Below are 57,671 nucleotides of genomic sequence, written 5' to 3'. Positions count from 1 at the left end.
ATGCTACTAATTTAACTGATGGTATTGATGGGTTAGCTGGGGGAACGGTGGCGATCGCCATTTTTGCTTTAGGCGCTTTGATTTCACCCACTTCGCCTGATTTGATGATATTCTGTGCGGCTATGAGTGGTAGTTGTGTAGGCTTTTTAGCCCATAACCGCAACCCAGCCCGTGTTTTTATGGGTGATACTGGTTCTCTGGCTTTGGGTGGTGCGTTGGCTGCTGTAGCACTGCTTACTAATAGTTTAGTAGCCTTGTTCATTCTCAGCGGTATTTTCTTTGTGGAAACTCTGTCTGTAATGGCACAAGTCAGTTATTACAAAGCTACCAAAGGACCAGATGGGAAAGGTAAACGGTTATTTAAAATGGCCCCTTTACACCACCATTTAGAATTATCTGGTTGGACAGAATTACAAGTAGTTGGTGCGTTTTATATCATTGCTGCGATTTTGGCTACTTTCTGCTTAACAAGCATGAAATTTTGAGATTTTTAACAAATTATCAATAACACAGCCTAGATCCCCGATTTTTTGATCCGTCGGGGATCTTGTTTTTTATTGGTTGTTTATTCAGTTTGCATTTGTTTGACCAGATGCACGATTTCTGGTAGTATCAGCTTTTCAATTCCCAAACGGACAGCGTTACTAGAACCAGGTAGGGAAAAAATAAGTTTATTTCTATAAATACCAGCTACAGCGCGAGAAGCGATCGCTCTAGAACCGATTTCTTGATAACTGAGAAAACGGAATATTTCGCCAAATCCTGGTAATGTCTTTTCTAGTAAGTTGGCGATCGCATCATAGGTAGTATCTCTGGGTGCTATTCCTGTACCACCATTAAAAATAATAACATCTACATTCTGATTTTTACTGATACTTTCTATATATGCTTGGATTTGGTTTGGTTCATCTTTGATTATTTGATAATCTGCAATTAAATGATGAGCAGATAATAATAAATCCTGTATTAATTTTCCACTTTTATCTGTTTCAGGGTTGCGGGTATCGCTGACGGTAACAACTGCACATTTTACTATGATATTTTCTGTATCTGGATGTGGATGTGATTTGATCATATATGGATATAGACAATGCAATTACTATTATTAATTTTGCTATAGTTTACTCCCTTCCTACCGGAATAATACCGATTTAATAAACCACGATTGAATAAACCACGAAGGCACGAAGCACACGAAGGAAGAGGAAAGGAAGAAGGAAGGAAGAAGAAAGGAAGAAGAAATGTTATATTTTTATAATCTATATATAGAAATAAATACTTAGGTCTTTTTTGAATTATTGGGTGAGTTTTGCTGCTGCTAATGCTAATGCTGAAGTTTTTATTTTTTATCCCTGTAAAACCTCACCCACAGTTAACTTAATATCAGCAAATAAAGGTGAAGAAATCACCATATCATCAGTAAAAATATGCTCATCATAAAAACCTTCTACCCACTCTAAAACTGTTACCTTTTTTTGCATGGAATCAACTATCCAATATTCAGCAATACCCCGCGCTGCATACTCTGAACGCTTGTAACGATAATCCCGATTTTCTTGGTTAGGACTGACTATTTCAACTACTAATAATGGGGGTGTCATGTCCATTAAAACTAGGGAACGTTTAGCTGCTTTCATTTCCTCTGCTAATTCTTCTGAAAATATCACTAAATCAGGAACTCGCACCCCTACCATCCGACTATTTACAGCTATTTCTGTTTTCATACTCAAGCGGTAATAGGGAATACCTAATTTGAGAAAATAAGCCAGTAAAAACATTGCTATTCGCCGATTTATCTCACTTTCATAAGGCATAACAATTAATTCCCCATTTTCCAATTCATAGAAATTATCTGTACCGCCATCAAATTCTAGAAACTCTTCAAAAGTCATTTTTTTAGCAGTTGCAACTGTCATTATTATTACTCCTATAAACTGCTGACTGCTTATATTTACTATTTTAACAATATAATTAAATCGGGTGATGGGTTGCAGGATGCGGAGTGCGAAGTGTGGAGTGTTGATAACCCAATCACTAATCACCAATTACCAATCACCAATCACCACTAAGTAATTTAAGATTTACTTAATCCTAAATCATTCTCTTCAGCGTACCGATTCATAAACCGCATAAAACGATCCCATTCTTCTACACTTTTCATCAGGTAAACAGCTTCTACTGCTTCTGGTCTACCATTAACAAATTTACCCTTGACTTCACGGGTGATAATTTCCCCCTCTTCGTCAATCATATACATCCCTGTAATTTCTTCTGTACTATTTTCACTGAAGGCTTGGGGATTTTCAAAAGTAAATGTTGCTGTTCCACTATCACCAGTACGTGATCTTGTTAACTTTACTTCTGGAACTACTGGTTCGTCAATGCCTCTAGAAAATTGGATTTTTGCCATGATGAATGTTTGTTTAATTTTTATGATCTTTAGGTCAATATTCTCTCATCATATAGCAGCGATTTGGCTATCTTGATTAAATCTGTTTTTCATTTTGGGTGGGTGTCGCTAAATAGCTTCTTTTTCCAAAATTAAAGTAACTGGTCCATCATTTTCAATTGCAACTTGCATCATCGCGCCAAATTTACCAGTTTCTACCCTTAAACCACTTTTCTGTAATTTTGATACAAAGAAATTATATAAATCTACTGCTAATGTAGGTGTAGCAGAACGATCAAAGGAAGGACGACGACCTTTACGACAATCTCCATAAAGGGTAAACTGACTAATTACTAATAATTCCCCATTTATTTCTTGTACAGATTTTTGCCATTTATCACTACCTTCATCATCGGGAAATAAACGTAATTCTAAACATTTACGCACCATCCAATCAATTTCCGCATCAGTATCAGTATGAGAAATACCCACAAGTAAATTTAAACCTCGACCAATTTTACCGATAATTTCCCCATTTACAGTGACTTGGGATGATTTAACTCTTTGAACAATAACGCGCATATTTCAGATTTTTGAATAATGATAAAGGTAGGGGTTTAGCAGTGCTAAACCCTTACAGAAGTCACGAAGTGGGGTGATGGGGGAATGGGGTAAAAATTCTTTAACTGTTATCTGTTTCCTGATTTCCCAATCACCAATTTTCTATTTCCCGAAACCTTTACCTTTACTAACAGAGGGAAGACAAAGACAATTTTCTAGTTGCTGAAGTAAAGTCTCTTGATCCAAATTTTGACCAATTAAAACCAGTTGATTTTTCTTTTTACCTTTCCACTGATCATCATCAATAGTGAAGCGTTTACCGCACAGGTGGAAAATATGACGTTGAGGACTTTCTTCAAACCACATAATACCCTTAGCGCGGAAGACATTTGTGGGTAGTTGGTTATCTAAGAAATATTGAAATTTTCTAATCGAGAAAGGTTTATCACTTTGAAAAGATATGGATGTAAAACCATCATTTTCTAAGTGATCAGAGTGGTGATGATCATGGTCGTGATGGTCATGTCCACAGGTAGAATGATCATGGTCGTGATGTTCATGTTCGCAGGTAGAATGATCATGATCGTGATGATGATAATCATGTTCATCGGTTTCTGAATCAAAATATTTATCAGATTCAAATAACCCAACACTGAGAATTAAAGGAAGTGGAACTTGAGAATTTTTAGTTCTGATAATTTTCGCACCTTCCTTAATATCATTAATCTTTTTTTCTAATGAATTTAAAGCAGCTTCATCCACTAAATCGGTTTTATTGAGCAGAATTACATCACCATAAGTAATTTGACTAAATGCAGCTTGAGAGTTGAATAAATCCAAGCTATAATTTGCTGCATCTACTACAGTGACAATTGAATCTAATCGGGTTAAATCTCGCAATTCAGATCCTAAAAATGTCATTGCTACAGGTAAAGGATCTGCTAAACCTGTGGTTTCAACTACTAGATAATCTAGCTTTTCTTCTCTTTCTAAAACTTGGTAAACAGCATCAACTAAGTCATTATTAATGGTGCAACAAATACAACCATTACTAAGTTCCACCATGTTATCTTCGGTGGAGACAACTAATTCATTATCAATACCTATTTCGCCAAATTCGTTAACTAAAACAGCAGTTTTTACACCTTGCTGATTAGTCAAAATATGATTGAGTAAAGTTGTTTTACCACTGCCAAGAAAACCAGTAATAATGGTAACAGGTAATCCTTGTTTGGTTGCTTCCATTGCGTGAGATTCTGAAGTAACTGCTGATGTCATATTTATGAAGTAGGGTTTTAGTCTATTTTGAATGTTAGCTTGATTTGTGCTAGTTGACATTACTGGTTGTATACCAGCTTGAAAAATGTCAGTGATTGTTAATTTTCACTTTGGAAGTGTTTGTGAGATCATTATTTTATCATTTCTCATTCATTTATAAATTGCTTAAATTGATATTTTACAGTAATGAAATTCTCAATAGAAATAATTGGTTTTTGAAGATTTGCAATATCGGAAGTTGGACATAGAGTTAAATCAGAAATGTTGAATCATTTTGATCTTGGGTTAAATTCCACCAACTCTGCAAAATTTACTTGTTTAGTTCTGGGTAAAGCTAGAATCATAAGTTACCTAACTCTGACAACTATATTACATGATATTACTGGAAATCAACTAGAGAACTATATTTAGATATCATAGATGATAAGAGCGATCGCTTTTTACTGTATCTGTAACTTAATCTGACTCACCTATCCGGTTACTCACCACTTACGCTATCATTGCTAATCGTTAGATTGCCTTATCCCTTATATTATGACCCTATCTATTTACAATACTCTCACCCGTCGTCAAGAAGAATTTAAAACCGTCGAACCTGGTAAGGTAAAAATGTATTATTGCGGTGTGACGGTTTATGATTATTGCCATTTGGGTCATGCTAGAGCTTGTATTGTCTGGGATGTAGTGCGTCGCTATTTACAATTTATTGGTTATGATGTGCGTTATATCCAAAATTTTACGGATATTGATGATAAAATTCTTAACCGTGCACGGGAAGAAAAATCCACAATGGAAGCGGTATCAGAACGCTATATCCAGGCATATTTTGAAGATATGGGACGTTTAGGGATAAAAGAAGCGGATGAATATCCCCGTGCTACGCATACCATGAATGGTATCCAAAGATTAATTCATGATTTAGAAACAAAAGGTTTTGCTTATCCTGCTGATGGTGACGTTTATTATGCGGTGCGAAAGTTTGATCAATACGGTAAACTTTCAGGACGGAAATTAGAAGATTTACAAGCAGGTGCAAGCGAAAGAGTCAACGTAGAAGATCCAGAATATCAGAAAAAGAAAGATCCCTTTGATTTTGCCTTGTGGAAAGCTGCAAAACCTAGCGAACCTGCATGGGAGTCACCTTGGGGAAAAGGCCGCCCTGGATGGCACATTGAATGTTCTGCAATGGTGCGCGATCGCCTGGGTGATACCATTGATATTCATGCTGGTGGTGCTGACTTAATTTTCCCACATCATGAAAACGAAATTGCCCAATCTGAAGCAGTCACCGGTAAACCTTTAGCTAACTATTGGTTACACAATGGCATGGTGAAAGTAGACGGTGAAAAAATGTCTAAATCATTAGGCAATTTTACCACAATCCGCGATTTATTAGATCGTGGAGTTGAACCGATGGCATTAAGATTATTTGTGTTAATGGCACAATATCGTAAACCCATTGATTTCACCGATGAAGCAATTTTAGCAGCAACAAACGGCTGGCATACTATTAAAGAAGGTTTACTTTTTGGTTATCAACATGGTAAACAACTAGGTTGGGAAAATCTGGAATTAAATAAAGCTAACATTGATAAATATGAAGTTGAGAAATTTACCAACGCAGTTGATGATGATTTTAACTTTCCTGGTGGGTTAGCGGTTATTTTTGAATTAGCTAAAGAACTCAGAAAAGAAGGAAATATCATTGTTCATCAAGGAAAAACCGCAACTCCCGCCAATGAATTATTAAAACAATGGCAAACCTTATTAACATTAGCAGAAGTTTTAGGTTTAACCGCCGAACCAGAAGCAGAAACAACAAAAAATGATGGTTTAAGTGATGCAGAAATTGAGGAATTAATTCAGAACAGACAAGAAGCGAGAAAAGCTAAAAACTTTGCTGAATCTGATAGAATTAGAGACGAACTCAAAGCCCAAGGTATTGAATTAATTGATAGCAAAGAAGGTACACGCTGGCAAAGAAAAAATTAAAAATTAACAAAGCATCGTCATCTGAGTTGTGAACATGATTTTTTAAACGAACCGCAGAGACGCAGATGACACAGAGGTAAAGACAAAAAAGATGATTGAATCTTACTCCTTTCTCATTCTAATATTACCCCCATTCTTTTCTTCTTCCTTCGTGTCCTTCGTGTTCTTCGTGGTTCATTCTCTTTAAAAATCCTTCACAACTAACCAATATCTCAAAAACTCTTTCCCTCTGCGCCTCTGCGTGACATAAAAAAATAATTTTTTAACCTTTAATTAATCCTATGTGGTCAGAACTAACAACCGCCATATCACATTTTAACATTCCTGCTGATTGGATCGGTATCCGCGCAGTCAAAGAAACAACCAGAACCCATTTTGTCAGAGATGGTTTACCCCAAAGCAACGGTAAATCATTAAAAATGGGAGCAATGATAGAAGTGATGGTTAATGGTATTTTGGGTTATGCTGCTACCAACTCCTTAACATTATCATCATTGCAAAATACAGCAGAAATAGCTTATAAACAAGCAGTTGCAGCAAGTGAATTTTGGATATATCCCTTTAGTCAAAATACCCGTCCCAAAGTCGTGGGTGAATATAACTCACCTTTCTTTGAACCATTAAATGTTATTAGTCCAGGGGAAATAAATGATTTATTAATTAGAATTTGTCACAGATTAAAAATCAGTGATAAAATAGTTCAAACCGTAGCCAATATCAACACATCTGAAAAAGAGACTTGGTTTGTTAGTAGTAACGGTTCAGAAGTTTATCAAAAAATCATTTCTTTAGGCAATCATTTTGGTGTAATTGCTCAAGATGGTAATGTTGTGCAACAACGTAGTAATAACGGAATGCACGCTAATTGTTATCAAGGTGGATGGGAAGTATTAAAACAAGATCATTTATGGCATCGAGTCCAACAAATTGCCGAAGAAGGATTAGAATTATTAACAGCCCAAGAATGTCCCAATACTCGCACTAATTTAGTTTTAGCACCAGATCAAATGATGCTACAAATTCATGAAAGTGTAGGACATCCTTTAGAAATTGACCGCATTTTAGGAGATGAAAGAAACTACGCAGGTGGTAGTTTTGTGAAACCCGAAGATTTCGGTAAATTACAATATGGTTCACCTTTAATGAATATCACCTTTGATCCTACCGTTGAAGGTGAATTTGCCAGTTATAGTTTTGATGATACTGGTACAAAAGCCACCAGAGAATATATCATTAAAGATGGCATTTTACAAAGAGGTTTAGGCAGTTTAGAAAGTCAATATCGTTCTGGTTTACCAGGGGTAGCTTGTGCGCGTGCTTCTTCTTGGAATCGACCACCAATTGATAGAATGGCTAACTTAAATTTAGAGCCAAATTTAGAACCAGGAAACGCCAATTTTCCAGAAATGATTGCGGATATAGAACATGGTATTTACATGGAGTCTAACCGTTCTTGGTCAATTGATGATCGAAGACATAAATTTCAATTTGGTTGTGAATATGCAAAGTTAATTGAAAACGGTAAACTTACAAAAACCCTGCGAAATCCTAATTATAGAGCTACCACACCAGAATTTTGGCACAGTTTAATTAAGGTTGGTAATGATGCAAATTGGCAAATGTACGGTACTCCATTTTGCGGTAAGGGAGAACCAAATCAAACTATTTGGGTAGGACATGGTTCACCGGTTTGTGTATTTGCAAATGTAGAAGTTTTTGGTGGTGGTTAGAAAGCGACGAAATAAGATCCCCGACTTCTTACGTCAATCATGTTAATAAATGATTATTTAATCAGATAAGTCGGGGATCTGAAGACTGCTAAATGATGATATCAAGTTTAGCGGCAAAATTGCGAGAATTAAATATTGATCATGAGAACATTTAAAGCGACTATTAAAAAAATGAAAATGCAAATTGAAGAATTATCAATTTTAGAAAACAATTTCAATCAACTGATAGAAATGCTGCTTGCAAAAAAAGCAGATAGTGAACATTTTACCATTAGACTGAACAGCGAAAGAAGTCAATTTACCCGCTTTAATCATGCTAAAGTTAGACAAACAGGACTGGTTGCTGATGGTTCAATTACCCTAACTTTAATGGAAAATCAGCGCAGTAGTTTCTGTAAATTTCCTTTTACTGGAAACTGGGATATAGATTGGCAAACAGCATACCAAGCTTTACAAGATTTACGAGAAGAATTACATCTATTACCAGTCGATCCTTATTTGGTTTTACCTACAGGAAATAATCTTAGCAGAGAAGTACATACAGGTAAATTATTAGCACCAGAAAATGTTGTTAATAGTATTTTAGAATCTGTCGCTGATTTAGATTTCACTGGTATTTATGCTGGGGGAGTGATTATTAGAGGTTATGGTGATTCCAGCGGACAAAAACACTGGTTTGCAACTGATTCTTTTAATTTAGATTATTCCTTGATTTTGGCATCAGGAAAAGCAGTCAAGGGAACTTTTGCTGGTAGTGAATGGGATGAATCTGCTTATGTAGATAAGATAAATGATGGTAAAAAACAATTAGCTTTATTATCTCTTGAACCCAAAGAATTGCCCAGAGGAAATTATAAAACCTATTTTGCTCCTGCTGCGGTAGCGGAATTATTGGGGATGCTTTCTTGGGGTGCTATTAGTGAAGCTGCTATCCAACAGGGAAATAGTGCTTTAGCTGCGTTATCACGTCAAGAAAAACAACTTTCATCTAAGTTTGTGTTAACAGAAAATTTCACATCTGGTTTAGTTCCCAGATTTAATGATTTAGGAGAAATATCACCAGAGGAATTAACTTTAATAGAAAATGGTGTTTTGGTAAATAGTCTCGTTAATTCTCGCACAGCTAAGGAATATAATAAACCTGCCAATGGTGCTAATAGTTCAGAAACCTTACGTTCTCCAGAAATCAAAACAGGTAATTTAGCTTTTGCTGATATTTTACCAAGTTTAGATAGTGGGTTGTATGTTTCTAATTTGCATTATTTAAATTGGAGCGATCGCCAAACTGCTAGAATTACAGGTATGACTCGTTATGCCTGTTTTTGGGTAGAAAAAGGAGAAATAGTCGCCCCCATAGAAAACCTCCGTTTTGATGAAAGTCTCTACCGTTGTTGGGGATCAGAAAATTTAGTTGCTTTAACCAAATTTCAAGAATTTATTCCCGAAGTGGGAACTTATGAAAGTCGTCAATTAGGTGGTAGTTTAGTTCCAGGAATGCTGGTGGAAGATTTCACCTACACTTTGTAGTTTATAGCAGGTGACAGGTGACAGGTGACAGGTGACAATGTAAGAGGGAATAGGGAGGAAAATTTTAGATTTTAGATTTTAGATTAGAGTTGACAAAAACAATCCAAAATCCAAAATCCAAAATCAATCACTCCTGACTCCTGACTCCTTTTATACCTGGTTATTGTGAAAAATGTTGTTTTCTTAATAAGCTAAAGTTTCTAAAGTTTCTCGTAAATACCGTTGTACTTGCTGTTCTAGGCGCAAACCCTTTAATTGAGCATTACTTTCTAGTTGCCAGCGTTGGAAACCGGAACTAGCAGAAATGGCATACTTCAGGTTTTGCCAAATGTGAGCATCACGAGAAAGCTGGCCGGTGATAGAAGCTGAAATTTGAGCCATAGTTCCTCATTCCTCGTTTTTCAATTTTAGAGTCAAACAATTTTAGATTTTAGACTTGAAATGGATTATTGTTTTGCCTAAAACGACAACAAAGAAACCAAATAAGCTAAATCTAACATTTTTTAAATGGGGCAAGAGGTGATCCATACCTACCCCGAAAATTTTGCAATCTTATTTAATCTTTTCTCAAGATAACGGTTACACAGCAACAAATTCTGTGTGATTGATCACTAAAACTAAGGATATTTTCGGTAAAATTTTTCCAAATAACTTTTTTAAATTAAATAGCAGGTTTTCGATTATTGCAAAGCTTTCTTTCTTTTTTTACTTCCCTTCGTGTCTTCGTGTCTTCGTGGTTAATTTTTATTTTTTGTCCTGTTCTTGTCTGTGTCACCTGCTAAGTGAGTGCTGAGAATTCAGTTTTGAATGTTGAACTAAAAACTATGTCCATTCAACACTCATCAATTAACTCAGCACTCAACAGTTGGTACTCAAGACTACTTAGTTAAAGTCAGGGTACGGCGTTTAGTTACCATTTGGTAAGCTTCGATGATATCATTTTCAGCCCAGTCATGGAACTTATCAATACCAATACCACATTCATAACCAGAGTTGACCTCGCGCACATCTTCTTTCATCCGTTTGAGGGAATCAAGAATACCTTCGTAGATCACCTTACTGCCGCGACGAACTCGCACTTTACAGTTACGAACCAGTTTTCCAGATTGTACATAACAACCAGCAACTGCGCCACGACCGACTGGGAAGACAGCACGGACTTCTGTTTGTCCTAAAGGTTCTTCTACTAACTCTGGTTCTAGCAGACCTTCCAAAGCTCCTTGGATATCTTCTAGCAGTTTGTAGATGATGTTGTATTCCCGCACATCCACACCTGCTTCATCGGCAGCTTGTCTAGCACCACTAGCGTAGGTAGTGTTGAAACCAATGATGACAGCGTTACTAGCCGCAGCTAAGTCGATATCTGTTTCTGTAATTTCTCCAGCAGTAGCCAACAACATCCGAATTTGTACTTCGTTTTGAGGTATTTGCTTGAGAGAGCCAATAATAGCTTCTACAGAACCTTGGACATCGCCTTTGAGGATCAAGTTGAGTTCTTTCAACTCGCCTTCTTGAGCTTGAGCCGATAAGGTTGTGAGGGTAACTCGTCCTTGTAACAAACGAGATTGACGTTGTTTGTCGGCTCGATCAGCAGCGATCGCTCGTGCTTGTTTTTCATTCTCGAACACTTCAAACTCATCACCTGCTGCCGGTACATCGCTTAAACCTAGTACCTCAACCGCACAGGAGGGAGTAGCAGCTTCTACACGCTTACCTCGATCATCTACCATTGCCCGGACTTTACCAAATGCCGATCCCGCAACTAGCATATCTCCCACTTGGAGAGTACCGTTTTGAATCAACAAGGTAGCAACCGCACCCTTAGCTTTATCTAAGTGAGCTTCTATGACTGTTCCCTTAGCCACACGATTGGGGTTAGCGGAAAGTTCTCCAACTTCTGCCACCAAGAGAACCATTTCTAGGAGTGTATCCAGGTTTTCGCCCCTGATCGCACTCACAGGAACCATAATTGTCTCACCACCCCAGTCTTCTGCGGTTAAACCATAATTGGTCAGTTCTTGTTTAACCCGCTCTGGTTGTGCGCCTTCTTTGTCAATCTTGTTAATAGCGACAACAATCGGTACACCTGCCGCTTGAGCATGGCTAATCGCTTCCACTGTTTGCGGACGTACACCGTCATCTGCGGCTACAACCAAAATCGCAATATCTGTCACCCGCGCACCTCTAGCCCGCATTGCTGTGAAAGCTTCGTGACCAGGAGTATCTAGGAAGACAATCTGTTGTTGCTTACCATCATGTTCTACATCAACATGGTATGCGCCGATATGCTGGGTAATACCACCTGCTTCACCCGCCGCCACTTTAGTTTTGCGGATGGAGTCCAGTAGAGTAGTTTTACCGTGGTCTACGTGACCCATAATTGTCACCACGGGAGGACGACGAATCAGATGCTCCAGATCCTCAATGTCAATCATTTCTGTGACTTTGCGGGCTTCTGCTTCTGGTTCAGCCGTTTCCACTTCTACCTCTAGTTCTTTAGATACTAGGGTAATGGTGGGAATATCCAGATTTTGGGTGATACTTACCGCCATGCCTTTCATAAACAGGATTTTCACAATCTCTGTATCGGCAATCACCAAAGCATCAGCCAACTCTTGTACTGTCATTGGTCCTGTGACAACCAGTTTTTCTGGACGCTCACGCTTAACTTCTACTTCCTGCTGACGGCGATTTTGGTCGCGTTGGGAACCAGACTTTTTATTTTTGGTGGGTGCAGACACTGCCAACGTTGGTTGCTGTGCAGGTCGAGCAGCCTTGGGCTTGGGTGGACGAGCTATAGACAGGCTGACTTGGACTGCGGCTGGAATTTCCAGACCTTCTTCATCCAGTAAGTCCTCTTCTTCAAAATCATCATCGAGGATGGGTTTAACTCGCTTGCCTTTAGGTCCAACCTTGGCTTTCTCTTTGATTTCGTCAATTATTTCTTCTTCTTGCCACTTCTTCCCACCTTTAGATAGGCGTGGTGGTGTTGGCCGTTTCAAATCCAGCAAAGCTGGTGCGATCGGCTCTTCCACCAATGCCTCTTTTTTACCTCCTCCTGACATTGGTTTGGGTGGAGTGGCTACAGGCATGGCGGCTACAGGTTCAGCAGGACGTGTTGGCCTGCTGGGTCGTTGCACATCAGTTGATGGTGTGGGTGCAGATTTACTTCCCCTGTGTTCTGGTTTCACAGGTGATGGAGTTGATCGACCCTGTTTTTGTGGTGTCTGCTCTGCTGTTCCTTTGTTGCCCCTGGGTTTTGAGTGTTCTCTTTCTTCTTCACGCCGTTGCTGACGATCGCGTTTGAGAATTGGTTTTTCCGCAGGAGATAGCTGTTCTGTGGCAGAGGCTTTTTCTTCCACAGGCCTTGCTGGTGGAGCAACCAGTTGCGGTTTTTGGGGTTTTTCCGGTTTGGGTCGATGACCAGACGGTTTTTCTGGTTTTTCCGGTTTTTCCGCTTTTATTTTTTCTGGGACTGCTTGGACATTGGGTTTATGATCTGTTTCTGCCACAGGTTTCTGTGGTGTCTCAGATTGATTCCGGGGTACAGGTCGAGTTGGTGCCGTCGGTTTCATGGGTGAGACTGGTGTAGCGAAAGGCCGTGGAGGTGATGGAGAATTAGCTGTAACTTCGCCATGTACACTATCAGACGAAGCAACTTGGCTATTGGTAGCAACTGACGCTTCTGAGGCGTTGGAGGTAGTGTTTCTCAAGATTTTGGGTTTGCGAATTTCCAAAATTTGTTGTTTATGGGGTGCAGCAGGTCGGTTTCGGGAGCCAGTTTTTTGTGAATTTGGTTTATGGCTGTTTGTACCTAATTCCTTTTTGGGCATGACACTCGTGGCTGGGAGTTTTTCCGCAGCCTGTCGAATTTGTTCTGCCTCTGTTTCTGAAATCGTGCTGCTATGGCTTTTGACCGCGATGTTGAGCTGGTCGCAAATTGCTAATAGCTCTTTGTTATCCAAATTCAATTCCTTTGATAATTCGTAGATTCTAACTTTGCCGTTGTTCATCCACTCTTTCCCCTTTAATTTACAGTTTTAACGGATGGTTGCCTGGTTTGCGACATCTCCATCCTTTGATCACTGTTTTTTAGGTTGCCCTTGGTGATGTTGCCGGTGCCTCCAATAATTAGGAAAGAGAGATGTTTCGGTTTAATACTGGCATCCCCACCGGGAATGATGGTTGACTGGACCCCATAAAATTTTTCTCAATAAAAAATTTTTTTGGGCATCCTTGATGCCGAACTGCGCTTTAACGCTACCAGGTTGCCATTTTTTAGGTTTTTGTTTTGCTGATTCTGAGTCTTCCACAACACAATCGAGTAAAACTTGTTGGGAGTATTGCTTCGTCTCTCTCCATTTTTAGAGAGCCACTTGCCTTTTACACCCATTTACTATTTTGGCACTAATCCGATACAAAAAAGCTAACTAATGCTAACAAGCTTTGATGCTTTTCCTTCCTGCTTCCTCAGTTCGACTACTCTCACTGAACTCCTAGAAGTGTCGGCACTATCTAGTCCACAGGCTTTCAGATTGGGTCTATCTCACCCTACTATTAAGTATTTAGGCTTGGTTCTCACCTAAAATACCTATCAATAATAGCATTTTCTTGTCTGCCCTGTCTGCTGACTCTCAGGCGACAGGATTTTTAGTATTCTCAATTCTCAAGTTTTTTTGTCCATGAGTAGACATAAATCTTGATCAAATGTGAGCATTTGTTAGCTTTTTTTAGGAAAACACTAACTAGCTTTTAAACTTTGTCTGACACAGCCTCTCTGGTATTTAAACCTTTGATCTGGCCGGAAATCAGGCAGTAGACTACCTTGGGCAAACCAGAATATTTAGTTTAATTAAATTTGATTTGGGGGATTGCGTTCACTAAGTCGCTGCCACAATGTTTGATACAGTGTTTCTGGCACTGTTCCATGTAGCGATCGCCCTAATCTATTTTTTTTCTGTGCTGCTTGTAGGCAGTCAGCTTGCGGGCAAATATAGGCAGAACGCCCCATGCCCTGATCTAATTGTACCTTCCTAGATGGAAAGACGCGGACAATCCGCCAAAACTCTTGTTTTTGTCCTACCCGGCGACAACTAATACAACGCCGATAGTTTGGTTTCATCGGGTTTTTGTTCAGTCTGGTGAGCAGTTTTTACTTGCTTCAGATACTTACCTCAGGTTTGTTTTTGTTAATTTTCACACTTGCTAAATGTCTTCTAGTTTACCGTGAACTGTTGATAGTGAACAGACTATTGTCAAAAAACATTTGAGAATTAATCTGTCTCTTCCTCGTTAGTTTCAAAATTATCATTCTCTAATTCTAATTTGTCCTGATATTCATCTTCTAGTTGTTCCATCTCGGTTTCATCATTTTCTGCCTGATAGTTTGCTCTCACAGCTGCAAATTTCGCATCTTCTGCGGCATAGTCATATTTAGCTTGATCTTTAATGTCAATTTTCCAGCCTGTCAGTCTGGCTGCTAATCTCACGTTTTGTCCTTCTTTCCCAATAGCTAAACTCAGTTGATCTTCTGCTACTAAAACGTGGGTTTGCCGACTTTCGGGGTCCATTAAGCGCACTTCATCAACTCTGGCAGGACTCAAGGCGTTGGCAATGTAAGTTGCTGGATCTGGAGACCAGCGAATTACATCTATTTTTTCACCCCGCAATTCATTGACTACTACTTGAATTCGTGATCCCCTCGCGCCAATACAAGCTCCAACTGGGTCTACATCTCGATCCAGGGTATCTACTGCTATTTTAGTCCGTGGACCGACATAACGGGAAGGAGGATTTGCTTCTCTAGCTACTGCCACTATTCGCACTACTTCGTCTTCAATTTCTGGGACTTCGTTGGCAAATAAATAAACTACTAACCCAGCATCAGCACGAGATACTAGTAACTGTGGACCCCTTTGTTGTCCTTGGGAAACTTTTTTTAGATATACCTTAAAGGTGGTATTGGAACGGTATGTATCATTGGGTAGTTGTTCCCTTTTTGGTAATTCTGCTTCTACTTCGGGCTGACCAAAACCGCTGCTAACTGCCAAAATTACTGATTGTCTTTCAAATCTTAAAACTCTCGCTTGTAAAACGGTACTTTCTAAATCTTGAAATTCTTCTTGCACCATTTGACGTTGTTGATCCCGCAATTTCTGTGCCAGCACTTGTTTAGTTTGCATGGCTGCCATGCGTCCAAATTCTCCTTGATCTGGGGTGACATCTAAGACCACAGAATCACCTGATTGGGCTTCTGGCGCAACTTGTTGTACTTCATCTAAGGAAATTTGATGATCTGAATTAGTCACTTCTTCGACTATTGTTTTGGTAGAAAGAACTCGAAATCCTTCTCCTTCAATATCAAGTTCTACTTCAAAATTATCAAAATAATTTTCATCAAATTGTCGGCGCTCTAAATTTTGGGCGCGGCGATAACGTTCGTAACCTTTAAGTAATGCTTCTCTAATAGATGATTGCACTGCTAAACGTGGTAAATTTCGCTCGCGGCTAATGCTTTCAATTAAATCTTTTAATCCCGGTAAAGTAACCATTGACATAAGCAACATCTCCTTAATTTTTAAATTTTTATGTCAGCAACCAGCAATTTTTTGTATTTTAAATCTGGGATTTTAGATTTTTATCTAAAACCCTGAATCTAAAACCCTGCATCTAAAATCTCAATTTTAGTTAACTGCCCTCATCGAGTTGCACGCTGGTAACGAGGGAACGGGGTATCTGTACTACACGACCTTTTTGGTTTAAGTAAATTTTTGTTTCATCCCGGCGCATCAAGTTACCAATCCACTCTTGTTTTCCTTCGTAGGGTTCAGAAGTGGAGATCACCACGGGAAATCCTTTAAAGGAAATAAACTCCCTGTCTGTGTTCAATTGTCGGGAAATTCCAGGACTGGAGACTTCCAATACGTAAGCATCTGGAATCATCTCTGTCGCGTCTAAGGAGGCTTCTAAAGCACGGCTCATTCGTTCGCAATCGTCTAAACCAGTGTCCTGTTGAGGGTTACGGATATCTACCCGCAAAACTGGTGGACGTTGGTTGGTATGAAAAACTATGCCAACTACTTCCAAACCCAGTTCTTCTGCTACTGGTTTCGCCAATTCAATAATTTGTGGAACTAAAGGATGAGTCATGGGAAAATTCAATAAAAAAAGTGGGCTTCTACCCACTTCCGGCGATAGGGATATCTTCCAAGAAGTCTTGTGACGAACCTGTATTGGTTCGCCCCTAACATGAGTGTAGCGTATTTTTTTCGTTAGTCATTAGTGATTGGTGACTGGTGATTGGTGATTGGGTTATTAATTTACCTATACACCCATACACCCATAAACCTATACACCTATACACTTCTACATTCTAAATCTTTTATCAATAACTGTGGGAACAGTAGCTTGCGATCGCATCCTTCTTGTTTGCTCGATAATTTGCTCAATATCTTCTTGGGATAGACGTTGAACATAATTAATTTTTACTTCTTCTAAAAAGTCATTGAGCAAACTTTGAATTTCTAAAATTACGTGCTTTTCCTGAATTTCTCCCCCTAAAACCGTAGTAAATTTTTCCACTAACTGACTAGAAAGTTGGGCTGCAACTGGATCTTTAAAGGCGCTAACCAAGGCAAGATATAAGTTTGTGGTGATTTGATTGGCCAATTTTTCACTTAGCTGATTTTGTGCCTGTCCTACTCCTGGCAGCATGAGCAGGTTACGATAAACAGGTACTTGCCCAAAAGCAAGTTCGATATTGTGCCGCAAAATGGCATTCATTTCTGGTTGGATTTTTGGTAAGACTTGATTAACGATGGTTTGTATTAACAGTCCTGAAAGTGCTTCTACTTCGTTAATATTATTAATATCAATGTAGGCACGCTCTTTTTCCGGTTGTAATAACCACCTGGTAATATCACCGCGCTGTATTGAAACCTGCATTTGGTTAATTACCCGCACTACTACAATTTCTGTGATTTCTTCGGCAAAATTGGCTACTATACCTTGGTGAATTTGCCTTCTCACTAAATGTAGATCAATTAACCCGGCTTGATCTAGACGAACTAATACTGGTAAAACTCGCAACCAACGCCAAAAGGGAATTACTAACAATAGGTCATACCAACGCCATAAAATCGCTTCTAACCAGCTTAAATGGCGATTTTGACGTTTTATATAAAAAGTACGTAATAGCAATTCTAAGCCAAAGATCACGACAAACGGTAAATCAATTAACCAAAAATCATCTATAAATTCGCCATTTTCGCCTATTTTGCGGTAATAGTTAGCAGCAATCCCAGGACGAATTTGCTGGTTAAAAAAATTAATTTCTTGTATCCAACCCCGTTTAGATAAATTTTCTGCACTCCAAAAAGTATCAAAGGCGCGTTTTGCTGATTCTTGGCCGATGTGTTCCCGCATCCGATTTTTAATTTTTTCCAGAGTTCCACTTTTACCCGCACTTGCAAAGGGATTACTATCAATTATCTCGTTGCTCAAACGGCTGATTTCTGCTAACTTGGTTTTTACTTGAGGGGAGTTTAATCCGGTTTGGCTAACTTGTGCTTCTAAAGCAGCTACTGTTTCTAGATAATTTTTCGTGTCTCGATGGGGTTCAATACCTTTAATCGGGTCATAAATCTGGGTGATTTGGGGAACTCTTCGCAAGTAAAAATCCCGCCAAGGCACGTAACTCAAATCAAACACTACTAACCCTAAGTTAACACTGGCTGCGATCGCCATTAACTTTTCCAACCATAGATTAGCTTGTTTTCGAGGTTTTAATTTATTCATTATTAGTTAATTTTTATACTCAATATTAAGTCTTTCTCTTCTTTAGTTTAATATATTGCTTAATTATCTCCTTCTTGAGTACAATTTCTGTATAATGTCTGTACTTAATCAAGGGGTCATGTAAAAAACTAGTATATATTTTGACAAATATGTGTTGTCTAATAAGTATATGAACATTTTTATTGTAATAAATAGTGAGGTAGATACCAAATACACGATTTACTTCAAAAAGTATCTTTTGCAAATGGGTGTAAGGTTTTAGGTTTTTATGTAGCTCATATTTTTGGTTTTTACAGCAGTTTTCATGTCTTTAGACCACAGTAAGGGCGAAGTATTTGGATGATAGTCTTAGGTAAAAACCGATAATTAATTGTCCGAATGCTTCGCCCCTACATTGTTGACGCGAAACTTAAATCAAAATGTGGTTTATTTACCTGAAAATAGCTGTAATCTGATGATTAGCCGTAACATTACAACAGTTAAAATTACCACATTTCCACTAAAAATCAAACAATAACAAATAGGAAAAATCTGTTGATATGTCAAACTTCCAAAAAAATGATCTGCCAACTTTATTAGTTACAGGTGGCGCAGGATTTATAGGAGCTAACTTTGTTCTCCAAGCTAGAAAAAATCAATGGGCTAATATCATTAATTTAGATAAACTGACTTATGCTAGTAATCTACAAAATTTAGCTGAATTACAAGATGATCCCAATTATGCTTTTATTCAAGGAGATATTGGTAACTTTGAATTAGTCAGTTATTTGTTAGAAAAATATCAACCAGATGCAGTAATCAACTTTGCTGCGGAAACTCATGTAGATCGTTCAATTATCACTCCCATTAATTTTATTCAAACTAACGTAATGGGAACATTCCATTTATTAGAAGCAAGTAAAGTTTATTGGCAAAACTTAAAATCAGAAAAACAAGAAAAATTCCGATTTTTGCATATATCTACCGATGAAGTTTATGGTTCTTTAAATCCAGATGATCCAGCTTTTCGAGAAGATACACCTTATGCACCAAATAGTCCTTATGCAGCTTCTAAAGCTAGTGCAGATCATTTAGTTAGATCCTACTATCACACCTATAATTTACCTACTTTAACTACTAATTGTTCTAATAATTATGGACCGTTACAGTTTCCTGAAAAACTGATTCCTTTGATGATACTTAATGCTTTAAATAAGAAACCTTTACCTATTTATGGTGATGGTCAAAATGTGAGAGATTGGTTATATGTAGGTGATCACTGTGATGCTATTTATTTGGTTTTAAAAGAAGGTAAAATCGGTGAAAGTTATAACGTGGGTGGATTAAATGAACAAACTAACTTAGTAGTTGTGAATAAAATTTGTGAGATTTTAGAGAAGTTAGCGCCGAAAGATAATTTTCAATATTCTTCATTAATTACCTTTATTAAAGATCGTCCTGGACATGATCGCCGCTATGCAATTGATTGTAGTAAAATCACAAAAGAATTAGGTTGGCAACCCAAGGAAAATTTTGATAGTGGTTTATTGAAAACTGTGCAATGGTATCTTGACAATTCAGCTTGGATAGAATCTATTTTTACAGGAGAATATAAAAACTGGATTCAGAAAAATTACGAAAGTCGTTAAAGGAGTAGGGGTAATTCATGAATTACCCCTACTTCCGTTTTATTTTGCGTAAGTCCTGGATTTATTTAGTAATAATTAATTCGCTGTATAAGGAAGATAAAATGAAGGGTATTATTCTCGCAGGTGGTTCTGGTACAAGACTTTATCCCTTAACTCAAGTTGTCAGTAAACAATTAATGTCGGTTTATGACAAACCGATGATTTATTATCCTTTATCGGTGTTGATGTTAGCTGGAATTAGAGAAATTTTAATTATTTCCACACCCACAGATTTACCTCTTTTTCAAAAATTACTAAAAGATGGTAGTCAATGGGGTTTAAAGTTTAGTTATGTGGAACAACCAAAACCAGAAGGTTTAGCACAAGCTTTTATTTTGGGGAAAGATTTTATCAAAAATGATTCAGTGTGTTTAATTTTGGGAGATAATATTTTTTATGGTCATGGTTTCACAGAAGTTTTAACCCGTGCTGCTCAATTGCAAAATGGAGGTTTAGTTTTTGGTTATAAAGTCACTAACCCGGAAAGTTATGGTGTGATTGAATTTGATAATATGGGTAAAGCAATTAGTATTGAGGAAAAACCAAAAGTTCCTAAATCAAAATATGCAGTACCGGGAATTTATTTTTATGATTCCCAAGTTACAGAAATTGCTGCTAATTTGAAACCTTCTACACGGGGTGAGCTAGAAATTACTGATGTGAATTTAGCTTATTTAAAGCAAGATCAATTAAAGGTAGAAATTTTAGGAAGAGGATATGCTTGGTTAGATACAGGTACACATGAATCTTTACATCAAGCTAGTAATTTTATCCAAACTTTAGAACAAAGACAGGGATTGAAAATAGCTTGTATTGAAGAAATTGCCTATTATCAAGGTTATATTGATACTCAACAACTTAGTTATTTGGTTGAATCTATGGGTAAAAGTAGTTATGGTCTTTATTTAAGACGAATTTTAGAAGATGAAATTACTTTTAATTGAGAAAACCTCAGTATTCAGCTATCAGTAATCAGTAATCAGCTATGATCTAGAGTTAGTTAATAAGGATATAAGGTTTGAAATACACAAGAGGATGATTTGATGAAGATTATAAACACAGAAATTCCTGATGTCTTATTAATTGAACCTAAAGTTTTTGGAGATGAAAGGGGGTTTTTTTATGAAAGTTTTAATGAAAGAATTTTTTTAGACAAAACCGGAATATTACATCATTTTGTCCAAGATAATCACTCTCGCTCTCGTAAAAATGTGTTGCGAGGTTTGCATTATCAAATTCAGCAACCACAAGGAAAATTAGTCAGGGTTGTAGTTGGTGAAGTTTTTGATGTTACTGTTGATTTGCGAAAAAGTTCTACTACTTTTGGACAATGGGTGGGTGTGCATTTATCAGCAGAAAATAAACATCAATTGTGGATACCACCGGGTTTTGCTCATGGTTTTTTAGTGTTATCTGAATATGCAGATTTTCTGTATAAAACCACTGATTATTATGCACCAGAATATGACCGCACTATTTTATGGAATGATCCAGATTTAGCGATTTCTTGGCCGATAGAAAAAGATGAACCAATTGTGTCTGCAAAGGATAAAGTAGGTAAGTTATTTTTAGAAGCGGAGGTTTATCAATGAAAATTTTATTAACGGGTGTTTCTGGCCAGGTAGGTTGGGAATTACAACGTACTTTAATGACTATGGGTGATGTGATTTCTGTGGGAAGAAATCAATTAGATTTAGCACAACCAGATACAATTAGTGCTACAATTAGGGATATAAAACCAGATTTAATTGTCAATCCTGCTGCTTATACTGCGGTGGATAAAGCAGAATCAGAACCGGATTTAGCAATGTCGATTAATGGTGTTGCACCTGGTATTATAGCTGAAGAAGCTAAACGTTTGGGGTCAGCTATAATTCACTATTCTACTGATTATGTTTTTGATGGTAATAACAGTCTTTCTTATCAAGAAGATGAACTCAAAAATCCCCAAAATGTCTATGGTAAAACTAAGTTAGCGGGTGAGGAAGCAATTACATCTGTGGGTGTTAATCATATTATTTTCCGTACTAGCTGGGTTTATGGTTTGCGTGGTAAAAACTTCTTATTAACGATGCAAAGATTAGCAAAAGAAAGAGAAGAAATTAAAGTAGTTGATGATCAAATTGGCGCTCCGACTTGGAGTAGAATGATTGCAGAAATTACAGCGCAAGTTATTACTCAAGGTCAAAATAACCTAACTGATTTTTTTACTCATAAAGGAGGAATATATAATTTATCTCCTAGTGGTAAAACTAGCTGGTATGGTTTTGCGAAGGCAATTTTAAAAGATGATTTTCCCAATAATGAACGTAAATTAAAACGGTTAATTGCTATTACTACCCCAGAATATCCTACCCCTGCGAGTAGACCAGCTTTTTCTTTATTGGATAATCAAAAATTGTCTGATACTTTTGGGTTAAAAATGCCAGAATGGGATCAAGTTTTAAAATTAGTTCTTGACAGGTGACAGGTGACAGTATCAAAAGTCAGATCCCGGAGTTTTTTAAGAAGTCGGGGATCCAGGGGAAACGCATCTTATCAATAAGGGCGATTCAATCTCAATAACGACCAAAATATTCGCATTAACGACCACTTATTGACAATATTTTAGTCCATCACCATGATCCTGAAAAAATCAATCAAACGATAAATAGGGATTTATTGGTCTATACATTAAAACGGTATTTTGTCAATAAGATTTAGATGCGTTTCCCCTGGTCGGGGATCTTCTTCTTGACTTTATTTCTCTGCGTCCTCTGCGTCTCTGCGGTTAGTTTAATAAAAGTTAAACGCAGATGGGGAGTGATTATGTTTTTTTATTCATTCTCATCTTTTTCATCTGTTTCTAAATCAATATCTTCCAAAGATTGATGAGGAATAGCGGCAATAATCGCATCTATGACTTTAGAAACTTGTAAAATTTCTATGTTTAAATCAGGAAACTTTTGACCTTTGGGTATTATCGCTCGTTTAAACCCTAATTTTGCTGCTTCTTTTAATCTCAGTTCCATTTGGGACACCGATCGCACTTGTCCCCCTAAACCTACTTCCCCTATTAATACTGTTTCGGGATCAACTATTCTATCTCGAAAACTGGCGACAATGGCGATCGCAATCCCTAAGTCTACCGCAGGTTCTTCTACATTCAAACCCCCCGCAGATGCAACGTAGGAATCTAATTTTGACATCGGTATCCCTACCCGTTTTTCTAATACTGCCAAAATCTGCACTAAGCGGTTATAATCTATCCCTGTACCTGCTCGACGGGGTGAAGGGTAACTGGTAGGACTTACCAAAGCTTGCAATTCTACTACTATCGGTCTTGTTCCTTCACAAGCTACTACAATAGCTGTACCCGGTGCGGGGTCGTCGCGGTTTCCCAGAAATAATTCTGAAGGATTGGGTACTTCCCTTAATCCATTAGATACCATTTCAAATATACCAATTTCATGGGTAGCTCCGAAACGATTTTTAACAGTTCTTAATAATCTGTGGGAAGCAAAGCGATCGCCTTCAAAATACAAAACCGTATCTACTAAATGTTCTAAAACCCTCGGTCCAGCTATAGTTCCTTCTTTCGTGACATGACCAACAATTAACATTGTAATATCTTCATGTTTTGCCACCTTCATTAAAGCGGCGGTACATTCCCGCACCTGCGCTACTGAACCAGGTGCAGATGTCAAAGCTGGGAAGAATACAGTTTGTATACTATCAATCACAGCTAGATTAGGTTTGAGAGAATCAATTTCCCGCAAAATTTCCTCTAAATCCGTTTCTGGTAAGACATATAAATCAGAACCAATGGTATGATGTTCTATAGTTTCTTCTGTATTTTCCTGTACTTTATCAGTATTTTTAACTTCTTCTTTATTTTCCGCATTTTCTTCAATGACAACATTGATCGGTTTAGACATTCCCAAACGAGAAGCGCGTAATTTTACCTGTTGTCCTGATTCCTCACCAGTAACGTAGAGAATACGGTATCTTTGGGATAATTCGTTAGAAACTTGGAGTAAGAGAGTAGATTTACCAATACCGGGATCACCACCGATGAGAACCATCGAACCAGGGACAACACCGCCACCAAGTACCCGATCTAACTCGCCATAACCGGATTCCCACCGAGCAATTTGGCGATCGCTAATTTGATCGAAAGTCAGAGAAGCCCTTGGTTTAGCGGGTTTACTGCTGCTGGGTTTAATTCCCCCTGGTGCAGCGTGCCAGTTACCTACTCCCCCCCGACTAGGTATATCCACCCCGAAAGGTGTAGCATTCTCTTCCACTAAAGAATCGTAAGTGTCACAATTTGCACACTTGCCGAACCACTGGGAGAACTCGGCTCCGCATTTGCTACATATAAAAATAGTTTTGGGCTTTGCCATGGGTAATTTTTATTTAAGAATCTTAATTTTTGTTTAAGTTTTAGAAAAAACTCAAGTTAAATAATAGTAGTAGTTACAGCTTTTTCAGATTAACTGATGCAATGATATCTTAATATTATGGTAATAAAATTCATAATGTTAAAAATTTAGTTAGGGAGCGTGAAGAAACTTGGAAAGTCATAAAGAAAAAATCCTGGTAGTAGACGACGAAGCAAGCATTAGGCGGATTTTGGAAACACGCCTTTCCATGATTGGCTATGATGTAGTGACAGCAGGTGATGGAGAAGAAGCCTTAGAAACTTTTCACAAATCAGAACCAGACCTGGTAGTTTTGGATGTGATGATGCCAAAGTTAGATGGTTACGGTGTTTGTCAAGAATTACGTAAAGAATCTGATGTTCCCATCATTATGCTAACAGCCTTGGGTGATGTAGCTGATCGGATCACCGGTTTAGAATTGGGTGCGGATGACTACGTAGTTAAACCCTTTTCTCCCAAAGAATTAGAAGCGCGTATTCGCTCAGTTTTACGCAGAGTAGACAAAACCGGAGCAACTGGTATTCCCAGTTCTGGAGTGATTCATGTTGGTAATATCAGAATTGACACCAATAAACGCCAAGTTTACAAAGGTGATGAACGCATCCGCTTAACTGGCATGGAATTTAGCTTATTAGAACTATTAGTAAGTCGTTCAGGAGAAGCTTTTTCCCGTTCCGAAATTTTACAAGAAGTTTGGGGTTACACACCAGAACGCCATGTAGATACCCGTGTAGTAGATGTACATATTTCCCGGTTACGGGCAAAATTAGAAGATGATCCCAGCAACCCAGAATTAATACTTACTGCTAGAGGTACTGGTTATTTATTTCAACGTATTCTGGAAGCAGGGGAAGAGTAATTAGGTGACAGGTGACAGTTATGAGGTGACAGGTGACAGTAGTTTACCAATTACCAATTACCCATTACCCATTACCCATTACCAATTACCAATTACCAATTACCAATTACCAATCACCAATTACCAATCACCAATTACCAATCACCAATTACCAATTACCTATTACCAATGACCAAATCTGATCCTAATCGAGTTTTACGGCGTTTACCCTTGGTAGTTGGGGGTTTAGGTGCTGTTTTGTTGTTTGTCAATCGGTTGTTAACACCAGAACTGACAGACTCTCAAGCGCGGGGGGATGTGTTGGGAGTGATTTTAAGTGCAGTGTTAATTTTAACGGGTTTAATTTGGCAACAAGTCCAACCCAAAACCCCTGATACTGTAGAACTGATTGGAGAAGAGGGTTTTGTGTTAGATCCTGATTTACCAGAAACCGTGAAAACAGAATTAGCTTGGGCATCAAGGTTACTGTTAACTAATACAGTAACGCGATCGCTTGTAGTTTATTACCAAGGTAAGGTTTTGTTACGTCGCGGTATTCTGGGTGCTAAATCAGAAGTTACATCAGGTGCAATATTAAAAAGAGTTTTAGCAACCCAAAAACCAGTTTATTTAGTAGCTTTAAAAGTCTATCCCGGCAAAATTGAATTTGATTATTTACCTGAAAATACCCAAGGTGTAATTTGTCAACCCATTGGTAAAGAAGGTGTGTTAATTTTAGGAGCAAACGCACCTCGCAGTTATACAAAACAAGATGAAAATTGGATTGCGGGAATAGCTGATAAATTAGCTGTTACTCTTGGTAATGGGTGATTGCTGATTGGGAATGATGCTGGAATTGGATGCTAAACTACACCAGCCTGAAAAATCTGATTTGCGGTAAGATTAAATTCAAGAAAAGTTTGAGAAATGATTATATCATTATTTTGAAACTTACTGATTTGATATTCTCCATCAACCAAATTACAAACAGAGATAGTCGGTTGTTTAGGATTACCAATAAAATTACGTCCACCCAAAGCTGCATAATCTATAATCCAATATTCAGAAATCCCCATTTCCTCATAATCAGCATATTTTAAGTAGTAATCATCACGCCAGTTAGTTGATACAATTTCAATCACCAAAGGTATAAAAGCACCTTGACTAACAATAGATTCTTTTTTCCATAATTTTTCATTAACTAAATTTTCACGGTTTAGCACCAACAAATCTGGGAAATAACCAGAATCTTTACCATCTGGTCTAACTATCACTTGGTTAGGAATACCATAAGGTAATCCCAGACGTTTGATTTCAAAGGGAATTTCTACCCCTAGAAAACTTTTAACTTCTTCGTGATCTCCTGTAGGTTGTGCCATTTCAATAATATTGCCATGATGTAATTCATAACGTACCCCGGAATTTTCAGGTAGCCAAGCGACAAATTCCTCAAAGGTGATAACTTTAGATAAGGTTTGAATCATGGCTGTTGAGCATTGCTAAAGATAAGAATATTATAAACTTTTGCATCTTGCCTTTTGCCTATTTACTGTCACCTGTCACCTGTCACCTTCTTTAAAACTATGCAAATTATTTACTGTTTATTAATAGCTTTAATGCTTGTGGGTGTGATTGGTTCTGTAGTTCCTGCAATTCCCGGTAGTAGTTTAATATTAGCCGCTATCATCATCTGGGGAATTGTTAATGGTTCTGTAGCAGTTATTAAAATACCCCTCATTGTTACAGGTATTGTTCTACTTCTGAGTATGGGAGTAGATTTTTTAGCCGGTTACATAGGAGCAAAACAAGCCGGTGCAAGTAAATGGGGACAAATAGGGGCGTTTGTTGGTTTATTTCTGGGATTTTTCGGATTATTGCCAGCTTTACCCTTCGGTGGACCATTGTTGGGAATGTTAATTGGTCCACTTTTAGGGGCAATTATTGGTGAGTTGCTGTATCAAAAAGATTTGGGTAAAGCAGTGAAAGCAGGTATAGGAATTACTGTAGGAACAGTAGTAGGGAATTTACTTCAGGGTGTTCTTGCTGTGGGTGCGGTGGTAGTTTTTATTTGGACTACATGGACACAGGTTTTTGGTGGGTAGTATTTTAACTATGGTTTGCTCTTTTCGCTTCCTTTGCAACCGCTTCTACTTCATCATTAACCAAAGTCTCTAAAATAGCTTTAGCTTCCGCACCACCTAAATTACCCAAAGCCTGAACAACTCTATAACGCACCTGCCAATCTGAATTAGTAGAATAGGTTGCTAAAAGGGGAACTGCATCTGGGTTTCCCAACTCTCCCAGGGAACTAATAGCCGCAGTTTGCACTAAACCATTATCTGAAGCGAGTGCTTGTTTGAGGAGTTCAAAACCCCGTGGATCTCCCAATGCTCCCAAGGTAGCAACAATACTGAATTGTACGAGCCATTCTGGGGTTTGATGATAAAGTTCCTGTAAATCTTCAAAAGCTACCTGTAATTTCAGCGCCCCTAAACAGTCTGCTGCTGCTGCTTGTACATCTGCTTCAGGATCGGTGAGTAGTTCCCGTAATATCTGCAAGGATAAGTCTAAATCCTGTCCTCCCAAGGTGTCCATTTGACTAACGGCAGAATAACGAACACGGGAATTTTTATCACGGATAGCAACTTGTACTAATTCTAAACCGGTTTTAGGTTCGAGTTCGCGGATTTGATTGACTGCACGTAGGCGATCGCCCAAGTTATCAGAACTCAGTAATTCTTTTACAGATTCAACAGATATACTCATTTAATGATCCTATTTTTAATGATCCTATTTTATTAGTCATTGGGCATTGGGTTCTTAATCTTTCCCAGTCCCCAGTCCCCAGTCCCCAGTCACCTACTCAGCGGCCATAGCGCGGATAATATCACCACGAGTCAGAATACCAATAACTTTACCCATACTCTCCAGCACAGGTAAACGATGTACTTTATGTTCTTGGATCATTTTTGCAGCTTCTTTCAGGGACTTATCAGGGGTAATAGTGAGAGGGTTTTTACTCATCACTTCCCCTACAGTTTGTCCTAAAGCTTTATGTAAATCCCGATCATAAGTAGCAGGATTTTGTAAATAAATTACACTATCCAAAAACATGATGTATGCAGGTGGAGTGACACCGGTTTCTTGCCACATCAGGTCTGTTTCGGATATGATGCCCACTAATTTACCTGCATCATTAATCACAGGTAAACCGCTAATACGTTTTTCTGCTAAGATTTGGATAGCTTCTTTTAAAGGAGTTTGAGGATTAACCATAATTGGATTATGGGTCATCACTTCTGCAACGGTTTTAAGCATTTTTTTTACTTACACCTTTTATAAAAGTCTTTTTAATTATTGTAGGTAATTGATGACTAATCAATGAAAACTTTTAATAGATTGTTACTTTTGATGATTGAAAAAAATGCTGAATTTGCTGAATAATCTCTTGTATGATAAAAATTTTTACTTTATTACTATCATAGATTATTGCATAATATTCTACATCAAATTCTGTTTATTAAACATTAATTATTGTTTTGATATTTTCTCAAAGCAGCAATAATTTCTCCATTCGCTTCAGGAAAATCAAAATTATCTAAATCATCCAAACTCACCCAACGCACTTCGGCACATTCAATAGCTTGGGGAATACCTTCTAAATAATAACAATGATGCACTGTCAAAGTTACTCGTAAATGAGGATAAGTGTGATCAATTGTAATCAAATGTTCTCTTACTGCAATTTTAATTCCTAACTCTTCTAAAATTTCCCGTTCTATACATTCTTCTATGGTTTCTCCTGGTTCAATTTTACCTCCAGGAAATTCCCATAAATTAGCCATTGTTCCTGTGGGAAGACGACGATCAATTAATATCTGTTTTTCGTCGTTCCAAATAACAGCAACACCGATAATTTTATGGGGAATATTTGATATTTCTGTGATCATAATTGTAGTAAAATTTAATCATTATATTATAGATCCCCAACTTCTTAAAGAAGTCAGGGATCTGAAAACTACCTAATTTTAACATTTACTTGATAAAAAAACACCAATTATTAAAATTCTCGTATCTTCATTTTGGATTGATCAGAAAATTTATTTAACTGGTGTTAATTGGTTAAATTACTCAGCAACATCACTATTGCTTACTTCTGTTCCTTGTATAGCCATATCAAAGTTCATTCTTTGTTCTGCATTACGAATAAAATAACCACTAATCATTGCAGAAGCTAATAATCTACCTAAATTTTCTCTGCTAGTTGTAATGGTAACACCAAAATGTTCAGAAGGCAGATTTCCCAACAGTCCCACAATATTTCGTTCCATCACTTGAAATACTTCCGCAGAAGTAGGTTTAGATAACTGTGTTACGGTTTCTGGACTTAAAGATTTGACATACTGCCACAATAAGTTGCTATTTTCTGTTTCACCGTTGAAAAATTCTGATACTCGATTAGGTTGGTTACTCACTTTTGATCTCCTTTGCTACAACTACTATCTATGGTAATTGTGACTACAATGATAAATAACCTGTTTTCTATTTAATGACGACGAAAATTTAACTTTGTGTCTATTTCATTCAATGTAACAGGTTATTTCAGTCGGGGGAGTCGGTTTAACCGTACCAAAAGCAGCGTATTATTGCGAATGAGTCTAGGTGACAGTTGACAGGTGACAGTTAAGAGGGAATAGGGAATAGGTATGAAAATTTTAGATTTTAGATTTTAGATTGAAGTTGACAAAAACAATCCAAAATCCAAAATCAATAACTCCTGACTCCTGACTCCTGACTCCTGACTCCTGACTAACTAGCAAGATACTCATTCATGCTATGTTTAGATTTACGAAGTTTTGTTAAGGCTTCTCGTTCAATTTGTCGCACTCGTTCCCGACTAATATTAAGTATTTCACCAATTCGGGCTAATGTCATAGATTGTCCATCTGATAACCCAAACCGTAGTCTAATGACTTCTTTTTGTTGGGGTGTTAGTTCTGACATTATCCGTTCTATGTCGTAAGATAGAGAAGATTGCATCACAAAATCTTCAGGTGATGCACCTGTATCTTCTAACATTTCCCCTAGTTCGGTATCATAATTATCACCTAAACGTAAATCAAGAGACAAGGGTAAACGGGCTTTTTCTAGACACTCCCGCACCTGTTTAGGTGTTAATTGTAATTCTTCAGCTAGTTCAGAAATACTAGGCGCACGTCCCAATTTTTGGGATAATTGCCTTTGGGCTTTCTTAATTTTGTTTAATTTTTCCGTAATATGAATAGGTAGCCTAATAGTGCGGGCTTTTTCCGCTATGGCGCGGGTGATCGCCTGACGTATCCACCAGTACGCATAAGTAGAAAATCTATACCCTTTTGTAGGGTCAAATTTTTCTACACCCCGTTGCATTCCTATACTACCTTCTTGGATTAAGTCAAGTAAATCAACATTACGTTTAATATACTTTTTCGCTACAGACACTACTAAACGCAAATTAGCTTCTACCATTTTCCGTTTAGCAATTTCACCTTCAGCGATCGCTCTATTTAATTCTTTTACTTCTAACTCAGCCGCATTTGCCCACTCTTCTACTGTAGGTTGACGCTCTAACTGAGTAGCAAGATGATCTCTCACCTCATACAAAGCGGTACATCTTTGTACCTGTTTCCCAAAGTGAATTTCTTCCTCATGGGTTAAAAGTGGCACGCGGCCAATTTCTCTTAGGTATGTCCGCACGAGGTCTGTAGGTGTCTGAGCCGTCTTCATGGCGCTACTCTTGGTTGATGTTGGGTTGGTTGGTAGTGTCATTAGCTGATGCCTTGAGAAGATAATACCCAGGTTAACTAGAAAACTATGCTCTGGTTTGCAATTTACATACCCGATCCACTTTGTTTCCGGTATGTCGTCAATTTAGGCTTATTAACTGCTAGACGGTACAGTTATTTACTTGTATTTACAAGTACCTGTAGTTAGAGATCCCATGATCTGTCTAACATTTTTAGTTTAATGTGATTGTTAACAATTGTAACATTTATGAAAAAAGCTTGACTACCGAGTAACTAGAAAATTCCTGGTTACATCAGGTGAGGCTATGTCGTAATTGTACTGAAATATTATAGGAATAGGAGTTCAGCCGTAGTGGCAACCCCCTGTGGTTGCCCTCTTGAGGCATGAGGCAGGAGTTCAGTCGTAGGGGCAACCCCTGTGGTTGCCCTCTTGAAGCAGGAGTCAGGAGTCAGGACGAAAAATGAGAAGCAGATAGTTTCCTCATATTTGTTAAAATATCTCAATATTAACTATAATGATTTGCCTATAATAATTGCTTAATGTTTCGGGACGAGGTGACAGGTGACAGGTGACAGGTGACAGGTGACAGGTGACAGTGAAGAGGTAATAGGTAATAGGTAATAGGTAATAGGGAACAGGGAACAGCAAGAAAGCAAAAGGCAAAAGTTGATTCTCACCAATTACCAGTTACCAATTACCCATTACCCATTACCCATTACCCTATGGGACAATATTCTTGAATGACTTTCACATCAAGGGTGGTGTTTTGCAGGGAACGGATAGCGGCTACTGTTGCCCGCGCACCTGCTATTGTGGTAATAATGGGAATTTTGTAGGCTAAAGCTGTACGGCGGATAAGTTGTCCATCGGTACGGGCTTCTTCCCCTGAAGGTGTGTTAATAATTAACTGAATTTGTTGATTTTTGATCACATCAATCACATTAGGACGACCTTCATGAAGTTTCAGCACTTGCTCAACTTTTAAACCTTGCTCCTTCAAATATTGGCGTGTACCTTGGGTAGCGATAATATGAAAACCCAAGTTGATAAACTCTTTCACCACATCCACAACCAAAGCTTTATCCCGATCGCTCATAGACACAAATACAGTACCTTGGAGGGGTAATTTCTCTCCTGCACCCATTTCCGCTTTAGCAAATGCCCGCCCAAAGTCAGCATCAATACCCATTACTTCCCCAGTGGAACGCATTTCAGGACCTAAGATGGTATCAGTACCGGGGAATTTATTAAAGGGTAAAACCGCTTCCTTCACAGCTATATGAGAGGGAATTACTTCTTGAGTAAAGTTTAATTCCTCTAAAGTCTTACCAGACATAATTAAAGATGCCAACTTAGCCAAAGGTACGCCTGTTGCTTTAGACACAAAGGGAACAGTGCGAGATGCACGGGGGTTAGCTTCTAAAATGTAGACTTGAGGAGAATAGCTATTTGCACCAACTACGGCAAATTGAATATTCATCAAACCCACAACTGATAAAGCTTTTGCCAGTTGTACAGTCCAAGTTCTAATTTGATGAAGGACTGCGGGAGAGAGGGAAATTGAAGGCAGAGAACAAGCAGAATCTCCTGAGTGAATACCCGCTTGTTCAATGTGTTCCATGATGCCACCAATAACGACCCTACCCGTATGATCGGCGATCGCATCTACATCCACTTCAATGGCATTTTCCAAGAACTTATCAATTAAAATCGGATGATCTGGTTCTACCTGCACTGCAAAATTCATATATCTTTCTAACTCTGCATCAGAGTAGACTATTTCCATCGCTCGACCGCCCAAAACGTAACTAGGACGGACTACAACGGGATAACCGATCCGTTTAGCGACAATTAACGCATCTTCATAACTTCTAGCGATACCATTAGGCGGTTGAGCAATATTCAATTCTTGAAGAATCTTTTCAAACCGTTCCCGATTTTCTGCCATATCTATAGAATCAGGAGATGTACCCCAAATTTGGGTATTACTACTGTTCCCTGTTCCCTGTTCCCTGTTCCCTATTTCCTGTAGATATTGTTGTAGAGGAACTGCTAACTTTAACGGGGTTTGGCCACCGAATTGGACGATAATACCTACAGGGTTTTCCGCTTCGATGATGTTGAGTACGTCTTCTTTAGTCAGAGGTTCAAAATAGAGGCGATCGCTAGTATCGTAATCAGTAGAAACCGTTTCCGGGTTAGAGTTCACCATCATGGTTTCAAAACCCGCAGCTTTCAAAGAGTATGCCGCATGACAGCAACAATAATCAAATTCTATCCCCTGACCAATGCGATTTGGACCACCTCCCAAAATCATCACCTTGGGTTTATCAGTGGGTAAAACTTCCGTTTCTTCCTCGTAGGTAGAATAATAATAAGGTGTGAACGCTTCAAACTCCGCAGCGCAAGTATCCACAGTTTTGTAAACGGGGATAACACCTAACTGTTTACGATATGCTCTGACTTCATCTTCCGTGGTTTTCGTACAGTAGGCAATTTGGCGATCGCTAAAACCATTACGCTTGACATCATACATTTGCTCTTTTGTCAACTGCTGTAAAGGAGTGCGTTTTAAGAACTTCTCAAATTCCAGAATTTGCTGTAATTTATCCAAAAACCAGGGATCTATCGCTGTTAGTTCGTAAATTTCCTCATTACTCATACCTAACTGCATCGCATGACGCAAAGCAAAAACTCTCTCTGGGTTAGGAGTACGTAACTGAGCGCGAATTTGTTCCCCACTGGGTAACTTCTCTGGTTTATCCGCACCCCATCCAGCGCGGCCAGTTTCCAAGGACCGCATAGCTTTTTGGAAAGACTCATTAAAAGTTCTTCCTATGGCCATTGCTTCCCCCACAGACTTCATTTGTGTAGTTAACACCGGATCAGAACCAGGGAACTTTTCAAACGCAAACCGGGGAATTTTCGTCACTACATAGTCAATAGTCGGTTCAAAAGAAGCGGGGGTTTTCTTAGTAATATCATTACTAATTTCATCCAAAGTGTAACCCACAGCTAACTTTGCGGCCATCTTTGCGATCGGAAAACCAGTTGCTTTAGAAGCTAACGCAGAACTCCGGGAAACACGGGGGTTCATTTCAATAACTACCACATCCCCATTTACCGGGTTCACCGCAAACTGAATATTAGAACCACCAGTTTCTACACCTATTTCCCGGATAATTTTGATCGCCATATCCCGCAGACGTTGATATTCTTTATCTGTGAGAGTTTGGGCAGGGGCGACTGTGATAGAATCACCTGTATGAATCCCCATCGGATCGAAGTTTTCAATAGAACAGATAATGACAACGTTATCCGCAAGATCCCGCATCACTTCTAGTTCATATTCCTTCCAACCGAGTAAAGACTGATCGATGAGAATTTGAGAAACAGGACTAGCATCAATACCAACCTGTGCCATAACTTCAAATTCTTCTTTATTATAAGCGATACCGCCACCAGTACCACCCATTGTGAAAGCAGGACGAATGATGAGAGGATAAGATCCGATCCGATCTGCGATCGCCTTAGCTTCTTCTAAAGTTGACGCTGTACCACTAGGACAGACATTCACCCCGATCTTATCCATCGCTTCGTTAAACAGTTTCCGATCTTCAGCTTTTTCGATAGCTGGTAACTTCGCACCGATCAATTCGACGTTATACTTTTCTAAAGCACCATTTTTTGCTAAAGCAACTGCAAGATTTAAAGCAGTTTGTCCGCCCATAGTTGGTAAAAGGGCATCAGGACGTTCTTTAGCAATGACTTTTTCTACTATTTCTGGTGTCAGAGGTTCGATATAAGTGCGATCGGCTGTTTCTGGATCAGTCATAATAGTAGCTGGGTTAGAGTTTACCAGCACCACCTCAAAACCCTCTTCCCGTAAAGCTTTACAGGCTTGAGTACCAGAATAGTCAAACTCACAAGCTTGGCCAATGACAATAGGACCAGAACCTAACAGAAGAATTTTGCGGATATCTTGACGACGAGGCATAGTTTTTACTTTAGATCACGAAAATACAAATCTTGACTATTTTAAGGGTCTTTACCCCTAGTCCTTATATTTATTATTAAGTTTTCCAAGTCCTAGTGATTAGGTAAGTTTTTTAACAGTGTAGCCTAATTTTTCGGTTATCTTGAGTAATTTAACGCAGATACACGCAGATAAACGCAGATGTAAAAGAATAGCTGAATAATTCCATTTTCCAGATATTGTGTTTCGCGCAGAGACGCAAAGGAGCAAAGACACAAAGGAAGAAAGTCAAGACTGATCCAAAATCTCTCTTAAAACCTCTTACCTACCCTTCGGGAACACCTTCGGTGAACGTGTCCTTCGTGTCTTCGTGGTTCATTCTTCATGTTTCGCGCAAAGACACAAAGGAAAAAAGTCAAGACTTACCCAAAATCTCTCTTAAACTATCTTACCTCTGATTTATCTGCGCCTCTGCGGTTCATTCTTCCGTAACTTTTGCGTAACTCCTAAATAGTTTGCAACTATTTTGAGATTTGTTCCTGAATATTTGCTTTTGGGGTGAATGTTGATTTTATGATTATCCTATTTTTCGGATTGTTTTTGAGAATTTATAGCTTTCGAGTTAATAAATTTTCCTGAAATTAATTTTCAATAACTGTTAAACATGATTTTTAGTGATATTTTATTCGTAGGGTTAATTCATGAATTACCCCTACTGTTTTGCATAAGTCCTATTTGATCAGCAAATGACAAATATTTGCATTTTAGATAATTAACAATAATTGCACTGATAAATACAAAAAACGACAGATAGGTAACTCAGGTGTGGTTTTACCTATCTGCCAATTTTTTATTTTCAGTTCTAATCTACTCTACTAAATTTTGCATCTATGTAAATGCAGAAGTTTAAGATGAGGTTAAATTTAGTTTGTGGTTCTTTGAACAAAACCTAATGTTAAACTATCCTTAGCTAAGAAATGTGCTAAATGATAAGCTCTTTCTTCTGTCTTTAGCAGGATTTGTTCATAGAGATATCTTGTCCCCCGATCTCCCAAACTCTCAGCCTGAGAGGCTAAACGGCGAATTAAGCTAATCATTGCTTGTTCTGCTACGAGGTCATTTTCTATCATCTTCCGGGAAGAAAATGTACCATCTGCTTCTGGTTCAAAGCAGCACATTTCAGCCAGTTTGCTAAAAGAAGCTACGGGAACACCACCCAAACCATTTAAACGTTCACCAATTTCATGGATGTGATCTTGAACTTCCTCGTAGCTGTCTTTAAAAAACTCATGCAGTGAATAAAATTCTGCACCTTCAACTACAAAATGATGTTTCTGGTACTGTAGGTAAAGTGCTTGAAAACTAGCTAATGCAATATTGAATCCTTCAATTACTGGTTCGGTGACACTGCGATCTAGTAATACAGGGTTGTCATATACTTGACCAAAATTTTGAATCAAAGTTTGAGTATCAGACATGGTTCTCCTCGCTTTGTAGCAGTTGTTTTTTTTCAACTGCCGATTTTTTTATATCTTAACATTAAAAAATGTTAAAGCCAGTCTATTAAATATGACAGAATTTCTAATTTTTATCGCTGCAAGTATTCATTTTCCTTTTATGTCTGGTTTTAACTATTAATTTCATCTCTTTTTGTTTGCCAATATCCTTGACTTTATTTACACATTGTGTATAACTACTTTGGGGTGTGGTGGTTCAAATTTTATGAAAATATTTTTCAAATTTAATGACAATAATTTGCACTTACGCTATTCTGGTTGATAAGGATCAAGTCCAATAAACTCCCAGTCACAGGGGGTTATTCTGTTCTATTTACTGCTATTTTGTTGCACTTTGAGGGTAATTCACTTGAAATTCTCTAATTCACATAATTCACAATTAGGAATAAAGCACGTTATTGATGTGAGTTGGACTGATCGTTGGCAAGTTTATCAACGCTTAAATGAATTAGATATTTCTTGTCATTGTCAGAGTAACCAACCATTGCAGGTAGAAATTACTAACCCGCAAATAGCTATCCAAGTTTGGAGTGTCGTGAGACAAGTTAAAGCTTCTCGTCAAGATTTAATTTGTCATTTAAAAGACTGTTTGCGGTTACGTTATCAAGCATTGTAATTTTGCATAGTTACCTGTTTTCCTTGATGTCCTTTGTAGTTAGTTAATCTTGGGTGAACGAAAGATGAGTATCTATACTGGTGTAGAAGTATCGGAATTTTGCCTTGAAGGTAGATTTTTAGATTTTGTCATTAAAGATGGTTATAAGTTGAAAGGTTTATTATTAGCGACTTCTGAGGGTGAATGTTATGTAAAATTAGCCAAGCATTTACGGGTAGCTTTTGATTTGCGTTTACCCCGTGGAACTTGGTTACAGGTGGTAGGTACTAAAAAGTATGACGCTAAAAAAGAGGAAGTCACGCTAAAGGCTGAACGGGTAATGGCTGGGCGTTCTGAAGTAGAAATAATTGCGCCTAATTTAAATATGGAAAGAGTGTCTTTAGCACCGGAAACGAGTAAACCCAAAACAGCGAAAAAGCAAACTATATTAATGTGTCAAAAATCTGATTGTATGAAACGCGGTGGTAAAGCGTTGTGTCAAGTGTTGGAATCTGAGTTGAGCGATCGCGGTTTACAGGATACAGTTAACATTAAAGGTACTGGTTGCATGAAAAATTGTAAGGCTGGACCTAATTTAGTCATGCCAGATAAAACCCGGTATACTAAAGTTCAACCTTCACAAGTTGCTATTTTGGTAGATAAGCATTTTGGTGAGGATGCGGAAATTAAATCTCCGCAGTTTATGGAAGTTTAATTGTTTGTTTAAATCAGGATTTACAGGATTTCAGGATTTACAGGATGTTTGATTTTCTCTCATTTTCTCTCATTGATGATTTGTGGGTTTTAATTATCTTGTCTAAAAGAAGGGACAATTATTTAACAATTAGTTGATATTATGCTGATTTCTCTGAAAAGAAAGAAAATACATTTAAAAAAAGGGTTCTACCGTACTTGTTATGCTAAATTACCAGTCTGAAAGAGGGAACTCTTAACAGGGAACAGGGAACAGGGTAAAGAGGCAATTTTTGTAAAAATATCCAATATCTGTAGCTTATGTCTTATGTATATTAAGCCTTCCGCAGTTTTTTGAGATTGATTTTGCATACTATGTACTGAAGAACCAAAAAAAGATGATATAATCAGATTATTAAATCAGAAAATAATAGTATTCAAATAACATCCTGTAAATCCTCAAATCCTGGACATCCTGATTCAGACAAAAAAATTTTGAATTTTGACTTCCCAAAGGGTGTCCTGATTCAGACAATCTAAAAATTTGCCAAACAGAAGGAATTTGAAAAAATAGGAATTAAACTTTAGATTATTTTTTAACTCAACAATAGATAAAATAAAAAAATTATGAATGTCAAGTTGCATCCCCATGCACAAGCAAGATTAATTGAACGTGGTGCAACAGAGGAAGAAGTTATTGCTACAGTTGAAGGTGGTGTAACTTTTACAGCCCAATATGATAGAACTGGATTTAGACGTAGTTTCCCTTTTAATGCTGAATGGAATGGTAAATTTTATGCTATGAAGAAAGTAGAAGTAATTGCTGTTCAAGAAGGGGAAGACTGGTTAGTAATTACTGTTATCGTTAAATATTTTTAAAGGTACAAGAGCCATGAAAATTTCCTACGATCCCAGATATAATATAGCATACATCTATCTTAAAGAGAAAACTGGACAGGTAGAAACAATTCAAGTAAGTGAACAAATGAATGTAGATATTGCCCCAGATGGTACAATTTATGGTATTGAACTCCTCAATGCTAATCAACAATTAGGAACTTATGAACAAGGTAAATTGATTTTAGTTAATGAAGCATTAGGAGAATCTACAGAAATTAAGTTATTAATTTAATTTAACTACATCCTTAAATCCTCAAAATCCTCACTCTCACAAATTACTCACCCTTCAACTTCAAAGCTTCAGTAGTTGACATTCCCTCACTTTGCAAACCAAAATAAGATATAGCCGCAGCAGCTTCTCCACGAGTTACAGCTTTTTTCGGTTGAAAAAGAGTAGTATATCCAAAAACTCTCCTAATATTTGATTGTTCTGCATTTTGAAAGTCAGCTAAAATTGCTCTTAATGCTTTAGGATCAATTTTTTCTGTATCTTGAAAACCCCAAGTTTGTTTAACAGCTTCCAAATTAGCATTCGGTAAAGCTTGACGAGTATCTAAAGGAACTTTCCACAGTAATAAATTTTCCCTAGTTAAAGGTGTATCAGGACGAAATAAAACTGCGGTTGCATCTCCAGATAATGTACTAGGAATTAATCCCGCTTCTGCTAATCCTTGAATAGCGGGAAAATCAGGATCATTGGGTAAAACATCTCTAAAAGCTGGTTGTGTAGTTGTGGATGCTAAACGGATTTTTTTGGCACTATTATTAGCGTAAATGACATTATTTGCAGTTACTAACCAGCGTGCAAATTCTCTGCGAGTGATGATTTTATCAGGTTCAAATTGTTGATTATTTGTAGTGTTTAAATTGCTATTACTTGTACTTGGATTTGCAGCAATTGACAAAACACCCAATTTACCTAAATCTTCAATTTGTTTTCTCCATTCCGGTGGTACTTTATTTAAATCAGTAAATTCTTGAGGTTGTGAATTTTCGATTTCTGGATTTTCTGTATTTGTTGGTTTTTTAGCAACATCAATCCCTGGTGAAACAGTTCCAATAAATGGCGTTTTTTCGGGTTGAGAATTTGTCACGGAATTTGTAGCAATATTATTACTATTATTAGATGTATATTCAATTGTTAATTCTGTAGCTGTTTGTGGTTGATTTGGTGCTGGGTTTGTAACGGTTTTTGGTTTAATTGCTACTTTCAACAATAAATCATTCCGCTTAACTTCAAAAGTTCCTTCTGTATCATCTTTTGGTTGTTGTAAAATTTGCCAATTCTGATTTTTAAACTCACTGCTGTAAAAGCTGGCAATCATATTACTAGGATCTGCACTTTGCCAACGAGTTACAATTATATTTTTAGGTTGATTTTCAGGTTGATTTTCTGAATTATTTGAATTATCTGAATTATTATTTGCAGGTTTAATTTCTGCTAACTTAGCATTGGGATAAATAGGAATTTCTTGAGGAAAATCAGCAGGTAATTCAATTTTAGGTGCAGTTGATATTTCTTGATTCTTGTTTTCACCAAAAACCCCAGTATTTGTTTGCAGTCTGGGATCTGCTGCTAAAGACTGTTCTAAATTTTTGGCAGTAGGACCATTAGCACAGGCTGTTAAAGTAGAAAGTAAAACAGCCATACTCAAAAAGATAGCAGGACGTTTATAAAACACCACAGTAAATCACAAATATATATTTATTATCAATTTCTACATTAGCATTTTAGGGAACAGGTGACAGGTGACAGGTGACAGGTGACAGGTGACAGGTGACAGGTGACAGGTGACAGGTGACAGTAAATAATTAATTACCCATTACCAATTACCGATCGCCAATCACATATCTTTCTAAATCATCTATTTTCGGTGCGGGTAACTGGTTGAGAACTCGCCAAAGAATAGTGTAGCTGCCATCAGGACGGCGACGCACGGCACGAAAGGCTATGATAGTATCACTACTAGGCACTTCTGTTAATTGTTGCCTGATACGGCTATTTTCGCGGCGTACGGGTTGACGTTCTGAGATGATTTCTGGGAGTTGAAATTGGAGCGATCGCACTAAATAAGTTTTATTTACTTCCGCTTTAGCACCACTCAAATAAATTTGCGACTGTTGCCAATTTTGATTTTTACCTGTAATAAACCGCCTTCTATCTACCTGTAAGGCTTTTAACTCTCTCGGTGGTTGGTAGTTGAGAAAAAAGTCCCGCGTTGATAGATCAAGAGTTTGTAGTCTACCATCCAATTTTTCTAAAGGTACATCACCTATATTAACGATAAAACCATAATCTATTCCTTGAGGGAATAACTGGAAGTTATCGTCAATCATTTTCAGTGCTAAACTAGGAGTAAAATCTCCCTTACCCTCACCCACAGAGGGAAAAGGATAACGCTCAATAACACTTGGTTGTAATCGATTTTGGAAGGTATTCGGCCGACGACGGTAGGCTGAATCATGTAACACTCGAAAAATGCCCGTGTTAGGCAATTGCAAAAACTGAGCGTAGATTTGTTTTTCTTGGGAATCAATGTCGTAAGCAAAACGGTCTAGTGTCGCTGCGTCTTCCTGTGGATTGATAAATTTGATGTTGTCAGGAAATCTTTTTTGGGCTGCTTGCAAGATTTGATTGGCAGTTCTAAGAGTGGTGATAGCTTCCTCTGGTGGTGCGATCGCGGGCTGGATAGGCGGTTTATAGTTAGCTATAGCTGTTTTTGCCGGGCTGCCAACCACTGGTAATGGGGAAGAAGTTAAATTTGGTTCTTTACGAATAAAAGGTGTTGCTGGTTTACTAAGATCAGGACGCTGTACTGGTGCAATGGAAATTACCGGATCTGACTGTCTTTCTCCAGAAACCAAGGGTAACTTTCTCACCAAACCTAACTCACCTCGTCGAGACAACAGCCGATCTGTAACTGGGGATAATTTTAACAATTCCTGGTTGGAAGCATACAAATAGCAGTAAATTTGTAATTGAGAATCAGTTAACTGCACAGTTAAATCAGACTGTTGAGACAACTCTCCTTTTGCGGTACACAAAGTTTTCGGACTTGGGTACTGACGTTTGAGAAAAGTTTCTACAGAATGGGTATAAACAGTTAATTGCCCCCTCACGGATCTCATTCTGTTGGGGTCTGAACTGCTCAGTGCTTGCTCAAGTCGAGCAATTAAATAAATCTGCTGTTGTACTAGCTGCATAGCTTTGGTATAAAATATATTTTCTCCTTCTACTGAATCAACACTCTGACTCAGGTCTAACTGAGACTTATATTCCAGAGCTAAGGCAAAACTGGGAGTAAAACCCAGCGTCAAAGACAGTGAAAGTCCCACAAAGATTTTTCTCATGTCAAAAATGCCAATCTGATGGGTGTATGAAAAATCTAAAATAGATATTAAATTGGAAGAAAACAACGACCATCGACAACCGTCAGTTTATTTTACTTTCTGTAAAGCGTCGCCAGGTTGTTACCAGTGCTGAAACAAGATTACATGCAAGTTTCCCAGGATCAGCCTATCTATTCTGAGGCTCCACTCCAACTGTTGCTTTTTGTCGATGGACGACCAAAGTCCCGACAACAGGTACAGCGCATACGCTCTTATTTAAGAGAATTAGAAACAGAGTATAGTTTTGAACTACAAATTATTGATGTCGGGCAACAACCGTATTTAGCGGAACATTTTAAATTAGTAGCAACGCCCGCTTTAATCAAAATCCATCCAGAACCTCAACAGACTCTGGCGGGAAGCAATATTATAACCCAATTAAAAAACTGGTGGCCTCGCTGGCAAGTTGCTGTAGACGCTTTCTTAAAGTTACAGGAAGACTTACAAGAACTCAAAGATGAGAATGTGCGGGCAACATTACCCACATCTACCATACATTCTGTTGCTGTTTCTGCGGAGTTGATCAAGCTTTCAGATGAAATTTTTAACTTGAAGCAGGAAAAAGAGAAACTGCAAGAACAGTTACAATTTAAAGACCGGGTAATGGCAATGTTAGCCCATGACCTCCGTAATCCTTTAACTGCTGCTGCTATAGCTATAGAAACGCTTCAAAATAACTACAATTCTGAAAAGGGAGCATTTCACCGTTTAAAACCAGCTATGGCTGAACATTTGTTAAAACAAGCCCGTAATCAAACACGAATCATTGACCGGATGATAGCTGACTTGTTACAAGTGGGAAGGGGAAATGATAAAGAATTTAACATTATACCACAAAAAGTAGAATTAGGAAAACTTAGTTATGAAGTATTGGAAGAATTACGCGATCGCTATATTAGCAAATCTCAAAAAATAGAAACAGATATCCCCAAAGATTTACCTTATATATATGCCGATCCTGAGCGTATCCGTCAAGTTTTAGTAAATTTATTGGATAATGCTATTAAATATACACCCGAAGGAGGCATGATTAGTTTAGCCGGACTACACCGCACCACCCAAAAAGTACAGTTTAGTATTGGTGATACGGGTCCTGGTATTCCCCCAGAAAACCGCGATCGCATCTTTGAAAATCATTTCCGTCTGCAACGAGATGAAGGAACAGATGGTTATGGCATTGGTCTGGCTTTATGTCAACGTATTATTAGAGCGCACTATGGTCAAATTTGGGTAGATGCAAATCCTCATGGTGGTGCATGGTTTCATTTTACTTTACCAGTTTATCCATCTTAATTAGTCAGGAGTCAGGAGTCACTCGATTTTGGATTGACGATTTTGGATTTTGGATTGACAATTTTTCCGTCCTGAATAACCTAGACCTGTACCAAATTTTTTTAATCTAAAATCTAAAATCTAAAATCTAAAATTCCCAGTCAGGAGTCAGGAGTCAGGATTTTTATTTCCCAATTACCAATTACCAATCACCAATTACCAATTACCAATTACCAATTACCAATTACCAATTACCTAAAAAATGCCACATCCATTAATGTATGAACAGGATAACTTTGTTGTTCTCGAAACTAACCAGGAAGAACAATTTTTGACGAAATTAGAATTATTAGAAAAGCTGGAAAATACTTTAAAAAAACTGGCTTTTGATGACTTAACCCCTGATATACAGAAATTTGATTCTGTCACAGAACAAGCACAATATTTAATTGATACCAGTTGTGAATTAGATGTAGGACCAGGAAAATATTTACAGTGGTATGCTGTGAGATTAGAAAAGTGACTGGTGACTGGGAAAGAAAATTTTAGATTTTAGATTTTAGATTTTAGATTGGAATTGACAAAAACAATCCAAAATCCAAAATCCAAAATCCAAAATTGAATCACCCATTACCCATTAATTTTGAGTAGTAATTAACTCTAGTTCAATTCTATCTTCATCAGGTTGTGTAATTTTCACATCAACATTAGGCGCAAAATATTTTGTCATTTTCTCATGTTTTTGTAGCCAAATATCAAGAGGAATAAAAGGCGAATCAAATTCTAAAATCAAGGAATAAGCACCGTTAACTTCTATTTCTCTTAAACCAATCACTACTGGACGTTCTTCATCGTTAGGACTCAAACCTAAGTAAATCAACGCCCGGTCTAAATGAGCTTCTTGTCCGTAGCAAAATCTAGTGATGTCAGTGCGGATTTTATTTTGAGTTACAGTAGCTTGTTGTTTTCTGAGTGCTAATACTGATTCTGTGGTAGGTTGGCTAAAGGGTATGGGCTTGAGTTCATTAGCTTTGAGTGCTAAACCTCCCAGCAATAAAGGAAAACCATAAAAAAAGCCCACCAAGTTGAGAGTCGCGTTATCAGCAGCATAAGCGACGAAACCGACAATGGTTAATATGCTACCCAAGGTTAAACCGAGTGTTCCCAAAGAAATTTTGCCCAGCATGATTTGAAATGTTGATCATTTCTTAACATCTTACCCAGATCCACGACTTCTTTGAGAAGTCAGGGATCTATTCTTGATTGATCAGCTTTAGCCGATTTTGCGTTAAGTTTAATGAAGAACAGGTAAAATAGGAATAAAACAATGGATCTACAAACACTTAAAGAACGAATTGCCAAAGTTCAAAGTAAACGTGAATACCTGCTGAGTCTTCTGGAACAACCAAATTTAGGCACTTTGAGAGTTGATGTAAATCAAGCTTTAGAAGAATTAGATGATTTAATTGATGAATTTAGACGCAATATTCCCGAATCAGAAACTAATTAATCTAAAATAAGCAAAATCAAAATATACGTCGGCAACCGTAATTTTCCGGTACAGCCGACGATCTTGATTTTCCTAAAAAAATCTTTCCTAATCCATAACTGAATTGTTGATAGCACGCTGGCCTAGTTGTCTAACCAAAGCGATGAGTTCTGTTGTGGGTACATCTTTTTTACAAACTTCATCAAAACTTGGCATTGCCTTTGTTTGTTGCAAGTGTGCATCATCTATTGATGAATAAGCCAGGATTTGAGTATTTGGAGATATGGATTTAATATAACCGGAAGCACGCCAACCATCCATAACTGGCATATGTAAATCTAGCACAATTACGTCAGGGTGGGAACTTTTGACCATTTCTATAGCTTCTTGACCATTACTAGCTAAACCTACAACTTGCATATTCTCTTGAGCAGAAAAAGCGAACTGTAGGGTTAAACGAGTTAGTTCATGATCATCAACCAATAGAACGCGCAAGGAAAAAGACTCACAGGACAACATTACCATTCCCGGAAACTGAAAATTATATACAAGAGTATTTATAGTGTATGGGAGTAAGTGCCTGTCTTAACTCTATCCTACGGATGAATAACGGGTGTTTGTGTATAAAGAAATGATGAAGTTAAGAAGGAGGAGTCAGGAGTCAGGAGTCAGGAGTTTTTTATTTTGGATTTTGGATTTTGGATTTTGGATTGTTTTTGTCAACTCCAAGCTAAAGTCTAAAATCTAAAATCTAAAATCTAAAATTTTTCTTCCCTGTTCCCTGTTCCCTTTTTATGTGGTATGTGTAGAACGCAAAGCCATAGACATGAGAATTTTTTGAGAATTACCTTCAGGACAATCTTCACAGGGTCGTCTTTGGATATAAGTACCATCAGGTTGTAAATCCCAAGCTTGACGATTATCTGCTAACATAATGCCCAGAATTTCTTGCAAATCTTTAGCAATTTCTGGATCTCTAATAGGTGTGATCACTTCGACTCGACGATCTAAATTACGACGCATCCAGTCAGCACTGCCGATATATATTTCTTCTTGATTATTGTTGTAGAAGTAAAAAATGCGGGAGTGTTCTAAAAAGCGACCGATAATGCTGATAATGCGAATATTTTCACTGAGGTCTTTGAGTCCAGGACGCAAACAGCATATACCCCGGACTATCAGATCAATTTGTACGCCAGCACGGGAAGCATTGTAGAGGGCAGTAATAATTTCCGGATCGACGAGGGAATTCATTTTAGCAACAATGCGCCCGGAAAATCCATTTTGGACATTTTCCATTTCTCGGTTAATTAGTTCGAGAAAGCGATCGCGCATATTTACAGGTGCAACTAATATTTCTCGATAGGTTTTTTGGCGAGAATATCCAGTTAAAAAGTTAAACACATCTGTTAAATCAGCGCCCAATTCTTCCCGACAACTTAATAACCCCAAATCTGTATATAGTCTTGCTGTTTTTGGGTTATAGTTTCCCGTTCCAATATGTACATAACGACGCATCCGGTCTTTTTCTCGGCGCACTACCATAACAATTTTGCTATGGGTTTTTAGACCGACTAAACCATAAACAACATGAACACCAACTCTTTCTAAACGTCTAGCCCAGTAAATATTATTTTCCTCATCAAACCGGGCTTTTAATTCTACTAATACAGAAACTTGTTTACCATTTTCTGCGGCGGCAATTAAAGCATTAACTATGGGTGAATCTCCGGAAGTCCGGTAAAGAGTCATTTTGATAGCTAATACTTGAGGGTCCCAGGCAGCATGGGTAATAAAACGCTCCACTGTGCCGGAAAATGATTGATAGGGATGATGTACCAGTAAGTCTTTTTCCCGAATTACAGCAAAAAAATCTTTTCCTTCTTCTACGTCTAATACATCTGGGTCTATACTGGGTTCTCTGAGGCGCTGTAAGCGAGAAGGAACAACGGACTGACGTGGAGGATCTTTAAGTTCTGGCAATGGTAAAGCCATAAAATACATTAAGTCTCGCAGTCCCAATAAACCATCTACTGCATAAATGTCATTTTCATTTAATTCCAAATCTTGCAATAACCGAGAACGTAAAACTTCTGGTGTTTGGGATTGAATTTCTAGGCGAACTGGAGTTCCACCCATGCGACGTTTACGCAGTTCTTGTTCAATAGCTAATAATAAATCATCGGCTTCGTCTTCTTCGAGTTCTAGATCAGCATCCCGTGTAATGCGGAAAGGGTGATATTCCTGAATATTCATCCCTGGAAACAGGTATTCTAGATTGTGAGCGATCGCCTGTTCCAAAGGTACACCGATCCAATGAACCTGTTTTCCGTTGTTTTCAATTCCTAATTCTGATGGTAAAGGTATAAATCTTGGTAAAACATTAGGAACTTTAACTCTGGCAAAAAATTCTTCTTCTGTTTCTGGGTTTTTCACCACCACAGCTAAATTTAAGCTGAGATTAGAAATGTAGGGAAAAGGATGACTAGGATCAACAGCTAAAGGAGTCAGTACGGGAAAAATTTGTTCTTTAAAGTAATTATCTAAATAACTCCGCTGTGTGTCATTCATTTCTATATATTTCAGAATATGAATACCATGATTTGCCAACAGCGGTTGTAGAACCTGCTCAAATTGTTCATTGTGTTTTTTTACCAACGGACTCAGGTGCAATCTAATTTCATCTAGTTGTTGTTGGGGTGTGCGTCCATCAGGAGTTAAGGAGTTTACTTTAGCGTCTACCTGTTGCTTTAAGGCTGCAACTCGCACCATAAAGAACTCATCTAAGTTAGAACTAAAAATAGCCAAAAATTTCAACCGTTCCAGTAGTGGAGTCCGATCATCACAAGCTTCATGTAATACTCTACTATTAAATTGTAACCAGCTTAACTCGCGGTTGATATAGTATTTTGGATCATTCAGATTAATGCTAGGGGCAGTCTTTTTAGATTTTGGCATAATTAATTATGGGCTAGTAGATGTCACGCAGAAGGCAAGAGGTAAAAGGCAAGAGGTAAGAAGCAGCTATGCTGGAGGCAGGAGGCAGGAGGCAAGAGGTAATAGTTAATAGTTAATAGTTAATAGTTGGTAGTTAATTAATCTAATTAATATATTAATTTTTGGTTAAGAGATATTTAAAAATGAGGAAAGATAAAAGTTGTAAGTTGGATGAAAAAACTTTTAACTTTTATTTTCCCTATTCCCTATTCCCCTTTCCCTAGTGTAATGTTTCAAGCCACTCGTCGCCGTCTTGCTCTTTGGTACACTGCTGTTACTGCTATCTTACTACTCTTGTTTGCCACTGGGGTGTATTTATATGTCCGCAGCACTCTAATTGAAAGAATTGATGATACCCTAAATCATGTGGTGGAAGTGGTAGAGCGTTCTTTAGTCATTGAACTTGTTAACTTCCCACTTGATAAACTCCGCGTCAATGTAGAAGCGAGTTTTCGTAATAATGCTGATACAGCGGAAGATGATCATATTGACCTAGAATGGTTTAGCCCCACTGGTGAATTACGGTGGTCAACTTTTTCCGAACCTTTAAATATTCCTATTCATGGTAATACGGGTGAAACTGTGCGTGTGGTGGGGATGGGGGGATGGGGAGACTCAGAACTGTTATTGCGACAAGTTACCCATCGGGTAGAGGTGGGAAGACAGGTTTTAGGTTATCTGCGCGTGAGTCATCCTTGGTTTGAAGTGACTAAACCCAGTCGTCAGCTAATTTTTGATTTGGGTTTGGGTACTGGGTTGATGGTGCTTTCGGTAGCTGCTAGTGGTTGGTTTTTATCTGGTAAAGCGATGGAACCAGTGGGGGAGTCTTACCAACGTCTCAAGCAGTTTACCGCTGATGCTTCCCATGAACTCAGAAGTCCGATCGCTTTAATTCAAACTAATGTACAAGTGGCGTTGGCTGATTTAGACTTAGAATCTAGTAGTATTTCTCATTATCGTCAACAGTTAAAATTAGTAGAAAGATTAACTCAGCGGTTGGGTAGGTTGGTGAATGATTTATTATTTCTTGCACGACAAGATAGTGGTATTGGTGCAGTTTTATTTTCACCTTGTCCTGTGGATGCTTTGTTAATAGAAGTAGTGGAAGAACAACAACTTTTAGCTACAAACAAGGAAATTTCTCTAACTTTGAATTTAGTTGATCCGCCAGGGGAAATTGAGCCAGAATTACAGGAAAATTGGTTTACTGTGATGGGTAACTGGGATGAACTGGTCAGGTTATTTACAAATTTAATTGGTAATGCTTTGCAATATACTCCAACTACAGGAAAGGTACAGGTGGAGTTAGGAAGAGTTGCGGGAATGCGTTATGGTTTTACTGGTTTACAAATTAAAATCTGTGATACGGGAATTGGTATTCCTAGTGAGTCTTTACCAAGATTATTTGATAGATTTTATCGTGTAGATCCAGCGCGTTCTCATCAAAGTCGGGAAAGTATGACGGGTTCAGGTTTGGGTTTAGCGATCGCTCAAGCTATTGTGGAACATCATCAAGGACAAATTCAAGTTGAAAGTGTTGTTGGTAAAGGTACTACTTTTATTGTCACTTTACCCATCTCTCTGGAGTATTAAATTTAAGAATTTAGGAGTCAGGAGTTCAAGGAGTCAGGAGTTAGATGCAATATTGATGTCTAGTTTATGCAATCTTGATGCAACATTTGTTTCTTGTGATAGATGAAGAACGCTAGTTGCCTAATTTAATATGATTTTGTAATGACAATCAAGATTATGTAAATCTGATTAATAGCACATTAATAGCATAGGCAGCGCAGACGAATTAATCAGACCAATTAATCTGCGTGTAACCAAACTCATGCCCATAATTAAAATTTCTTTTCTTTGAAAAATACTTATTTCACTTATTTCCATAAGTGCCATAAAATCATTGATTTTGATTTTAGCGACTTTGGTTTTAAATGCCTATTACCTATTACTATTGATTTCCAATTGGTTAAATATAGAACATGGGAGGATTTATATGCCAATTACTATCAGAGAAGATGTTACTTACAATTTACTCAAAAAAATCAATACAACTGGTCAGGGAATGCACGAAGTTCATTTTAATCAAGATGATTTTCCTGGACATAAAATAACTATCACTGAATTTTTGGGACATTTAGATTATTTAAATCAAAAGCATTATATCCATGCTGAGTTTACAGGTAATGCTTACGCAACTCAAGAAGATGTTCCTGATTTAATTCATCCCCAGGAATTTGATTTGCGAATTCCTAATACTCTGGGCGCAACGGATGGACTATTACCACATTTGATTACTTTTAAAAAAGCAGAAATGACGGAAAAAGGACAAAAGCTATTAGAGAAATTAGAAGAGAATAAATCAAAAGTATCAAATGAAAAACCAGGAGTTGCTATTGCTGATAAAAATCTACCTTTTTTAGAAAAGGTGATGGTTAAAAGTGGAGTGACAGATATTTTTGATGCAAGAGATTTAACAGAAGTTGTATTTCGGGTAATGCGGGATTTAATGAATACGGAAACTGCTGACAGAGTAGAAGCAGAACTGCATGAACCAGCAGAAATAACTAAAGATAAATCCCTGCAATTAGAAATTGCTGATTTATGGCATGATACAAATCCAATTGTGGCATTTTTAAGCCGCATACGTCCACCTTTACAACCGATAGGAATCTTTAAAGGAATTGATAGCGATCGCTTTTTATTTCGAGTTGCAAATGAAGGTGGAATGCCACCAAATGTAGAAGTAGAACAAGTAATTAAAGCTGTTTTTTCTGCCACAAAAGACGAATTATCACCAGAAATCATCCAAGAAATTTCCATCTGGTTGCCTGATAAAATTCGCCAACTTTGGGAAGAAGGTTAAGAAGGTGACAGGGAACAGGTGACAGGTGACAGTGGAAGAGAGAAGAGGGGATGTCAATAATGGACAATTGACAATGACCTCTCCCTGAAAGGAAGAGGATTGAAAAAGCGGATTTTTTTTGGTTTTTTCCCCTTCAAAGGGGAGGTTTTAAACCGTATGGCTATAGCTTGCGTGACGACGTAGGAGTCATACGCCACGCTACGCTATCGGCTGACGCTCACGGCGGAAGCCTTGAATGAAACAATTATCAATTGATAAATCCAAAATCTAAAATCTAAAATCTAAAATCAAATTACAGGAGTAAGAGGAATGAATTTTGCCAAAAATAATCAATTAATTGGGACTATTTGCGGTGGTTTACTGATTGGTTTATCAGTTATTCCTCAAGTTGGAATAGCACAACAAATGTCACCAAAACCGACTTCTAAAGTGAATCCTTGTCCGGGTATTTTCTACGAAGAACCACATAATTCTAGGGTATTAGTTCCCGCAGGATGTCCTCCTAATGCTTTAACTCTCAGACTCATGCAACTAGGAATAATACCAATTCCTGTTATCCCATTACCTGATCAAAGAGGTTTAGGTGTTGGAGGTGAAGCACCATCACCACTTAATCCCAATCCTAGTATTTTTAATGAACCGCCTTATAATCTTTACCAGCGGGGGTTTATACCAGGAAGTGATACGCAACAACTACCAACTCCTCCAATTTCCGGTAGGGTGCTACAACCACCAGCACCAGAACAAAGACAAGAACCCAGTACCAAAATTGATTTAGCAAATGGTAAAGCAAATATCCAGTTAATTAATGATACAAGGGCAGATATAACGTATCAAGTAATTGGTGATACAGAACCACGTACATTAGTAGGTAAATCAGATGTCACCCTTCGCGGTTTAAGCACACCTGTAACGGTGACATTTCAACGGGAAGATGGGGGACTTTTGATGGTGACACCTAAACCTGGTGAAGAAACAGGAATTTTAGAAGTGATATTAAAAGAAACAACAGATGTCAACCAAGATAGAAGTGCAATGAGAATTCAATCAAATGGATCAGTATTTTTGAATTAGTTATTAATTATTAGTCATTAGAAAACAGTTACATCGGTAGAAAAAGATTGTTTTTCTCCTGACTCCTTATAAATTACCGTCCTTTTAATTCGTTGAGAATGTTCATCAGTTTTGCTTCTAGTTTGATGTCGTCTAATTTTCGTGCTAGTGAAAGTGCTTGCTGATAAAAATTACGTGCTTTGGCATAATCCTGCATTTTTTCATAAAGTTCACCAGAGGATACTAAAGATTTTAATTCTTCTCTGGGATTATTTAAAAATTGAGCGATCGCAAATCTTTGTTCTAGCAACTCCAAAGCCCGTTTATAACGACCAACAGCAGTATGAGCCGTGACTAAACCATCAATTGCTCGTAATTCGTCAGGACGGACAAAATTGATTTTTGCTAACCGCATGGCTGTGCCATAACTGGCGATGGTATTTTCATAATCTCCTGCGAAAAGATAGGCATCACCTAAATTATTCAGGGTGTTAATTTCACCAATTACATCTCCTGTTTTGCGACGAAAAATTAAAGCAGTTTCCGCTAATTTAATTGCTCTGTTATAATCTCCTAATCTTGTGTATACAAGACTTAAATTACTGAGTGAAAGTCCTTGTCCTTCAATATTTTCGAGATTACGAGCCATAACAAGTGCATCTTGAATAGTTTGTCCTGCGGTTTTTGGTTCGCCTTTTTGCAGAAACAAAGTACCAAGATTATTAAGTGCAAAAATCTGATTGTGAAAATCCTGATTATCACGAGCTATACCCAAACGGCGACGGATAGCATCTTCAGCACCTTTGAGATTACCTAATTGCAGATAAGCACCAGCGAGTAAATCATAAGTTACTCCCTGGGCTTTCATATCACCAAGAGAGTGATATATTTCTAATGCCTGTAATCCCGATTCAATAGTTTTTTCCACAGAACCAGAAGCATATTGTTGTTGACCTAAACGCAGTAATCTATCAGCTTTTTCTCGAATAGGTTTAACATTTAAGGATCTGCCAATAGGATGATTTAAAGGACTATGAAGTTGTTTGGTAATCTCAATAGCCTTTGCCTGTTGAGGAATGAGAACAGAAATAGATAATAAAGCTAATAAAGCGTAAATATTCCCATGTTTCCATTGACTAATTTGTTGTAAAAACAGGGAAGGCTTAAAGTTGCCAAGGCTATGCCATGATAAAAAATGCTGTTGTTCCATAAAACTTAACCGTGAAATTTCGGCTGTAAATAGTTTGTAAATAAAATGATTCAAAAAAAAAGTTTGATTTTTATAGCTGTAGGCAGAATATTTAGGACATCAATTGATCATGAAATTCTGACTACAATAGGATCTCACTCCTGACTTCTGACTGCTGATATAATTCCTGCTATAATTGCAAAATAGCTGCTGTTGCATTGATCCCTAAGTTAAGCTTAAACAATATCTTCACCTAAGTAAATAGCACGAAGATCAGCTGGTAATTTGTCTTCTAGCATACGATAACCTTCTTGAAGCAAATTGGCTACTTCTTGAGGAGAAATTTTTTCACCTTCAGCTTGTAAGTAAGCAGAAATGCGAGTTTCACTCCAATGGAAAGTTTGCGCCATTAAGACAATCAAGCGCAATAATGGCGGTACTTGATCTAATGCCTGTTCTATATAACACCATAAAGGTGGCGAAGTGTCTTTAAGTGAATAATGAATAGCCTCCGTTGGTGGTAGTTTAATTTCATTAATGCAAAAAGCTGTAATGTTGATTAACCAGTTTTGCAAAGTTAATACTTTTTCCCCTGTTTCTGGGTTAGTTAAATATAGTCCACCGAGTTCATAATATATATGTCGCCAAGTCAGCGCAAATAGATAATCTGCCTGGACAGGCGATCGCGCCGAATGTTGAATCAAAGTATAGACTATAGGGCTATAACGGCAAAAAATAGCAGTAAAGTATTTGCCATGATCAGGATAGCGCCTCAACAAAGTCAGTAATTCTTGATCACTGTGATGAAACAGCGACTTCACCAGCGGATGGTTAGCTTCAGGAAAGGATGGTATTTGCACAAGCGTTTTAGTAAATGGTTGTTAAAAGATACACAGTCAATGTTAGTAAACAGTAATGGGTAATGGGTAATTGGTAATTGGTAATTGGTAAGAACTCTTAACTGTCACCTGTTCCCTGTTCCCTGTTCCCTGTTCCTGAGATAAACTAAAAAAATGGCCGTATGCTAGTCTTTATTGACGATACTAAAAGCCGCTCCTTTATACAATCTTCATTTATTCATGGTTATAGCAGCTAATTTGATACCTATCTTGCATAGTTCCTTGACTTTAGCTTCTTTCTTACCTTCCCTGCCTTTGGATAGCCTTTTCTCTACCCAAGGCATTATGATTATGCTGTTGGCGGCCTATGCTGGTGCAATGTGGATGTTTCTTACCAGCGCCCCCAAAGTTTATACTGTGATGGTGTCAGACTTGGAAATTGCCCGACAACTGTATGAAGGTTTGCTAGATTTGCCCGCAGCAGAAGTACCTTTGCACTATTACTACAACTACGAACAAACTATTGGTGCAACGGGGATTGATCCGCTTTATATGTCTTCTAGTCCCAGTTGGTCTAATAAAACCATGACTAATGGCAGTGATGGACTATGGTATCAATTAAAGAAAAATACTCAACTGCACATTATTACTGGTGCGAGTTTAGGAACTAAAAATCAACAGCGTCATGTTTGTTTTGACCATGACTGTTTGGAGTTGATTTTAATGCGGGTGGAAGTGCGGGGTTTAAAGTTTAAAATTCGCAATCAAAAACCTTTGAATTTTTTGGTGAAGGACTATGAAGGCCGTGTGATTGAAATGGCTGAAGTTACTGGTTAGTTAGGGTTTGCTGATTCAATAAATATAGGACTTACGCAAGATTGGACTAAAAACCTGATTTTTGCGGTAATTCATGAATTACCCCTACTTTCGTTATTTTTTGCGTAAGTCCTGAAATAAAAGAAGTCGGGGAACTGCTGAATAAGGGGTATCTAAATATTTTACTTTACTAAATTCAAGGGAATTGCTATAAACTTATTGACGACGGTCAAGTAAAGCATGATGGGAAAAAATTCCCTGCAATTTCAAATTAGTAAAATCCATAATTGCATTAATTAAATCCCTTTGCTCTGAGCTTAAATTAACCGCTTTTATTGCTTCGTTAAAGTTACTACCATGATGTAAATGATAGGCAAGTTGTTTCTGTTGTTCAACATCTAAAACTACCAAAATTTCCTTGTTGCGTCTTTGACGGACAGCTTGCAGTTTTTGACGTTCCTGGGGAGTTAAATCATTTTCGGAAATATTAATAGTATGTTGAGTATTTTCGCTAAATGCAGTGAAAATGACTTGAGATGAACTAGATGAACTATCAGCGGAAGCTATGGTAATTTCTGGTAATAACAAAGCTAAAAAAACAACAAGCACTAATGCTAATAACCGTTTTGTCAATTGAATATTCATGTTGAGAAAAACCTAAATCACATTTAAGACTGGAGAATAAGTCATACCCTCACAATTTTCCTACGTTTAGGGACAGAGATTGAAAACCCGGTGAAATTTTACCAATTACCTATATTTTTTCTCTATGACTAAATTCAGAAATTGATAATAAAGAAATATATATAAGAGGTATTAGAATTACATTCTTTTATATTTCCCAACTTGACGCTATCATCAAAGTCATTATCAAAAGTCATGATCAGAGGTGATAGTCATGAGTGAACAGGTATTAGAAAAAACCGCAATCAACAATAACCTTACTGAAGAAAGAGAAATTGATTTAGAGACTGCTTTCCGGGAATCTCAAGTACAAGACATTCTTGATAAATTAGATCAGGAATTAGTCGGTTTAAATTCCGTCAAAAACAAGATTAAAGAAATGGCGGCCTTATTGTTGGTTGACCGTATTCGTAAAAGTCTGGGTTTAGATGCAGGTGCGCCTAGTTTACACATGACATTTTTGGGCAATCCAGGCATGGGTAAAACTACTGTAGCTATGCGGATGGCGGAAATTCTCTATCGTTTAGAATACATCCGCAAAGAAAGCGTAATTTTAGTAACAAGAGATGATTTAGTTGGGCAAGGTATTGGACAAACCGCACCCAAAACCAGAGAAGTGTTAAATAATGCAATGGGTGGTGTTTTGTTAGTTGATGAAGCTTATACTTTATATCGTCCTGATCATCCCGGAGATTTCGGTTTAGAAGCCATTGAAATTTTGATGCAGGTAATGGAAAATCAGCGAGATGATTTAGTTGTCATTCTTGCTGGTTATAAAACTCAAATGGAGCATTTTTTCCATAGTAATCCAGGAATGAATTCCCGGATTGGGTTACACATTGAGTTTAATGATTATAGTGTTGATAATTTGATGATTATCGCTCAATCTATAGTCAAAAATCAGAACTATTGTTTTAGTGAAGATGCAGAAACAGCTTTCCGTGAATATTTAATTAGACGGAAGAATATGCCCCATTTTGCTAATGCTCGTAGTGTGAGAAATGCTATAGATAGGGCGCGTTTGCGTCAAGCTAATCGTTTATTAAGTAGTGGCAAAAAATTAAATAAACAAGATTTAATTACCATTGAAGCGGCTGATATTCTCGCTAGTCGGGTATTTAGAGAAGGTGTTCCCGACTGTGAACCAGAAAGTTAGTGACTGGGGACTGGGGAAGAAAATTTTAGATTTTAGATTTTAGATTTTAGATTGGAGTTCATGAAATACAATCCAAAATCCAAAATCCAAAATCCAAAATTTTATTACCAATCACCCATCACCCATCACCCATCACCCATCACCCATCACCCATCACCCATCACCTATTCTCACTTTCTCATTTTGTCAATTTCTTGTTGTAATTCTTCAATTTGTTTTCTTAATTTTTCTGCTTCATCTTCAGGTGTTTCAACTTTAACATTTACTGCACCTTCTGATGGGGTTTGTTGATAGTTACCTTGCTTAATTTGCTGATATTCTTCTGATCCTGCCCAAGTGCGTAAATAATGCACTCTATCTACAGGGAAAGGATGACTCATCATCATTCCTTGAGCGCCATTATACATGAGAAATTTATATACTTGATTGAGTCTATTATCATCTAGTGTTTGATATTTTTCTGACTGCTGAATAAATTCTTGTAAACTACATTCATGGGCATATTTATTACTACCGCCTGATATTTTCATCATGGTTGAGATGACTGTATTGAGGTCATCCATGACTAATAATGCGGCGCGATCTGCGGATAATTCGGCTTTACGTCGCCATTCAAAAAAGGCAAAAATTAAAGCTTGAGTGACTAAATTTCCGAAACCAAAGGTTAATTCGCCAATGGTAGAAGCGGCGCTCATTGCCCACATCGCCATTTGAATTAAAATAGTATGACCACATTTAATATGCCCCAGTTCATGGGCTAATACTGTCCTAATTTCGGCTTCATTGAGTAAGTCGAGTATACCAGTGTTAACTACTATGTAAGGATTTTCTTGCCCTAGTGCGTAGCTGTTGGCTTGGGGGTCTTGTGAAATAAATAGTGCTGGTTCTGGGTAAATATCCAGATCCCGTACACATTCGCGAAACATCTGGTAAATAGTGGAATATTGGCGTGGTCCAACTTGGATATTATTGCCCATTAAATAAATTAATTGCGGACGTTCATAGACAAATTCCACAAATTTACGAGCGATTAAATCAAAGCCCGGTAAACTGCGTAAAGCTTCCTCTGCTTGGCGATCTAGTGGATGTCTGAAGGCTTCGCTGGAAATTCCTTTGTAAGTTGGCATAATGTAAAGATGTTAGTGAATGGTGATTGGGGAGTGGTGATTGGGGAGTGGTGATTGGGGAGTGGTGATTGGGGAGTGGTGATTGGGGACTGGGGAAGAAGCAGGGGAGCTTTCTAGCAG

53 protein-coding genes (1 of these 53 running past the window's edge) are annotated in these 57,671 nt (G+C 37.8%); 24 read left to right on the top strand and 29 right to left on the bottom strand.

Annotation, left to right across the window (positions count from 1 at the left end; translation table 11 throughout):
• Positions 1 to 485 carry the final stretch of a phospho-N-acetylmuramoyl-pentapeptide-transferase gene (gene mraY, locus IQ237_RS01380; RefSeq protein WP_194051525.1) on the top strand. The gene continues 619 nt to the left of window position 1, outside the view, so only the last 485 of its 1,104 coding nucleotides appear in the window; its start codon lies off the left edge, out of view; its stop codon occupies positions 483 to 485.
• Positions 486 to 565: 80 nt separating this feature from the next.
• Here the strand turns inward: mraY and IQ237_RS01375 are convergent, their stop codons facing one another.
• From IQ237_RS01375 to IQ237_RS01355, 5 genes are all read right to left on the bottom strand, one after another.
• A complete protein-coding gene (locus IQ237_RS01375; protein WP_194051849.1) occupies positions 566 to 1,072 on the bottom strand; it encodes a molybdenum cofactor biosynthesis protein B in 507 nt (168 codons plus the stop codon).
• A gap of 274 nt (positions 1,073 to 1,346) precedes the next feature.
• Positions 1,347 to 1,916 carry a Uma2 family endonuclease gene (locus IQ237_RS01370; RefSeq protein WP_194051523.1) on the bottom strand — a complete coding sequence of 190 codons (570 nt, stop codon included), beginning with the start codon at positions 1,914 to 1,916 and terminating at the stop codon, positions 1,347 to 1,349.
• 158 nt (positions 1,917 to 2,074) lie between these two features.
• Positions 2,075 to 2,410, bottom strand: coding sequence for a photosystem II reaction center protein Psb28 (gene psb28 / locus IQ237_RS01365; RefSeq protein ID WP_194051521.1), 336 nt, complete (start codon positions 2,408 to 2,410; stop codon positions 2,075 to 2,077).
• Between the two features lie 108 nt (positions 2,411 to 2,518).
• Positions 2,519 to 2,971, bottom strand: coding sequence for a D-aminoacyl-tRNA deacylase (dtd, locus tag IQ237_RS01360; protein ID WP_194051519.1), 453 nt, complete (start codon positions 2,969 to 2,971; stop codon positions 2,519 to 2,521).
• Between the two features lie 141 nt (positions 2,972 to 3,112).
• Positions 3,113 to 4,228, bottom strand: a complete 1,116-nt coding sequence (locus IQ237_RS01355; RefSeq protein WP_194051517.1) for a GTP-binding protein — start codon at positions 4,226 to 4,228, stop codon at positions 3,113 to 3,115.
• A gap of 534 nt (positions 4,229 to 4,762) precedes the next feature.
• Here IQ237_RS01355 and cysS point away from each other — a divergent pair.
• The 3 genes from cysS to IQ237_RS01340 all read left to right on the top strand — a co-directional run bounded on the left by cysS (position 4,763) and on the right by IQ237_RS01340 (position 9,477).
• The gene (gene cysS / locus IQ237_RS01350; protein WP_194051515.1) at positions 4,763 to 6,220 is read left to right on the top strand and encodes a cysteine--tRNA ligase; all 1,458 of its coding nucleotides are present in this window, start codon (positions 4,763 to 4,765) and stop codon (positions 6,218 to 6,220) included.
• A 281-nt stretch (positions 6,221 to 6,501) separates the two neighbouring features.
• Positions 6,502 to 7,950, top strand: coding sequence for a TldD/PmbA family protein (locus tag IQ237_RS01345; RefSeq protein WP_194051513.1), 1,449 nt, complete (start codon positions 6,502 to 6,504; stop codon positions 7,948 to 7,950).
• Between the two features lie 177 nt (positions 7,951 to 8,127).
• Positions 8,128 to 9,477 (top strand): TldD/PmbA family protein, encoded by a 1,350-nt coding sequence (locus IQ237_RS01340; RefSeq protein ID WP_194051847.1) that lies wholly within the window; start codon positions 8,128 to 8,130, stop codon positions 9,475 to 9,477.
• 183 nt (positions 9,478 to 9,660) lie between these two features.
• Here the strand turns inward: IQ237_RS01340 and IQ237_RS01335 are convergent, their stop codons facing one another.
• The 6 genes from IQ237_RS01335 to IQ237_RS01310 all read right to left on the bottom strand — a co-directional run bounded on the left by IQ237_RS01335 (position 9,661) and on the right by IQ237_RS01310 (position 18,273).
• Positions 9,661 to 9,858: a hypothetical protein gene (locus tag IQ237_RS01335; protein WP_096570288.1), complete on the bottom strand. Its 198-nt coding sequence runs from the start codon at positions 9,856 to 9,858 to the stop codon at positions 9,661 to 9,663.
• Positions 9,859 to 10,355: 497 nt separating this feature from the next.
• Positions 10,356 to 13,490, bottom strand: a complete 3,135-nt coding sequence (infB, locus tag IQ237_RS01330) for a translation initiation factor IF-2 (RefSeq protein WP_194051511.1) — start codon at positions 13,488 to 13,490, stop codon at positions 10,356 to 10,358.
• Between the two features lie 839 nt (positions 13,491 to 14,329).
• The gene (locus tag IQ237_RS01325) at positions 14,330 to 14,599 is read right to left on the bottom strand and encodes a YlxR family protein (RefSeq protein WP_096570286.1); all 270 of its coding nucleotides are present in this window, start codon (positions 14,597 to 14,599) and stop codon (positions 14,330 to 14,332) included.
• A 151-nt stretch (positions 14,600 to 14,750) separates the two neighbouring features.
• A complete protein-coding gene (gene nusA, locus IQ237_RS01320; protein ID WP_194051509.1) occupies positions 14,751 to 16,034 on the bottom strand; it encodes a transcription termination factor NusA in 1,284 nt (427 codons plus the stop codon).
• Positions 16,035 to 16,164: 130 nt separating this feature from the next.
• Positions 16,165 to 16,626, bottom strand: a complete 462-nt coding sequence (gene rimP, locus IQ237_RS01315) for a ribosome maturation factor RimP (protein ID WP_194051507.1) — start codon at positions 16,624 to 16,626, stop codon at positions 16,165 to 16,167.
• A 216-nt stretch (positions 16,627 to 16,842) separates the two neighbouring features.
• Positions 16,843 to 18,273: a hypothetical protein gene (locus tag IQ237_RS01310; protein ID WP_194051505.1), complete on the bottom strand. Its 1,431-nt coding sequence runs from the start codon at positions 18,271 to 18,273 to the stop codon at positions 16,843 to 16,845.
• Positions 18,274 to 18,812: 539 nt separating this feature from the next.
• Between IQ237_RS01310 and rfbB the strand changes: the two genes are divergently transcribed.
• The 4 genes from rfbB (at position 18,813) to rfbD (ending at position 22,407) form a co-directional block, all read left to right on the top strand.
• On the top strand, positions 18,813 to 19,901 hold the full coding sequence (rfbB, locus tag IQ237_RS01305) for a dTDP-glucose 4,6-dehydratase (protein ID WP_194051503.1): 1,089 nt from the start codon (positions 18,813 to 18,815) through the stop codon (positions 19,899 to 19,901).
• A 101-nt stretch (positions 19,902 to 20,002) separates the two neighbouring features.
• On the top strand, positions 20,003 to 20,884 hold the full coding sequence (rfbA, locus tag IQ237_RS01300; protein ID WP_194051501.1) for a glucose-1-phosphate thymidylyltransferase RfbA: 882 nt from the start codon (positions 20,003 to 20,005) through the stop codon (positions 20,882 to 20,884).
• A 99-nt stretch (positions 20,885 to 20,983) separates the two neighbouring features.
• Positions 20,984 to 21,532, top strand: a complete 549-nt coding sequence (gene rfbC, locus IQ237_RS01295) for a dTDP-4-dehydrorhamnose 3,5-epimerase (RefSeq protein ID WP_194051499.1) — start codon at positions 20,984 to 20,986, stop codon at positions 21,530 to 21,532.
• Positions 21,529 to 22,407, top strand: coding sequence for a dTDP-4-dehydrorhamnose reductase (gene rfbD / locus IQ237_RS01290; RefSeq protein WP_194051497.1), 879 nt, complete (start codon positions 21,529 to 21,531; stop codon positions 22,405 to 22,407). Before rfbC ends, rfbD begins: the two co-directional genes overlap by 4 nt.
• A 349-nt stretch (positions 22,408 to 22,756) precedes the next feature.
• On the opposite strand, the gene radA is transcribed toward rfbD, so the two are convergent.
• The gene (radA, locus tag IQ237_RS01285) at positions 22,757 to 24,325 is read right to left on the bottom strand and encodes a DNA repair protein RadA (protein ID WP_194051495.1); all 1,569 of its coding nucleotides are present in this window, start codon (positions 24,323 to 24,325) and stop codon (positions 22,757 to 22,759) included.
• 169 nt (positions 24,326 to 24,494) lie between these two features.
• Between radA and rpaB the strand changes: the two genes are divergently transcribed.
• From rpaB to IQ237_RS01270, 3 genes are read left to right on the top strand one after another with little or no spacing between them, the layout of a single operon-like run.
• Positions 24,495 to 25,223: a response regulator transcription factor RpaB gene (gene rpaB / locus IQ237_RS01280; RefSeq protein ID WP_194051493.1), complete on the top strand. Its 729-nt coding sequence runs from the start codon at positions 24,495 to 24,497 to the stop codon at positions 25,221 to 25,223.
• Positions 25,224 to 25,227: 4 nt separating this feature from the next.
• Positions 25,228 to 25,395 carry an alpha/beta hydrolase gene (locus tag IQ237_RS01275; RefSeq protein WP_194051491.1) on the top strand — a complete coding sequence of 56 codons (168 nt, stop codon included), beginning with the start codon at positions 25,228 to 25,230 and terminating at the stop codon, positions 25,393 to 25,395.
• The gene (locus IQ237_RS01270) at positions 25,392 to 26,033 is read left to right on the top strand and encodes a cofactor assembly of complex C subunit B (RefSeq protein WP_194051489.1); all 642 of its coding nucleotides are present in this window, start codon (positions 25,392 to 25,394) and stop codon (positions 26,031 to 26,033) included. The genes IQ237_RS01275 and IQ237_RS01270 overlap by 4 nt, the downstream gene beginning before the upstream one ends.
• A 32-nt stretch (positions 26,034 to 26,065) precedes the next feature.
• Here the strand turns inward: IQ237_RS01270 and IQ237_RS01265 are convergent, their stop codons facing one another.
• Entirely contained in the window at positions 26,066 to 26,686 is a 621-nt protein-coding gene (locus IQ237_RS01265) for a Uma2 family endonuclease (RefSeq protein WP_194051487.1), read from the bottom strand.
• Positions 26,687 to 26,785: 99 nt separating this feature from the next.
• Here IQ237_RS01265 and IQ237_RS01260 point away from each other — a divergent pair, with 99 nt between their 5' ends.
• Entirely contained in the window at positions 26,786 to 27,304 is a 519-nt protein-coding gene (locus tag IQ237_RS01260) for a DUF456 domain-containing protein (protein ID WP_194051485.1), read from the top strand.
• A 4-nt stretch (positions 27,305 to 27,308) separates the two neighbouring features.
• Here IQ237_RS01260 and nblB read toward each other — a convergent pair whose 3' ends face one another.
• The 7 genes from nblB to IQ237_RS01225 all read right to left on the bottom strand — a co-directional run bounded on the left by nblB (position 27,309) and on the right by IQ237_RS01225 (position 36,443).
• A complete protein-coding gene (gene nblB / locus IQ237_RS01255; RefSeq protein ID WP_194051483.1) occupies positions 27,309 to 27,968 on the bottom strand; it encodes a phycobilisome degradation protein NblB in 660 nt (219 codons plus the stop codon).
• A gap of 93 nt (positions 27,969 to 28,061) precedes the next feature.
• Positions 28,062 to 28,520 carry a CBS domain-containing protein gene (locus IQ237_RS01250; RefSeq protein ID WP_194051482.1) on the bottom strand — a complete coding sequence of 153 codons (459 nt, stop codon included), beginning with the start codon at positions 28,518 to 28,520 and terminating at the stop codon, positions 28,062 to 28,064.
• Between the two features lie 209 nt (positions 28,521 to 28,729).
• Positions 28,730 to 29,152 (bottom strand): 8-oxo-dGTP diphosphatase MutT, encoded by a 423-nt coding sequence (gene mutT, locus IQ237_RS01245; protein ID WP_228019499.1) that lies wholly within the window; start codon positions 29,150 to 29,152, stop codon positions 28,730 to 28,732.
• A 177-nt stretch (positions 29,153 to 29,329) separates the two neighbouring features.
• Positions 29,330 to 29,677 (bottom strand): DUF760 domain-containing protein, encoded by a 348-nt coding sequence (locus IQ237_RS01240; RefSeq protein WP_194051480.1) that lies wholly within the window; start codon positions 29,675 to 29,677, stop codon positions 29,330 to 29,332.
• Between the two features lie 334 nt (positions 29,678 to 30,011).
• Positions 30,012 to 30,968 (bottom strand): RNA polymerase sigma factor, RpoD/SigA family, encoded by a 957-nt coding sequence (locus IQ237_RS01235; protein WP_194051843.1) that lies wholly within the window; start codon positions 30,966 to 30,968, stop codon positions 30,012 to 30,014.
• Positions 30,969 to 31,704: 736 nt separating this feature from the next.
• A complete protein-coding gene (gene carB, locus IQ237_RS01230) occupies positions 31,705 to 34,986 on the bottom strand; it encodes a carbamoyl-phosphate synthase large subunit (RefSeq protein WP_194051478.1) in 3,282 nt (1,093 codons plus the stop codon).
• Positions 34,987 to 35,888: 902 nt separating this feature from the next.
• Positions 35,889 to 36,443, bottom strand: coding sequence for a Dps family protein (locus IQ237_RS01225; protein WP_194051468.1), 555 nt, complete (start codon positions 36,441 to 36,443; stop codon positions 35,889 to 35,891).
• Positions 36,444 to 36,831: 388 nt separating this feature from the next.
• Here IQ237_RS01225 and IQ237_RS01220 point away from each other — a divergent pair, with 388 nt between their 5' ends.
• From IQ237_RS01220 to IQ237_RS01205, 4 genes are all read left to right on the top strand, one after another.
• Complete coding sequence (locus tag IQ237_RS01220) at positions 36,832 to 37,098, top strand: Asr1405/Asl0597 family protein (RefSeq protein ID WP_194051466.1); 267 nt, start codon at positions 36,832 to 36,834, stop codon at positions 37,096 to 37,098.
• A gap of 64 nt (positions 37,099 to 37,162) precedes the next feature.
• Complete coding sequence (locus IQ237_RS01215; protein ID WP_194051464.1) at positions 37,163 to 37,792, top strand: (2Fe-2S) ferredoxin domain-containing protein; 630 nt, start codon at positions 37,163 to 37,165, stop codon at positions 37,790 to 37,792.
• Positions 37,793 to 38,397: 605 nt separating this feature from the next.
• Positions 38,398 to 38,649: a DUF4258 domain-containing protein gene (locus tag IQ237_RS01210; RefSeq protein ID WP_194051462.1), complete on the top strand. Its 252-nt coding sequence runs from the start codon at positions 38,398 to 38,400 to the stop codon at positions 38,647 to 38,649.
• A gap of 13 nt (positions 38,650 to 38,662) precedes the next feature.
• Positions 38,663 to 38,902, top strand: coding sequence for a DUF2283 domain-containing protein (locus tag IQ237_RS01205; RefSeq protein WP_194051460.1), 240 nt, complete (start codon positions 38,663 to 38,665; stop codon positions 38,900 to 38,902).
• A 43-nt stretch (positions 38,903 to 38,945) separates the two neighbouring features.
• On the opposite strand, the gene IQ237_RS01200 is transcribed toward IQ237_RS01205, so the two are convergent.
• Positions 38,946 to 40,355, bottom strand: coding sequence for an S-layer homology domain-containing protein (locus IQ237_RS01200; protein WP_194051458.1), 1,410 nt, complete (start codon positions 40,353 to 40,355; stop codon positions 38,946 to 38,948).
• 145 nt (positions 40,356 to 40,500) lie between these two features.
• On the bottom strand, positions 40,501 to 42,021 hold the full coding sequence (locus IQ237_RS01195) for a hypothetical protein (protein ID WP_194051456.1): 1,521 nt from the start codon (positions 42,019 to 42,021) through the stop codon (positions 40,501 to 40,503).
• Between the two features lie 126 nt (positions 42,022 to 42,147).
• Between IQ237_RS01195 and IQ237_RS01190 the strand changes: the two genes are divergently transcribed.
• Together IQ237_RS01190 and IQ237_RS01185 are read left to right on the top strand one after the other, a co-directional pair.
• Positions 42,148 to 43,353, top strand: coding sequence for a histidine kinase (locus IQ237_RS01190; protein WP_194051454.1), 1,206 nt, complete (start codon positions 42,148 to 42,150; stop codon positions 43,351 to 43,353).
• Positions 43,354 to 43,594: 241 nt separating this feature from the next.
• Positions 43,595 to 43,855, top strand: a complete 261-nt coding sequence (locus IQ237_RS01185) for a chlororespiratory reduction protein 7 (protein WP_194051452.1) — start codon at positions 43,595 to 43,597, stop codon at positions 43,853 to 43,855.
• 114 nt (positions 43,856 to 43,969) lie between these two features.
• Here IQ237_RS01185 and IQ237_RS01180 read toward each other — a convergent pair whose 3' ends face one another.
• Positions 43,970 to 44,518 (bottom strand): DUF2854 domain-containing protein, encoded by a 549-nt coding sequence (locus IQ237_RS01180; RefSeq protein ID WP_194051450.1) that lies wholly within the window; start codon positions 44,516 to 44,518, stop codon positions 43,970 to 43,972.
• A gap of 141 nt (positions 44,519 to 44,659) precedes the next feature.
• On the opposite strand from IQ237_RS01180, the gene IQ237_RS01175 reads away from it, so the two are divergent.
• Positions 44,660 to 44,842 carry a hypothetical protein gene (locus IQ237_RS01175; protein WP_194051448.1) on the top strand — a complete coding sequence of 61 codons (183 nt, stop codon included), beginning with the start codon at positions 44,660 to 44,662 and terminating at the stop codon, positions 44,840 to 44,842.
• Between the two features lie 87 nt (positions 44,843 to 44,929).
• Here IQ237_RS01175 and IQ237_RS01170 read toward each other — a convergent pair whose 3' ends face one another.
• Both IQ237_RS01170 and ppk1 read right to left on the bottom strand, forming a co-directional pair.
• Positions 44,930 to 45,340, bottom strand: coding sequence for a response regulator transcription factor (locus IQ237_RS01170; protein ID WP_194051446.1), 411 nt, complete (start codon positions 45,338 to 45,340; stop codon positions 44,930 to 44,932).
• A gap of 273 nt (positions 45,341 to 45,613) precedes the next feature.
• Positions 45,614 to 47,779: a polyphosphate kinase 1 gene (ppk1, locus tag IQ237_RS01165; protein WP_194051444.1), complete on the bottom strand. Its 2,166-nt coding sequence runs from the start codon at positions 47,777 to 47,779 to the stop codon at positions 45,614 to 45,616.
• Between the two features lie 267 nt (positions 47,780 to 48,046).
• Here ppk1 and IQ237_RS01160 point away from each other — a divergent pair, with 267 nt between their 5' ends.
• The 3 genes from IQ237_RS01160 (at position 48,047) to IQ237_RS01150 (ending at position 51,761) form a co-directional block, all read left to right on the top strand.
• A complete protein-coding gene (locus tag IQ237_RS01160; protein ID WP_194051841.1) occupies positions 48,047 to 49,411 on the top strand; it encodes a cell wall metabolism sensor histidine kinase WalK in 1,365 nt (454 codons plus the stop codon).
• Positions 49,412 to 50,216: 805 nt separating this feature from the next.
• Positions 50,217 to 50,687, top strand: coding sequence for a DUF2267 domain-containing protein (locus tag IQ237_RS26835; protein ID WP_375539893.1), 471 nt, complete (start codon positions 50,217 to 50,219; stop codon positions 50,685 to 50,687).
• A 309-nt stretch (positions 50,688 to 50,996) separates the two neighbouring features.
• A complete protein-coding gene (locus IQ237_RS01150) occupies positions 50,997 to 51,761 on the top strand; it encodes a hypothetical protein (protein WP_194051440.1) in 765 nt (254 codons plus the stop codon).
• Positions 51,762 to 51,834: 73 nt separating this feature from the next.
• Here IQ237_RS01150 and IQ237_RS01145 read toward each other — a convergent pair whose 3' ends face one another.
• Both IQ237_RS01145 and IQ237_RS01140 read right to left on the bottom strand, forming a co-directional pair.
• Positions 51,835 to 52,950 carry a lipopolysaccharide assembly protein LapB gene (locus tag IQ237_RS01145; RefSeq protein WP_194051839.1) on the bottom strand — a complete coding sequence of 372 codons (1,116 nt, stop codon included), beginning with the start codon at positions 52,948 to 52,950 and terminating at the stop codon, positions 51,835 to 51,837.
• Positions 52,951 to 53,165: 215 nt separating this feature from the next.
• Positions 53,166 to 53,789 (bottom strand): sigma-70 family RNA polymerase sigma factor, encoded by a 624-nt coding sequence (locus IQ237_RS01140; protein WP_194051438.1) that lies wholly within the window; start codon positions 53,787 to 53,789, stop codon positions 53,166 to 53,168.
• 219 nt (positions 53,790 to 54,008) lie between these two features.
• Here IQ237_RS01140 and IQ237_RS01135 point away from each other — a divergent pair, with 219 nt between their 5' ends.
• Complete coding sequence (locus tag IQ237_RS01135; protein WP_193943924.1) at positions 54,009 to 54,605, top strand: glyoxalase-like domain protein; 597 nt, start codon at positions 54,009 to 54,011, stop codon at positions 54,603 to 54,605.
• A 195-nt stretch (positions 54,606 to 54,800) separates the two neighbouring features.
• Here IQ237_RS01135 and IQ237_RS01130 read toward each other — a convergent pair whose 3' ends face one another.
• Entirely contained in the window at positions 54,801 to 55,229 is a 429-nt protein-coding gene (locus tag IQ237_RS01130) for a hypothetical protein (protein WP_194051436.1), read from the bottom strand.
• 253 nt (positions 55,230 to 55,482) lie between these two features.
• Between IQ237_RS01130 and IQ237_RS01125 the strand changes: the two genes are divergently transcribed.
• Positions 55,483 to 56,424: an AAA family ATPase gene (locus tag IQ237_RS01125; RefSeq protein WP_194051434.1), complete on the top strand. Its 942-nt coding sequence runs from the start codon at positions 55,483 to 55,485 to the stop codon at positions 56,422 to 56,424.
• Between the two features lie 170 nt (positions 56,425 to 56,594).
• On the opposite strand, the gene IQ237_RS01120 is transcribed toward IQ237_RS01125, so the two are convergent.
• The gene (locus tag IQ237_RS01120; RefSeq protein WP_194051432.1) at positions 56,595 to 57,551 is read right to left on the bottom strand and encodes a M48 family metallopeptidase; all 957 of its coding nucleotides are present in this window, start codon (positions 57,549 to 57,551) and stop codon (positions 56,595 to 56,597) included.
• Positions 57,552 to 57,671 lie beyond the last annotated feature (120 nt).

Origin of the sequence: Sphaerospermopsis sp. LEGE 08334, assembly GCF_015207205.1 — a bacterium.
Lineage (GTDB): Bacteria > Cyanobacteriota > Cyanobacteriia > Cyanobacteriales > Nostocaceae > Sphaerospermopsis.
Note: the sequence above shows the minus strand (reverse complement) of the source record. Positions and strands in the feature narration are given on the sequence as shown.

Bases quoted from the DNA above. Each gene is read 5' to 3' on its own strand.
- IQ237_RS01370 (WP_194051523.1), bottom strand. From the start codon at position 1,916: ATGACAGTTGCAACTGCTAAAAAAATGACTTTTGAAGAGTTTCTAGAA.
- IQ237_RS01215 (WP_194051464.1), top strand. From the start codon at position 37,163: ATGAGTATCTATACTGGTGTAGAAGTATCGGAATTTTGCCTTGAAGGT.
- IQ237_RS01270 (WP_194051489.1), top strand. From the start codon at position 25,392: ATGACCAAATCTGATCCTAATCGAGTTTTACGGCGTTTACCCTTGGTA.
- IQ237_RS01135 (WP_193943924.1), top strand. From the start codon at position 54,009: ATGGTTATAGCAGCTAATTTGATACCTATCTTGCATAGTTCCTTGACT.
- IQ237_RS01150 (WP_194051440.1), top strand. From the start codon at position 50,997: ATGAATTTTGCCAAAAATAATCAATTAATTGGGACTATTTGCGGTGGT.
- IQ237_RS01340 (WP_194051847.1), top strand. From the start codon at position 8,128: ATGCAAATTGAAGAATTATCAATTTTAGAAAACAATTTCAATCAACTG.
- rfbC (WP_194051499.1), top strand. From the start codon at position 20,984: ATGAAGATTATAAACACAGAAATTCCTGATGTCTTATTAATTGAACCT.
- ppk1 (WP_194051444.1), bottom strand. From the start codon at position 47,779: ATGCCAAAATCTAAAAAGACTGCCCCTAGCATTAATCTGAATGATCCA.
- IQ237_RS01265 (WP_194051487.1), bottom strand. From the start codon at position 26,686: ATGATTCAAACCTTATCTAAAGTTATCACCTTTGAGGAATTTGTCGCT.
- rimP (WP_194051507.1), bottom strand. From the start codon at position 16,626: ATGACTCATCCTTTAGTTCCACAAATTATTGAATTGGCGAAACCAGTA.
- IQ237_RS01185 (WP_194051452.1), top strand. From the start codon at position 43,595: ATGCCACATCCATTAATGTATGAACAGGATAACTTTGTTGTTCTCGAA.
- IQ237_RS01310 (WP_194051505.1), bottom strand. From the start codon at position 18,273: ATGAATAAATTAAAACCTCGAAAACAAGCTAATCTATGGTTGGAAAAG.
- IQ237_RS01130 (WP_194051436.1), bottom strand. From the start codon at position 55,229: ATGAATATTCAATTGACAAAACGGTTATTAGCATTAGTGCTTGTTGTT.
- mutT (WP_228019499.1), bottom strand. From the start codon at position 29,152: ATGATCACAGAAATATCAAATATTCCCCATAAAATTATCGGTGTTGCT.
- IQ237_RS01250 (WP_194051482.1), bottom strand. From the start codon at position 28,520: ATGCTTAAAACCGTTGCAGAAGTGATGACCCATAATCCAATTATGGTT.
- IQ237_RS01205 (WP_194051460.1), top strand. From the start codon at position 38,663: ATGAAAATTTCCTACGATCCCAGATATAATATAGCATACATCTATCTT.
- IQ237_RS01355 (WP_194051517.1), bottom strand. From the start codon at position 4,228: ATGACATCAGCAGTTACTTCAGAATCTCACGCAATGGAAGCAACCAAA.
- carB (WP_194051478.1), bottom strand. From the start codon at position 34,986: ATGCCTCGTCGTCAAGATATCCGCAAAATTCTTCTGTTAGGTTCTGGT.
- IQ237_RS01235 (WP_194051843.1), bottom strand. From the start codon at position 30,968: ATGAAGACGGCTCAGACACCTACAGACCTCGTGCGGACATACCTAAGA.
- IQ237_RS01120 (WP_194051432.1), bottom strand. From the start codon at position 57,551: ATGCCAACTTACAAAGGAATTTCCAGCGAAGCCTTCAGACATCCACTA.
- IQ237_RS01225 (WP_194051468.1), bottom strand. From the start codon at position 36,443: ATGTCTGATACTCAAACTTTGATTCAAAATTTTGGTCAAGTATATGAC.
- IQ237_RS01210 (WP_194051462.1), top strand. From the start codon at position 38,398: ATGAATGTCAAGTTGCATCCCCATGCACAAGCAAGATTAATTGAACGT.
- rfbB (WP_194051503.1), top strand. From the start codon at position 18,813: ATGTCAAACTTCCAAAAAAATGATCTGCCAACTTTATTAGTTACAGGT.
- IQ237_RS01180 (WP_194051450.1), bottom strand. From the start codon at position 44,518: ATGCTGGGCAAAATTTCTTTGGGAACACTCGGTTTAACCTTGGGTAGC.
- nblB (WP_194051483.1), bottom strand. From the start codon at position 27,968: ATGAGTATATCTGTTGAATCTGTAAAAGAATTACTGAGTTCTGATAAC.
- dtd (WP_194051519.1), bottom strand. From the start codon at position 2,971: ATGCGCGTTATTGTTCAAAGAGTTAAATCATCCCAAGTCACTGTAAAT.
- IQ237_RS01145 (WP_194051839.1), bottom strand. From the start codon at position 52,950: ATGGAACAACAGCATTTTTTATCATGGCATAGCCTTGGCAACTTTAAG.
- rfbA (WP_194051501.1), top strand. From the start codon at position 20,003: ATGAAGGGTATTATTCTCGCAGGTGGTTCTGGTACAAGACTTTATCCC.
- IQ237_RS01160 (WP_194051841.1), top strand. From the start codon at position 48,047: ATGTTTCAAGCCACTCGTCGCCGTCTTGCTCTTTGGTACACTGCTGTT.
- rfbD (WP_194051497.1), top strand. From the start codon at position 21,529: ATGAAAATTTTATTAACGGGTGTTTCTGGCCAGGTAGGTTGGGAATTA.
- IQ237_RS01170 (WP_194051446.1), bottom strand. From the start codon at position 45,340: ATGTTGTCCTGTGAGTCTTTTTCCTTGCGCGTTCTATTGGTTGATGAT.
- IQ237_RS01175 (WP_194051448.1), top strand. From the start codon at position 44,660: ATGGATCTACAAACACTTAAAGAACGAATTGCCAAAGTTCAAAGTAAA.
- infB (WP_194051511.1), bottom strand. From the start codon at position 13,490: ATGAACAACGGCAAAGTTAGAATCTACGAATTATCAAAGGAATTGAAT.
- nusA (WP_194051509.1), bottom strand. From the start codon at position 16,034: ATGTCAATGGTTACTTTACCGGGATTAAAAGATTTAATTGAAAGCATT.
- IQ237_RS01195 (WP_194051456.1), bottom strand. From the start codon at position 42,021: ATGAGAAAAATCTTTGTGGGACTTTCACTGTCTTTGACGCTGGGTTTT.
- IQ237_RS01335 (WP_096570288.1), bottom strand. From the start codon at position 9,858: ATGGCTCAAATTTCAGCTTCTATCACCGGCCAGCTTTCTCGTGATGCT.
- radA (WP_194051495.1), bottom strand. From the start codon at position 24,325: ATGGCAAAGCCCAAAACTATTTTTATATGTAGCAAATGCGGAGCCGAG.
- psb28 (WP_194051521.1), bottom strand. From the start codon at position 2,410: ATGGCAAAAATCCAATTTTCTAGAGGCATTGACGAACCAGTAGTTCCA.
- IQ237_RS01325 (WP_096570286.1), bottom strand. From the start codon at position 14,599: ATGAAACCAAACTATCGGCGTTGTATTAGTTGTCGCCGGGTAGGACAA.
- IQ237_RS01345 (WP_194051513.1), top strand. From the start codon at position 6,502: ATGTGGTCAGAACTAACAACCGCCATATCACATTTTAACATTCCTGCT.
- IQ237_RS01125 (WP_194051434.1), top strand. From the start codon at position 55,483: ATGAGTGAACAGGTATTAGAAAAAACCGCAATCAACAATAACCTTACT.
- cysS (WP_194051515.1), top strand. From the start codon at position 4,763: ATGACCCTATCTATTTACAATACTCTCACCCGTCGTCAAGAAGAATTT.
- IQ237_RS01260 (WP_194051485.1), top strand. From the start codon at position 26,786: ATGCAAATTATTTACTGTTTATTAATAGCTTTAATGCTTGTGGGTGTG.